Annotated in this window: 43 protein-coding genes and 4 pseudogenes; 27 read left to right on the top strand and 20 right to left on the bottom strand. The window is 70.9% G+C overall.

Translation table 11 applies throughout. From position 1 onward, the window contains the following. Positions 1 to 311: 311 nt before the first annotated feature. Both J7E93_RS08965 and J7E93_RS08960 read left to right on the top strand, forming a co-directional pair. Positions 312 to 3285 (top strand): annotated as a pseudogene (locus J7E93_RS08965) (Tn3 family transposase). A gap of 238 nt (positions 3286 to 3523) precedes the next feature. Then, on the top strand, positions 3524 to 4552 hold the full coding sequence (locus J7E93_RS08960; protein WP_308368133.1) for a barstar family protein: 1029 nt from the start codon (positions 3524 to 3526) through the stop codon (positions 4550 to 4552). Positions 4553 to 4599: 47 nt separating this feature from the next. Here the strand turns inward: J7E93_RS08960 and J7E93_RS08955 are convergent, their stop codons facing one another. The 6 genes and pseudogenes from J7E93_RS08955 to J7E93_RS08930 all read right to left on the bottom strand — a co-directional run bounded on the left by J7E93_RS08955 (position 4600) and on the right by J7E93_RS08930 (position 12039). After that, on the bottom strand, positions 4600 to 5574 hold the full coding sequence (locus J7E93_RS08955; RefSeq protein WP_215067206.1) for a site-specific integrase: 975 nt from the start codon (positions 5572 to 5574) through the stop codon (positions 4600 to 4602). A 169-nt stretch (positions 5575 to 5743) separates the two neighbouring features. Further along, a pseudogene (locus J7E93_RS08950) lies at positions 5744 to 6187 on the bottom strand (transposase family protein); the annotation flags it as partial. Further along, a pseudogene (locus J7E93_RS08945) lies at positions 6185 to 6358 on the bottom strand (family 1 glycosylhydrolase); the annotation flags it as partial. The pseudogenes J7E93_RS08950 and J7E93_RS08945, both read right to left, overlap by 3 nt. Before the next feature lie 89 nt (positions 6359 to 6447). Further along, the gene (locus J7E93_RS08940) at positions 6448 to 8220 is read right to left on the bottom strand and encodes a glycoside hydrolase family 3 N-terminal domain-containing protein (RefSeq protein WP_215067205.1); all 1773 of its coding nucleotides are present in this window, start codon (positions 8218 to 8220) and stop codon (positions 6448 to 6450) included. After that, positions 8217 to 10520, bottom strand: a complete 2304-nt coding sequence (locus J7E93_RS08935; RefSeq protein ID WP_215067203.1) for a glycoside hydrolase family 78 protein — start codon at positions 10518 to 10520, stop codon at positions 8217 to 8219. Before J7E93_RS08935 ends, J7E93_RS08940 begins: the two co-directional genes overlap by 4 nt. 49 nt (positions 10521 to 10569) lie before the next feature. Further along, a complete protein-coding gene (locus J7E93_RS08930; protein ID WP_215067201.1) occupies positions 10570 to 12039 on the bottom strand; it encodes an MFS transporter in 1470 nt (489 codons plus the stop codon). A 261-nt stretch (positions 12040 to 12300) separates the two neighbouring features. On the opposite strand from J7E93_RS08930, the gene J7E93_RS08925 reads away from it, so the two are divergent. Then, positions 12301 to 12924 carry a TetR/AcrR family transcriptional regulator gene (locus J7E93_RS08925; protein WP_215067199.1) on the top strand — a complete coding sequence of 208 codons (624 nt, stop codon included), beginning with the start codon at positions 12301 to 12303 and terminating at the stop codon, positions 12922 to 12924. A gap of 53 nt (positions 12925 to 12977) precedes the next feature. Here J7E93_RS08925 and J7E93_RS08920 read toward each other — a convergent pair whose 3' ends face one another. From J7E93_RS08920 to J7E93_RS08900, 5 genes are all read right to left on the bottom strand, one after another. After that, positions 12978 to 13949, bottom strand: coding sequence for a PDR/VanB family oxidoreductase (locus tag J7E93_RS08920; RefSeq protein ID WP_215067197.1), 972 nt, complete (start codon positions 13947 to 13949; stop codon positions 12978 to 12980). 29 nt (positions 13950 to 13978) lie between these two features. Next, positions 13979 to 14212 carry a hypothetical protein gene (locus J7E93_RS08915; protein WP_215067195.1) on the bottom strand — a complete coding sequence of 78 codons (234 nt, stop codon included), beginning with the start codon at positions 14210 to 14212 and terminating at the stop codon, positions 13979 to 13981. Beyond that, positions 14209 to 15273: an aromatic ring-hydroxylating dioxygenase subunit alpha gene (locus J7E93_RS08910; RefSeq protein WP_215067193.1), complete on the bottom strand. Its 1065-nt coding sequence runs from the start codon at positions 15271 to 15273 to the stop codon at positions 14209 to 14211. Before J7E93_RS08910 ends, J7E93_RS08915 begins: the two co-directional genes overlap by 4 nt. Positions 15274 to 15298: 25 nt before the next feature. After that, entirely contained in the window at positions 15299 to 16651 is a 1353-nt protein-coding gene (locus tag J7E93_RS08905) for an MFS transporter (RefSeq protein WP_215067191.1), read from the bottom strand. A 314-nt stretch (positions 16652 to 16965) separates the two neighbouring features. Beyond that, entirely contained in the window at positions 16966 to 17736 is a 771-nt protein-coding gene (locus tag J7E93_RS08900) for an IclR family transcriptional regulator (protein ID WP_215067189.1), read from the bottom strand. 305 nt (positions 17737 to 18041) lie between these two features. Here J7E93_RS08900 and J7E93_RS08895 point away from each other — a divergent pair, with 305 nt between their 5' ends. From J7E93_RS08895 to J7E93_RS08855, 9 genes are all read left to right on the top strand, one after another. Then, positions 18042 to 18842, top strand: coding sequence for an SDR family NAD(P)-dependent oxidoreductase (locus J7E93_RS08895; protein WP_215067186.1), 801 nt, complete (start codon positions 18042 to 18044; stop codon positions 18840 to 18842). Then, positions 18836 to 19723 carry a 3-hydroxyacyl-CoA dehydrogenase family protein gene (locus J7E93_RS08890; protein WP_215067184.1) on the top strand — a complete coding sequence of 296 codons (888 nt, stop codon included), beginning with the start codon at positions 18836 to 18838 and terminating at the stop codon, positions 19721 to 19723. The genes J7E93_RS08895 and J7E93_RS08890 overlap by 7 nt, the downstream gene beginning before the upstream one ends. Before the next feature lie 6 nt (positions 19724 to 19729). Continuing rightward, on the top strand, positions 19730 to 20566 hold the full coding sequence (locus J7E93_RS08885) for a cyclase family protein (RefSeq protein WP_215067182.1): 837 nt from the start codon (positions 19730 to 19732) through the stop codon (positions 20564 to 20566). Continuing rightward, positions 20563 to 20919: a cupin domain-containing protein gene (locus tag J7E93_RS08880; RefSeq protein WP_215067180.1), complete on the top strand. Its 357-nt coding sequence runs from the start codon at positions 20563 to 20565 to the stop codon at positions 20917 to 20919. The genes J7E93_RS08885 and J7E93_RS08880 overlap by 4 nt, the downstream gene beginning before the upstream one ends. Before the next feature lies 1 nt (position 20920). Next, positions 20921 to 21739 carry a 3-keto-5-aminohexanoate cleavage protein gene (locus J7E93_RS08875; protein WP_215067178.1) on the top strand — a complete coding sequence of 273 codons (819 nt, stop codon included), beginning with the start codon at positions 20921 to 20923 and terminating at the stop codon, positions 21737 to 21739. Between the two features lie 117 nt (positions 21740 to 21856). Beyond that, positions 21857 to 23026: an MBL fold metallo-hydrolase gene (locus J7E93_RS08870; RefSeq protein WP_215067176.1), complete on the top strand. Its 1170-nt coding sequence runs from the start codon at positions 21857 to 21859 to the stop codon at positions 23024 to 23026. A gap of 209 nt (positions 23027 to 23235) precedes the next feature. Next, positions 23236 to 24039, top strand: coding sequence for an IclR family transcriptional regulator (locus tag J7E93_RS08865; protein ID WP_215067174.1), 804 nt, complete (start codon positions 23236 to 23238; stop codon positions 24037 to 24039). Between the two features lie 88 nt (positions 24040 to 24127). Then, positions 24128 to 25489 (top strand): MFS transporter, encoded by a 1362-nt coding sequence (locus J7E93_RS08860; protein WP_215067172.1) that lies wholly within the window; start codon positions 24128 to 24130, stop codon positions 25487 to 25489. 105 nt (positions 25490 to 25594) lie between these two features. Then, the gene (locus J7E93_RS08855) at positions 25595 to 26554 is read left to right on the top strand and encodes an amidohydrolase family protein (protein WP_215067170.1); all 960 of its coding nucleotides are present in this window, start codon (positions 25595 to 25597) and stop codon (positions 26552 to 26554) included. Between the two features lie 224 nt (positions 26555 to 26778). On the opposite strand, the gene J7E93_RS08850 is transcribed toward J7E93_RS08855, so the two are convergent. From J7E93_RS08850 to J7E93_RS08835, 4 genes are all read right to left on the bottom strand, one after another. Next, positions 26779 to 27690, bottom strand: coding sequence for an alpha/beta hydrolase (locus J7E93_RS08850; RefSeq protein ID WP_215067169.1), 912 nt, complete (start codon positions 27688 to 27690; stop codon positions 26779 to 26781). A 102-nt stretch (positions 27691 to 27792) separates the two neighbouring features. Further along, positions 27793 to 28080: a DUF1427 family protein gene (locus J7E93_RS38290; RefSeq protein WP_215067167.1), complete on the bottom strand. Its 288-nt coding sequence runs from the start codon at positions 28078 to 28080 to the stop codon at positions 27793 to 27795. Further along, positions 28077 to 28223 carry a DUF1427 family protein gene (locus J7E93_RS08840; RefSeq protein WP_308368125.1) on the bottom strand — a complete coding sequence of 49 codons (147 nt, stop codon included), beginning with the start codon at positions 28221 to 28223 and terminating at the stop codon, positions 28077 to 28079. Before J7E93_RS08840 ends, J7E93_RS38290 begins: the two co-directional genes overlap by 4 nt. A gap of 5 nt (positions 28224 to 28228) precedes the next feature. Continuing rightward, positions 28229 to 28789: a quercetin 2,3-dioxygenase gene (locus tag J7E93_RS08835; RefSeq protein ID WP_215067165.1), complete on the bottom strand. Its 561-nt coding sequence runs from the start codon at positions 28787 to 28789 to the stop codon at positions 28229 to 28231. A gap of 107 nt (positions 28790 to 28896) precedes the next feature. Here J7E93_RS08835 and J7E93_RS08830 point away from each other — a divergent pair, with 107 nt between their 5' ends. Then, positions 28897 to 29340, top strand: a complete 444-nt coding sequence (locus J7E93_RS08830) for a MarR family winged helix-turn-helix transcriptional regulator (RefSeq protein WP_215067163.1) — start codon at positions 28897 to 28899, stop codon at positions 29338 to 29340. Between the two features lie 412 nt (positions 29341 to 29752). Here the strand turns inward: J7E93_RS08830 and J7E93_RS08825 are convergent. Beyond that, positions 29753 to 31294 (bottom strand): annotated as a pseudogene (locus tag J7E93_RS08825) (penicillin acylase family protein); the annotation flags it as partial. Positions 31295 to 31450: 156 nt separating this feature from the next. Between J7E93_RS08825 and J7E93_RS08820 the strand changes: the two are divergent. Next, positions 31451 to 32959, top strand: coding sequence for a fatty acyl-CoA synthetase (locus J7E93_RS08820; protein ID WP_215067161.1), 1509 nt, complete (start codon positions 31451 to 31453; stop codon positions 32957 to 32959). Here the strand turns inward: J7E93_RS08820 and paaK are convergent. Continuing rightward, positions 32947 to 34239, bottom strand: a complete 1293-nt coding sequence (paaK, locus tag J7E93_RS08815; RefSeq protein WP_215067159.1) for a phenylacetate--CoA ligase PaaK — start codon at positions 34237 to 34239, stop codon at positions 32947 to 32949. The two genes, J7E93_RS08820 and paaK, sit on opposite strands and share 13 nt — an antisense overlap. Before the next feature lie 279 nt (positions 34240 to 34518). On the opposite strand from paaK, the gene J7E93_RS08810 reads away from it, so the two are divergent. The 6 genes from J7E93_RS08810 (at position 34519) to J7E93_RS08785 (ending at position 41117) form a co-directional block, all read left to right on the top strand. After that, a complete protein-coding gene (locus J7E93_RS08810; RefSeq protein ID WP_215067157.1) occupies positions 34519 to 35949 on the top strand; it encodes a family 2B encapsulin nanocompartment shell protein in 1431 nt (476 codons plus the stop codon). A gap of 46 nt (positions 35950 to 35995) precedes the next feature. After that, the gene (locus tag J7E93_RS08805) at positions 35996 to 37300 is read left to right on the top strand and encodes a family 2 encapsulin nanocompartment cargo protein terpene cyclase (protein WP_215067155.1); all 1305 of its coding nucleotides are present in this window, start codon (positions 35996 to 35998) and stop codon (positions 37298 to 37300) included. A 64-nt stretch (positions 37301 to 37364) separates the two neighbouring features. Next, complete coding sequence (locus J7E93_RS08800; RefSeq protein ID WP_215067153.1) at positions 37365 to 38222, top strand: geranyl diphosphate 2-C-methyltransferase; 858 nt, start codon at positions 37365 to 37367, stop codon at positions 38220 to 38222. A 220-nt stretch (positions 38223 to 38442) separates the two neighbouring features. After that, a complete protein-coding gene (locus J7E93_RS08795) occupies positions 38443 to 39666 on the top strand; it encodes a cytochrome P450 (protein ID WP_215067151.1) in 1224 nt (407 codons plus the stop codon). A gap of 16 nt (positions 39667 to 39682) precedes the next feature. Next, positions 39683 to 40219 carry a cupin domain-containing protein gene (locus tag J7E93_RS08790; RefSeq protein WP_215067149.1) on the top strand — a complete coding sequence of 179 codons (537 nt, stop codon included), beginning with the start codon at positions 39683 to 39685 and terminating at the stop codon, positions 40217 to 40219. Between the two features lie 112 nt (positions 40220 to 40331). Next, complete coding sequence (locus J7E93_RS08785) at positions 40332 to 41117, top strand: GNAT family N-acetyltransferase (RefSeq protein ID WP_215067148.1); 786 nt, start codon at positions 40332 to 40334, stop codon at positions 41115 to 41117. Positions 41118 to 41120: 3 nt separating this feature from the next. Here J7E93_RS08785 and J7E93_RS08780 read toward each other — a convergent pair whose 3' ends face one another. Further along, positions 41121 to 42209 carry an amidinotransferase gene (locus J7E93_RS08780; RefSeq protein ID WP_215067146.1) on the bottom strand — a complete coding sequence of 363 codons (1089 nt, stop codon included), beginning with the start codon at positions 42207 to 42209 and terminating at the stop codon, positions 41121 to 41123. 70 nt (positions 42210 to 42279) lie between these two features. Then, entirely contained in the window at positions 42280 to 43086 is an 807-nt protein-coding gene (locus tag J7E93_RS08775) for a pentapeptide repeat-containing protein (protein ID WP_215067144.1), read from the bottom strand. Positions 43087 to 43189: 103 nt separating this feature from the next. Here J7E93_RS08775 and J7E93_RS08770 point away from each other — a divergent pair, with 103 nt between their 5' ends. Then, on the top strand, positions 43190 to 44710 hold the full coding sequence (locus tag J7E93_RS08770; RefSeq protein ID WP_215067143.1) for an alpha/beta fold hydrolase: 1521 nt from the start codon (positions 43190 to 43192) through the stop codon (positions 44708 to 44710). 32 nt (positions 44711 to 44742) lie between these two features. Here J7E93_RS08770 and J7E93_RS08765 read toward each other — a convergent pair whose 3' ends face one another. Then, on the bottom strand, positions 44743 to 46377 hold the full coding sequence (locus J7E93_RS08765) for an acyl-CoA synthetase (protein WP_215067141.1): 1635 nt from the start codon (positions 46375 to 46377) through the stop codon (positions 44743 to 44745). A gap of 177 nt (positions 46378 to 46554) precedes the next feature. Between J7E93_RS08765 and J7E93_RS08760 the strand changes: the two genes are divergently transcribed. From J7E93_RS08760 to J7E93_RS08735, 6 genes are all read left to right on the top strand, one after another. Beyond that, positions 46555 to 47355: a crotonase/enoyl-CoA hydratase family protein gene (locus J7E93_RS08760; RefSeq protein WP_215067139.1), complete on the top strand. Its 801-nt coding sequence runs from the start codon at positions 46555 to 46557 to the stop codon at positions 47353 to 47355. A gap of 54 nt (positions 47356 to 47409) precedes the next feature. Beyond that, positions 47410 to 48369, top strand: a complete 960-nt coding sequence (locus J7E93_RS08755) for a Zn-ribbon domain-containing OB-fold protein (protein WP_215067137.1) — start codon at positions 47410 to 47412, stop codon at positions 48367 to 48369. Beyond that, positions 48366 to 49448: a thiolase domain-containing protein gene (locus tag J7E93_RS08750; RefSeq protein ID WP_215067135.1), complete on the top strand. Its 1083-nt coding sequence runs from the start codon at positions 48366 to 48368 to the stop codon at positions 49446 to 49448. Before J7E93_RS08755 ends, J7E93_RS08750 begins: the two co-directional genes overlap by 4 nt. Further along, a complete protein-coding gene (locus J7E93_RS08745; protein WP_215067133.1) occupies positions 49438 to 50604 on the top strand; it encodes a thiolase domain-containing protein in 1167 nt (388 codons plus the stop codon). The genes J7E93_RS08750 and J7E93_RS08745 overlap by 11 nt, the downstream gene beginning before the upstream one ends. Before the next feature lie 77 nt (positions 50605 to 50681). Then, positions 50682 to 50933, top strand: coding sequence for a DUF397 domain-containing protein (locus J7E93_RS08740; protein WP_215067130.1), 252 nt, complete (start codon positions 50682 to 50684; stop codon positions 50931 to 50933). A gap of 70 nt (positions 50934 to 51003) precedes the next feature. After that, entirely contained in the window at positions 51004 to 51414 is a 411-nt protein-coding gene (locus J7E93_RS08735) for an ACT domain-containing protein (protein WP_215067125.1), read from the top strand. Positions 51415 to 51825: the final 411 nt, after the last annotated feature.

The raw sequence follows: 51825 nt of genomic DNA, 5'->3' as shown, positions 1-51825 counted from the left end.
CAGCCACACTCAACCGCCCGGTAACCCCAACCGAAACGGCGAGGCTAGGGCGTGTCCTGCAAAAACGCCCGCGCCGTGCCCGGGCACTGGGAAGCATTGCGTGTCTGAGCCAGTGAGCCTTTTCAGCGTTGCCTCTCCAGGGTGAGGACGGCTGCGGCGATTGACGTCATGCGGTTGGGGCTGGGGGCTGAGGAACATCGGAACGAAAACCGGCGCTAAGCCCGTCCGACCTCTGCGAGGGCTTTGACCTGGGCTTCTGTGGTGGCTGAATCTTCGGCAGTCGTGTTGATCGACTGTTCTGGAGGTCCGGGGTGCCGGTCGAGTTTTTGACGGATGAGCAGGCTGCCGCGTACGCGGCGTATCGCGGGGCGCCGTCCCGTACGGAATTGGAGCGCTTCTTCTTCCTGGACGACGCGGACCGGGAGCTGATCGAGTCGAAGCGGCGGGCCCACAACCGCCTGGGGTACGCGGCCCAGCTCACGACCGTGCGCTATCTCGGAGTGTTCCTGGACGACCCGACGGGCGTGCCGGTAGAGGTCGTGGAGTACCTCGCCGAGCAGCTCGGCATCGGTGATCCGTCGGTGCTGAAGGTGTACGGCGAGCGGGAGAACACCCGGCTGGAGCACGTGCGCGAGCTGCGTCAGGTCCTGGAGTACCGGGAGTTCGCCGAGGCGGAGGCCGAGCTGCGGGCGTGGGTGGAGGCGCGGGCCTGGACGACGGGGGAAGGCCCGAAGGCGTTGTTCGACGCGGCGGCCAGTTGGCTACGTGAGCGGCGGGTACTGCTGCCCGGGGTGACGACGCTGACGAGGTTGGTGGCCTCGGTCCGCGAGATGGCGAACCAGCGGCTGTGGGACACGCTGTACGGGCTGCTGAACACCGGGCAGCGGGCGGTGCTGGACTCGCTGCTGACAGTCCCGGCCGGTGAGCGTGTCTCGGAGCTGGACCGGCTGCGTCGCGGCCCGGTACGGGTGTCCGGACCGCAGATGAAGGCGGCGCTGAAGCGCGCCGAGGAGATCGCCGGCCTCGGCATGGGGGACCTGGACACGTCGGCGATCCCGCCCCGGCGGCTGGCGGAGCTGTCCCGGTACGGCGTGGACGGCAAGGCATCGCTGCTGCGCCGCCACGGCGATTCCCGCCGGCTGGCGACGCTGCTGGCCACGACCGTCTACCTGACGACCCGGGCCGTCGACGACGCGCTCGACCTCCTGGAGGTGCTGATCGCGACGAAGCTGCTGGCCAAGGCCGAGCGCGAGACCGTCAAGGAGAAGATGAAGACGCTGCCGCGCGTGGAACGGGCCTCGGCGAAGCTGGCGACCGCGTTCCAGGTCGTGTTCGACACCACGAGCGAGCTGGTCGACACCGACACTGGGGAGGTCACCGGCCCGGCGGTGGAGTCGTTCGAGGCGATGTGGGAGCGGATCGAGGCGGTGGTGCCCCGGCACGAGCTTGCCGCCGCGATCGCCGCGCTGTTCGAGCTGACGCCGCCGCGCGGTCGTCGACTTCGGCGCCACCCCCGAGGGCGAGGCCGTGCTGGACGCGCTCAAGTCGCTGCCGGACCTGATGGGTCGCAAGAAGGTCGGCCCGGCCGAGATCGACACCGGCCTGCTGGTCGGCTCGTGGCGGCGCCTGGTGCTCTCGGCACCCCACCTGGAGCCGGGCACGGTGGACTGGAAGGCGTACACCTTCTGCGTCCTGGAGCAGCTGCACCGGATGCTGCGAAGCAAGCAGGTGTTCGCGAAGAACTCCTCCAAGTGGGGCGACCCGCGAGCGAAGCTGCTGGACGGCGAGGCGTGGGAGCAGGCCCGGCCGACCGTGCTGGCCTCGCTCGGACTGCCCGGGGAGGCTGGTGAGCACCTGGCCGCGCGGGCGGCGCTGCTGGACGGCACGTACCGGGAGGTCGCCGGGCGGCTGCCGGACAACGCGCAGATCGTCTTCGACGACGACGGCAGGTTGCACTTCGCCGCGCTGGAGCCGGAGCCCGAACCGGCCTCCCTGCTCGATCTGCGGGCAGCGGTGAACGCGATGCTGCCCCGGGTGGGGCTGCCCGAGGTGCTGTTGGAGGTGTTCTCCTGGACCGGCGCCGACCAGGCGTTCACCTCGGTCACCGGCGGCGAGGCCCGCCTGAAGGACCTGCACGTCACGATCGCCGCGCTCCTGGTCGCCCACGGCTGCAACGTCGGCTACACCCCGGTCATCGGTGGGGCCGACGCGCTGAAGTACGGGCGGCTGTCCCACGTCGACCAGACCTACCTGCGCCTCGCGACCTACCGGGCCGCGAACGCCACCTTGATCGAGCACCAGGCGTCTATCGCCCTCGCGCAGGCGTGGGGCGGCGGGCTCGTGGCCTCGGTCGACGGGATGCGGTTCGTCGTCCCGGTCCCCTCGGTGTACGCGCGGCCGAACCCGAAGTACTTCGGCAGCCGGGGCGGCGCCACCTGGCTCAACATGATCAACGACCAGGCCGCCGGTCTGGGCGGGAAGGTCGTGGCCGGCACCCCGCGCGACTCCCTGTACGTGCTGGACGTCCTCTATGACCGCGATGGCGGCCGTCGCCCGGAGATGATCGTCACCGATACCGCCTCGTACAGCGACATCGTCTTCGGCCTGTTGACGCTCGCCGGGTTCGCGTACGCGCCCCAGCTCGCCGACCTGCCCGATCAGAAGATGTGGCGCATCGACCTCACGGCCGACTACGGAGCCTTCCAGGAAGCGGCCCGCGGCCGGGTCGACCTCGCGCGGATCGAGCGGCACTGGGAGGACATCCTTCGGATCATCGGCTCCATCCACACCGGCGCCGTCCGCGCCTACGACGTGATCCGGATGCTCTCCCGGGACGGGCGCCCGACCCCGCTCGGGGACGCGATCGCGCACTACGGGCGGATCTCGAAGTCGTTGCACATCCTGCGCCTGGCCGACGAGCCTGGCTACCGTCGCCAGATCAAGGTGCAGGCCAATCTCCAGGAAGGCCGGCACGCGCTCGCCCGGAAGATCTTCCACGGCCGGGCCGGGCAGCTCTACCAGCGCTACCAGGACGGCATGGAGGACCAGATCGGCGCCCTCGGCCTGGTCCTCAACGCCCTGGTCCTCTTCAACACCCGGTACATGGACGCCGCTATCGCCCAGCTCCGCGCCGACGGCTTCGAGGTCCGCGAGGAGGACGTCGCCCGGCTCTCCCCGTTCGTGCGGCACCACGTCAACATGCTCGGCCGGTACTCGTTCCAGCTGCCGGACCTGCCTGGCGGCTTGCGCCCCCTACGCGATCTGAGCGCCGCCGACGAGACGTGATCGAGGGCGAGCAACCATCCTCTGCCCTCTCCGGGCCAGGCGGGTCCGTATCGTAGGCGCGAAGGTTGCTCACATGTTCGGGGGTTGGGTGCGCATCGCAGATCACGCCACGTGGGACCGGGGTTTTCCGGTGAAGTACCTCCTGGTTCAGGAAGACGAAGACGGTGTGGAACAGCTCTGGGGGAGGTGCGCGGGTGTCGAAGGATTTTTCGTCGACCCGGTCCCGCCGCCACGGGAGGTGCTCACTCTCCGCGGATGCCGCCCCGACGGTCTCCTGAGCGAGGTACTTGCTGAGCCCGAGGTCTCGCTACGGGGTCTGGGCGACGTGTGCGTCGAGGTCTGGGACGACGAGGAGCCCGTGCAGTGGTGGACTCTCGTCGATGCGGTCGTGCTGGCCCACCAGCCCCACTCGGCCGATCTGGAACGGTACGACATCGTGCTCGGCGCCGGCGTCAGGAACGAGGAGAGCTTCTTCGAACTACCTGCGACGCCGCGCTTCGAGCTCTTCGCGGGAACGACGGCTGCTGCGGCAAGTGCAGGCCGGTGCTCCGGCGTGGACGGCCTGTTCAAGGCGCGAGTGGGCCCGGCCCCCGCTCCGATGGAGCTGATCGGCTGCGAGCCTGCGGAGCCCCTGCTCGCGGCGCTGCGGCGACCCCGTCGGTCGGAGCGGGACTGGGCATACCTCCTGGTTCTGGATCGTCATGGTGCCGTGATGGCCTCCCGCTCCGTGGGCCTGGCCATCACCGGAGCGCGACCGTCCGTGCTCGGCGGCACTCTCGTCGACATCACCCTTACCGATGGTGGTGACGATCGGCCATCGCCGGCAGCCCGCCCGATCTGGGCGGAGTGGTATCAGGGCCCGCCTACCGAACCCAACCTGTGGGCGCCGTACGACTCGCAGGGCAGGGCCGCGTGGCTGGACCTCACCACTCGTGCCTGGCGGGGGCCCGTGCCCCGGCCGGATCGGTCCGGCGGTGAGCACCATCTCGACGGCCGATTCGTCACTGACGCTGCCGGACTGCACTGCGCGATCGCCGAGGCCCTGCTCGGGCCCGGCCGCTACTTCGGCCGGGAGTGGAACGCGTTCAAGGACTGCCTGGGCGGTGGATTCGGAGTGGCCCCTCCCTTTACCTTGACCTGGCACGACTCCGAGATCGCGCGCCGCGCGCTGGCGGACGTTGTGGAGGATCTGGAGGACGGGCTCTCCTACTTCGAGGACATCGTGCGGCTCCTCGAACGGTGCGGTGTCACGGTCGTGCTCCGGTGAGCCGCAGGCGCCCGAGCGAATACGACTCCTGGACAGGCTGAGCGGCTTCAGCGCCTGCTGTTGCCGGGCGCGAGCAGGCTGGTCACCTCGGCGATCGCCTCCGGAGACGGCTTGAAGTAGCGACGGACGTTCTCCGTCTTCTTGTGCCGCGACTTCGCCATCAGCATCAGCAGACTAGCCCCGGCCTCACCAAGATGGGTCAGACCGGAATGGCGGTACTCGTGCAGGTCCCAGCCCGTGCCCTGCCCTCGCACCGCAGTGTGCTCGTCCAGCAGTGCGCGGGCCTGCCCGTAGGAAAGGCGGGCAAGCCCGGTGTCCGGGCAGACGTCGCGCGAGCTGACCACCTTGCCGGGGCCGGGACGGCGGTGGGTCACGAACACGGGCCCGCGAGTGCGGCCCCTGAGCAGCCGGGGCAGCAGTCGGGCGGTACCGGCGTCCCAGTACACCGCCTCCAACACGTAGTCCTCGCGGGCGCCGCCGCGGCGGCGGGCCTTAGGCTGGGCACCCTTCGCCTTCACCGGGCAGCGGCGGCCAGCCAAGTCCAGGTCCTCGATGTTGACGTCCAAGACCTCCTCCGAGCGTGCGCACGTCTCGTAGAGCATTCGCCACAGCGTCTTCTCCCGCAGGTGGACGTCCCGGCGGGCGATCAGCCGGTCGATCGCCAACTTCGAGCGCACTGGGGTGTCCGAGTCCGGCGGCGGCAGCCGCTTCGCCCAGGCCGGAACCCTTGGCCCGTCGTACCCGCGCTCCGCGCACCAGCCGGTCCAGGACAGCACCGCGCCGCGGCGGGCATTCCAGGTGTTTACCGCCGAGCCGCCCCACAACAGCTCCAGCACCTCGCCCACCTCGTCGTCCTCCACCGAGGCGAACGGCCGGCCCTCGCCCAGGCGCTCGGCGGTCTTCGAGACGGCGATGCCGTAGTTCCGGACGGTGTTCGGGTTGCCGAGCGAGTCGAGGAACAGGTCGGCCGCCGTACTGACGGTCACCGCCTTCCCGGCCAGCAGCTGGACGACGGTCGACACCGCTTCCCCCTTGCCGCAGATAACAGGGCCGCTTCACGTAGTGCGCGGAGAACGTCCCCGCAGGTCGCGTTCAGTGATACCGCAGATAATAGGGCGTTATCTGGGGGAAGACTTCAGATCAGCCCCGCCACCGACGGCCCACCGGTCTCCCACCAGGGCCGACGAGGGCTTAGCGCCGGTTTTCGTTCCGATGTTCCTCGACCCCCGGGCTTACGCGGGACCGGCGGAAGATGCGCCAGGACTTCAGTCGTGCCATTCCGCGTTCGACGGGTGCTCGGGCCTGGGCCAGTGCCCGATTGACCGTGCGCTGGGTCAAGGACAGTTCACCTTCTGGAGGCCGTTTGCGTCCGGTGGTCACCCACGGTCCGGCTCCCTGGTAGGCGCGGTCGGCAAGGACGGGGACGCCCTGGCGTTCGCAGATCCGGATGATCCGGTGCGCGCGGGCCGCTGTGAGGTCGTGGGTACGGCCGGGCAGCGCGGGCGAGATCCACAGCATGTGGCCCGTCGGGTCGGTCACGACCTGCACGTTCACGCCGTGCCGGCGGTGCTTGTGGGAGTAGTGGGCCCGTCCGTCGCCGGTCCGGTCGCACTCCGCGAGGGTGCCGTCGAGCAGGTCCTCCGCCCAACGATGCCAGCTGTCGCAGGCGTCCCCGCTGGGCTCGGCGAAGAAGGTGTCGGGGCGGTGCTCCATCTCCCAGAAGTCGTTGTTGACGTTGCCGCCCTCGACCTGGTGGGCAGCGGTCGCGGCGCCCCACAGGAAGCCGTTGGGGAAGGTGCTGCTCATGGGTACTCCTCGTTTTCACGCGTGGTTTGAATGGGGTGAGGCCGGTCGCTTGGGGGGAAGCCGCGAAGGAGGTGCGACGGACGTGGGGCTCAGTGTGCGCGGTTCGGCTGCGTCGCCTGTGGTGCGGCGTATCGAAGCCCGTGGCCGAAGGGGTAGAGCGGATTGGGGCTCTCCTGCGGGACGTCGGGGCGGCCGGCCCCGACCTCGGCCATGGACCGGGGAAGCTGGAAGGGCAGCGCGCCCTCGGGGGCGGCCCGGCCGAACAGGACGTCGAGCAGCGCCCGGTCTCCGGCGCCGTACGCGGCGAGGAGGGCGGCGCAGCGGTCGGCGATCTCGGGGATGACGGCGGGCCGTTCGAGGTGGATGGTGACGACGGTGGGCACCGTGTCGAGCAGGGCGAGAATCTGCTTGAGGCGGTCCCGGTCGAAGTCGAGCCTGCCTGCGTGGAAGAAGGACTCGAACAGGCCCTGGCGAGGCTCGTAGGGTGTGTTCAGGCGCAGCACCGCGAGATCGCCATGGGCCGGGTCGGCGACGATGTCCGTGTACTCGGCGGCCACGGCCGGGTCGACGCCCTCCACGTACAGCCGGGGGCGGCCGGTCAGCGGCAGTACGCCGACGCGGTTCTCCAGCAGGGTCAGCGAGCGGCGCTGGGCGGCCTCGCCGGCGGTACGGAAGTCGGCGCGGCCGACGATCTCTTCGGCGGCGTCCGGGTCGACGTAGCGGCGGTCGTCGAACAGGCCGAGGCGGAATTTCTCGGCCAGCAGGCGAGTGACGGAGGCGTCGAGCCTGGATTCCGCCAGCCGTCCGTCGCGGATCAGGCCGGTGATCAGCTCGGGGCAGGCTTCGCCGCCGATCTGGTCGGCGCCGGCGTGCAGCACCTTCAGCGCCCGCTCCTCGGGCGTGAGGTGTTCCACGCCCCAGGCGCGGGCGGTGTGCATCTCGCCCATGATCGGGCCGTCGGTGAGCAGTCCCCAGTCGGTGCAGACGATGCCGTCAAAGTCCAGCTCCTCGCGCAACAGCCCCGTGATGATGCCGTGGTTGAAGCCGAATCCGACCTCTTCGTACGTCGTGCCGACCGGCATGCCGTAGTACGGCATCACCTGCGTGGCGCCGGCGGCGATGGCCGCCCTGAACGGCTTGAGGTGGTAGTCGAAGAAGCCGCCCGGGTAGACCTGTTCCCTGCCGTAGGGGAAGTGCGGGTCCTCACCGTCCTTCTGCGGGCCGCCGCCGGGGAAGTGCTTGACCATCGCGGCCACGCTGTCCTGGCCGAGCTGCCCGCCCGGGCCCCGTAGGCCCTCGATGTACGCGGCGGCCATGCGGGAGGTCAGGTCGGCGTCCTCGCCGAAAGTGCCCGAGATGCGGGCCCAGCGCGGCTCGGTCGCCAGGTCGATCTGCGGGTGCAGGGCGACGCGCAGCCCGACGGCCAGGTACTCACGGCGCACGGTGTCGCCGTACTGGCGTACCAGGTCGATGTCATCGATGGCGGCCAGGCCCAGGGCCTCGGGCCACTGGGAGAACGGGCCGGCCATCATCGCGGTACCCGGGTTGTCGGTGAACGCGTGGCGCGGGTCCGTGGACAGCGTCACCGGGATGCCCAGCCTGGTGGCGGCGGCCTGCTCCTGCAGCCGGTTGTGGAGCTCCGCCATTTCGCGGGGGGTGCCCGCGCCCAGCAGGTTGAAGTGCGACATCAGCTTGTCGGACATCATCTGCTCGGCGGTGAGGCCGATGGGTGCGGGGTTCGCTCCGATGCCTATCGCGTGGTGGAACAGCAGCCCGGCCTTCTCTTCCAGCGCCATCCGGGGCAGCAGGTCCGCCACCCGCTCCTCGAGGCTGCGGCTGGGGTCCTGGTACGGGTGGGTCACTGCTGCTCCTCGGTGGTGCGGTGGGGGGCGTGGAAGGTGTGGGTGCCCGGCCCGGCCCGGGTGGGCTCGGCGCCTGGCAGATCGATGGTGGCCTCGGTGCCCTGGGGGACGGTGACGTCGACGGTCAGCTCCCCTTCGTGCAGGCGCCACGCCACCTCGGCCCGTCCGTACGGTGTCTCGTGCGCGGCCTTCACCCAGGTGAGACCGCCGCCCGGCCGGGGCCGGACGAGCAGGCGGCGGTATCCGGGGGCGGCTGGCGCGAGACCCGCGACGGTGCGGTGCAGCCAGTCGGCGATCGCGCCGAGCGCGTAGTGGTTGAAGGAGGTCATCTCTCCGGGGTTGACGCTGCCGTCCGGGAGCAGGCTGTCCCAGCGCTCCCAGATTGTGGTGGCGCCCATGTCCACCTGGTAGAGCCACGATGGGCAGGAGCGCTCCAGCAGCAACCTGTACGCGGTGTCGGTGTGGCCGGTCGCGGTGAGCGCGTCGCACACGAGAGGCGTGCCGAGGAAGCCGGTCCCGATGCGGTGGCCGCGCTCGGTCACCAGGGCGGCCAGCCGGTTCCCGGCCTCGGCTCGTTCGGCGTCGTCGTGGAGCAGGTCGAAGCCGAGGGCGAGGGCGTAGGCGGTCTGGGTCTCTTCCACCAGGCGGCCGCCGCCGGTGTGGAATCGGGCGCGGAAAGCGTGCCGCACGGCACCGGCGAGAGCGTGGTAGCGCTCGGCGTCGTCCTTCTCGCCAAGCACCTCGGCGGTGCGGGAGAGCAGTCGCGCCGAATGCGCGAAGAACGCGGTCGCGACGAGCTGAGAGGAGGTCATCGACTGGCCGGGGTCGTCTGGGGACGCGGTGGGGTCGAGCCAGTCGCCGAACTGGAAGCCCTCGCCCCACACATGTCCTGGGCCGGCGATCCGGTCGACGGCGTCCACCCAGCTACGCATGGACGGGTATTGGGTGCGCAGTACCTCGGTGTCGCCGTATCGCTCGTACAGGACCCACGGGACGATGACGGCGGCGTCGCACCAGCCGGCCATCGGAGGGTTGCCGGGAGGCATGGGGACGGGGATGTTCAACGGGATGGTGGGGCTGATCACCGGGGGGATGCCGTCGGGGTCCTCGCTCTGGTCGGCGGCAAAGTCGCGCAGCCAGGAGCGCAGGAAGTCCTTGGTGTCGTAGAGGAATGTGGCGGTGGGGGCGAAGACCTGGATGTCGCCGCTCCAGCCGAGGCGTTCGTCGCGCTGGGGGCAGTCTGTGGGAACGTCCAGGAAGTTGCCCCGCATCCCCCACACCACGTTCTCGTGCAGCCGGTTCAGTGATGGGTCGGAGGTCTCGAACCAGCCGGTCCGGTGCAGGTCGCTGTGCAGGACCACAGCGGTGACGTCACCGGGGGCGAGTTCGCCGGGCCAGTTGTCGATTTCGGCGTAGCGGAAGCCGTGGAAGGTGAAGCGGGGCTCCCACTGCTCGCCGTCGGTGTCGCCACGCAGGGTGTAGCGGTCGGTGGCCGTGGCGCCACGCAGCGGGCGCACGCACAACTCGCCGATCTCCAGCACTTCCGCGTGCCGCAGTGTGACTGTGCGACCCGCCTCTCCGCGGACGCGGATGCGGAGTCTGCCGACCAGGTTCTGACCGAAGTCCAGGAGGGTGCGCCCGGCGGGCGAGGTGGTGACGGCCACCGGGGGCAGGCACTCGATGCGCCGTACCGGGGGGCTGTCGGCCGGGAAGAGTACCGAGGTGTCGAAGTCCACCACGCGCACCGGCTGCCAGTGCGTGTCGTCGAAGTCCGGTTCGCTCCAGCCGGGCGGCTCCCGGCGGGCGTCGAAGTCCTCCCCCTCGTACAGGCCGGCGGCGATGACCGGCCCGGCCGACGCTCGCCAGCCGGGACCGGTCGTCACCGTCTGGAGGCTGCCGTCGGCGTACTCGATCCTCAGCTCGGCGAGCAGTCCGGTGTCCGGTCCGTAGATGTCGCGGTTGCCGCCGTTGAATCCGAGCAGGCCCCGGTACCAGCCGTCCGCGAGGTACGCGCCCCAGGCGTTGGTGCCGGGCCGCAACAACGTGGTCACGTCGAAGGACTGGTAGCGGTGGCGGTGATGGTAACTGGTCCAGCCCGGGGCCAGGACGTGGTCACCGACCACGCCGCCGTTGAGATGCATCTCGTACACCCCCAGGGCGGTGACCCTCAGCTCCGCCCGTCTCACCTGGCTGCTCACGGTGAACACAGCGCGCAGCAGCGGGGCGGGCCGGCCCGCCGTGGCCGGCGGCTCTTGCGGCCGGGCGGGGGTGATGACCTGAGCGGTCCAGGGGTGTGACATGTCTGCCTTTCTCGGTGCCCGCGGGACATGGCCGTCCGGGGCGGGGCGTTCAGACGACGGGGGCGGCGTCGGTTTCCGCCGGATCCCGCAGTGCGGGGATGAGCAGCGAGATCGCCAGGGTCAGCACCGTGATCAGTGCTCCGGTCCAGAAGAGCCAGGCGTAGCCGCCGTCCTGGTAGAAGGCGGTGCCGTCCACGACGGTGCTGTGTGTCGCGAGGGCGGCGAACGAGAGGGCGGTGACGATGGCGCCGAAGAAGTTGATGAGCATGTTGAGCATGCCGCTGCCCAGCCCTTGCTCGTCCTTGGACACGACGCCGACGACCAGCGCCGGAGCTCCTGCGACGACGAGACCGGAGCCGAGGTTGGCCAGGCACGAGGTGAGGATGAGTTCGGTCTCGTTCGCGTGGAAGAAGCCCACCAGGCCGTAGCCAACTGCCATCAGGGCCAGCCCCGTCCACCAGAGCAGGCGGGCGTCGGTGGTGCGCAGGAGGCGGCTGGCGACGAGTCCGGTACCGAACATCACCACGTTCCAGGTCACGCTGACGGCGGCATTGTGCTGTGCGGTCCATCCGAGACCGGCGGAGACCCCGGGGATGTGCGGGTAGAGGGCGAGCAGGATCGCCATGGCGGGCATGGTGAAGGCGACGGCCTGGGCGAGCCCTCCGGTGACGAGAACCAGGGCGACCGGGCGGCGGCTGAGCACCTTCAGGTCCAGGATGGGGTGGGCGCTGGAGCGCTCCACGAAGAAGAAGACGACCAGTGCGACCAGGCCGACGGCGAGCCAGCTGAAGGTTTTGGCGTCGGCCCACCCCCAGCTCTGTCCCTGCCCGACCGCGTAGACGACCGCGGTCAGGCCCGCGCCGAGGGCCAGACCGCCGAGCCAGTCGAAGCCGGGCCGGAAGTCGTGCCGTGGGGTCTGCGGCACCAGAAGGGCGATCAGCGCGAAGCCGACGACGGAGGCCGCGGCGAGGAACCACATCACGCCCTTGTAGCCCCAGCCGTCGACCAGCCGGCCGGCCAGGAACGGCGCGGCCAGGGCCACCAGGCCGACGCTGCTGCCCAGGACGGCGCTGGCGGGCTTCACCAGCCGGGCAGGGAAAATGTCCCGCACGGCGGGGAAGGACAAGGCGGCGAACGGGCCGTAACAGCCGGCGATCGCCCGCCCGACAAGCAGCAGCCAGAAACTGCCCGCAAGCGCGGCGATGATGTCTCCGCTGACCCCCAAGCCGGTCATCACGAGCATGAGCCGCTTCTTGCCGTACCGGTCACCCATTTTCATGACGAACGGCGTCAGCAACGTCGAGACGAGGACGACGGTCAGACCGAACCAGGCCACCTGGGTGGTGTGGAAGCTCTGCGCCACGCTGGCGGTGGCATTGGCCCCCAGAATGCCGGCGGCGGCCAGGAGCTGGGTCGGCCAGATGAGCGCGATGAGTATGGCGACCAGACGCGGGGTCCATCTCGCGGTGTCGTCGGAGGATGCTGCGTCGAGCGGGGGGCTCGCAGACGTCGGTGTCATGAAGCCGCTCCTTTCGCGAACAGGGAAGGTCGGGGTCGTGCGCGGAACGGCATGCCGTCACCCAGGGCTCACATCCGGCCACAGGCTCGAATCAGTCCCTCGCTTTCGGACGATGATGAAGCCAATGCCTAGCCAGCACTAGGTATTCAAAGTGTGACCTGAGTCACACTGATCCCTGTGGTCCGCACGCCGGTGCGTCCGCAGGGCCGCAGCACACTTCCGGCGACGATCGGCGCGCGGGCACCTAGTACGGTTGTCCGCATGGCGACACCACGGGGGCCGCGCGGCGGCTACGCAACAGGGCTGGCCAGGCGCAACCAGATCCTCGAGGCCGCGCTGCTGCGCTTCGGCCAGGACGGTTACCGCAAGACCTCACTGGCCCGCGTTGCCCGCGATGCAGGGATCACCGACGCCGGGCTGCTCCATCACTTTGGCGACAAACAGCAACTACTGCTGGCCGTGGTGCAGTACTGGCACGAGCAGCTCGACGAGCGGTGGGTACGCGTGTCCGACTCCGTGCGGGACGCCTTCCGCTGCCACCTTGAAGACACCGCCGAATCGCTGAACATGCCGGGGATCCTCGAACTCGCCGTCGTGGTGGGCGCTGAGGCCACCGCTCCCGACCACCCAGCACATGACTTCTTCTCCCACTGGCAGGAAAAGGGCGTACGGGAACTCGCGGACCGCCTGCGCGCCGGCGCCGAGTCGGGTGAACTCAAGGCGGGCCTGAACCATGAGAGCATCGCCCGGGAGTGCGCGGCACTCGACGCCGGACTACGGCTCCAGTGGCTGGCCAGCGGGCGTTCCTTCGACTTGATCTCCGTGATGCGCTCACACCTGGACAGCCTGATGAGCAGGATCGCGGCCGACGGCAAGGGGCTGTAGCGCTCGGAGGAGGCTGAGCCTGTCGTAAAGCGCACCCGTGAGGTGCCGGCGGGTCACAGATCCAGGACGAGGCGCGGGCAGGCGGCGCGCGAGACGCAGACGAACATCGTGTCGTTGCGGGCCTGTTCGGCGGGGGTGAGCAGGGAGTCGCGGTGGTCCACCACGCCGTCGAGGACCGCGGTCTCGCAGGTGCCACAGGTCCCCTCCTGGCACGAGGACAGGACCTGCACGCCGGCTTCCTCGACCGCCTGGAGGACGGTCTTGTCCGGTGGGACGGTCACCGTGATACCGCTCCGCGAGAGTTCCACCTTGAAGGGGGTCGAAGAGGCGTCTTCCTCCCGCCCCTTCGGCGTGAACCGCTCAATGTGGAGGGTGCCTTCCGGCCAGGAGGCACACCGCCGTTCCACCGCGCTGAGCAGGGGCTCGGGACCGCAGCAGTAGATGACGGTGCCGGGCGCGGGGCTGCCGAGCAGCCCGTCCAGATCGAGGAGGCCGGTCTCGTCCTGCGGGCACAGTGCCACCCGGTCGGGGTGGTCCTTGGTGAGGTGCCCGGCGAAGGCCATCGTGGCGCGGCTGCGTCCGCCGTATACCAGTCGCCAGTCGGCGCCCCACTGCTCGGCGGTGGCGATCATCGGCAGGACCGGGGTGATGCCGATGCCGCCGGCGATGAACAGGTAGCGGGGGGAGTCGACCAGCTGGAAGTGGTTGCGGGGGCCGCTCACCCGGACCGTGTCACCCTCGGCCAGCGTGTCGTGCACGTAGCGGGAGCCGCCCCGGCTCTCCGGCTCGCGCAGCACGGCCACCTGGAGCAGGGAGGAGTCCCCAGGGTCGCCGCACAGCGAGTACTGCCGTACCAGGTCGGGGCCCAGCACCAGGTCGATGTGGGCGCCAGGGGTCCATGCGGGCAGCCGCTCGCCGCGGGGGTGGGCCAGGCTGAGCCGGACGACGCCCTCGGCGAGGGGCTCCTTGCGCGCCAGGGTCAGGTCGAGTTCGACCCCGGTGCGTTGTGGGCTCGTGATGGTCATGGTGATTCTCTTTCCGGACCGGGGGCAGCTCAGGCGAAGGCCGCGTGCCGAGGCTGGGGGGCGGACGCGGGAGCGGACTCCGGGACCGGGCCGGGGTGGTGGTCCTCGGGGTGCCCCAGCAACCAGTCCCACAGACCCACCGGGTCCTCGAACTCCCGCCGCGCACCGCAGTGACAGACGGCCAGCAGCCGGTCGGTACCGAGCACCCAGTGGATGCGGTAGACGTCCTCGCCGGAGAGGACGGGTGGGTGGAGCGGGGTCATCGGGCCGCCGCCCGGGCCTGCGTCCCGGTCCCCTCCTGGGCCAGGCGGGCGAGGATACGGCGGGCGGCGAGTCCCCCGGTGTCGATGTTGATGCTCAGCTCCTGATAGCCGGCCGCCTCGGTGTCCAGGGACTTCTGCAGCACGTTGAGGGCCACGACGTCCTGCATGACCACCGTGTGGTTGTTGCCGCGCAAAAAGTCGGTGACGCCCTGGTCGTCGAGGGCGAAGTCGCGGGCCACGGCCCAGAAGTCGTACGTCGTCTTCTCCGTCGAAGGGGTGATGCCGTAGACGACCTCCACGTGGAAGGCGTGCGGGTCGCTGCCGTCCGGATTCGGACCGGGCGCTCCGACAGGCGCGATGCGCGAGTGGAGCGAGTAGAGACAGGGCGCGTGGTACTCGATGTCCTGCCAGCGGCTGATCCGGCCCTCGATACCCGTGGACCTGGCGTAGAACGGAGGGCACTCGGCGTCGTCCATGTGGCGGCTCACGTAGACGATGCCGGCCGCGTCGTCGACCTCGGTGGTGATGGGCGTCTCGGCCACCTCGGGCGTGCCGATGTAACCGCCGTGCAGGTACGTCTCGTGGGAGAGGTCCATGAGGTTGTCGACCAGCAGACCGTAGTCACCATCGATTGGCTCCATGCCCGACACCACGGTGTAGTCGGTCGAGTCCATCCACGGAGCGCGGGGCGGCAGGGCGTCCGCGGGCTCGCGGTCGCCGATCCACACCCACACGAAGGAGTCCTGCTCGACCACCGGGTACGTCTTCAGGCGCGCCGTACGCGGGATGCGCTGCTGGCCGGGCACGAAGACGCAGCCACCGTCGGTGCCGTAGGTGAACCCGTGGTAGCCGCACACCACCCGGTCGCCGTCCAGCCGGCTCGGCGCCTGCGAGAGCGGGAAGCGGCGGTGCACGCACCGGTCGGACATGGCCACCGCCCGGGCGCCCTCCGTGCGGTACAGCAGGATCGGCTCACCCAGCACTGTGCGTCCGAGCAGCTCGCGCCCGACCTCGCGGCCATAGGCGGCGACGTACCACTGATTGCGTACGAAAGCAGTCATGATCGTTCCCTTCGGAGTGGGGCGTTCAGTGCGCGGTGCCGACGGCCGGGGCCGCGGCGGGCTCCGTGCACCCTGCCGTGGCGGGACGCAGCAGCAGGAGGAGGGCCGTGGTGGCGATGAAGATCAGGCTGACGGCCAGGTAGAGGTTCTGCGGGGTCCAGCCGGCGTCGAGCATGCCGCCCGCGACGGTCGGGGCGAGGATCGCGCCGATGCGGCCGACCGCGAGGGCGCTGCCGAGTCCGGTGGCCCGGATTCCTGTGCCGTACGTGGCCGGGGTGAGGGCGTACAGGCCGGCCACACAGCCGTTGGCGAACAGGCCGATCACCGCGCCGAGGGCGAAGGCCGCCCCCAGCGAGGACGTCGAGGCGATGAAGGCCGACAGCATCACGGCCGTGGTGATCAGGTAGGCGATGAGCACGGAGCGCAGCGCGAAGCGGGCGGCGAGGACCCCGAGCGCCGCCGCACCGAAGATGCCGCCGAGGTTGAGCAGTGTCCCGCCGGTGAGGCCCTGGGTGCCGGACAAACCGGCCTCGACCAGCAAAGTCGGCGTCCAGCTCGTCACGAAGTAGAAGCCGGCCATGACCAGGAAGAACGCCGACCACAGCAGCAGCGTCGAGCGGCGCAGCGCGGGTGAGAGCAGCTCGCGGAATCCGGCCCCGACTCCGGACGGTCCGGCGGTGGGCTCGGGCAGGCTCGCCAGCGGCGGCTGCCTCATGCGCCGGGCCAGAACGTTGATCCTCTCCAGGGCGCGCTTCGGCCTGCGGGAGGCCAGGAAGTCCACGGATTCGGGCAGGCAGAAGTAGGCCAGCGGGACGGCGACAGCGGTGGCCAGGCCGCCGGTCAGGAAGACCGAGCGCCAGCCCAACTGCCCGGTCATGCCGACCGCGAGCAGTCCGCCGACAGTGGCGCCGACCGCGTAGCCGGTGGAGTTGAGGCTGACGGCGAGCCCGCGCCAGCGGCGGGAGGCGTACTCGCCGGCGATGACGTTGCTGCCGGCCAGGACGCCTCCGATGCCGACTCCAGTGAGCACACGCAGCGCTCCGAGCTGGCCGGGTGACTGGCTGACCGAGGAGAGCAGCATCCCGATGGCGGCCACGGTCAGGCAGCCGAGGATGACCGGCCGGCGGCCGATCCGGTCGGCCCACGGGGCGACGCACAGGGCGCCCAGAGCCATGCCGACGAGGCCCGCGCTGAGGAGCAGCCCGAGCTCGGAAGAGCTGAGTTCCCACTCCGCCGACACGGCTTTGCCGGTGAAGGCCATGACGAGTACGTCGAAGCCGTCGAGCATGTTGAGCAGTACGCACACCGCGATCGCACCCCACTGGAAGCGACTCATCGGCCCTTCGCCGAGGGCGGTGCGCAGGGAGGGGCCGGTCACCGGAGAGTTCCGGGAGGTGGGGAAGAGGGTGGCAGAACCATGGCAGCACTCCGTTGTCGACTGCGTGGTGGTCGGCGACACCCTCCGCCCGTCAGGCGGGTGCGGCCCCGGCGGACCGGGCCCCGGGCGTCGACCGGTGCGCACCATCGTGGGGTCGGCGCCCCCGGGCCACCAGGGGTCTTTCCGGATGCCGGGAAACATCTGCCCGATGCCGGCCACGCTGCCGTGGCGGGCGGACATCAGGACCCGGGCGGGAGCTTGGCCGGCGACACGGCATGGGCGGGTACGGAGGGTCAGGCGCGGGGCGGCACGGTTCAGATCTGCGGTGTGCTCATGGCGCGGGAGATCGCCCGGGCGCTGGTACAGACGAGCCGGGCCAGCGCGTGCGCGGAGGTGCTGCCGTGGCGTACCACCAGCGAGACCGCGGCGATCACCGCACCACGGCTGCCGTGCACCGGGGCGGCGACCGACAGGGCGTCCATCGTGACCTGGCGATCGCTGACCGCGTAGCCATGGGTCCGCGTTTCGGCCAGCATGCGCCGCAACACACGCGGATCGGTGACCGTGCCCGGCGTAAAACGCTCGAGGGGGCCGGCGAGCGCCTGCTCCTGCACCTCGGCGGGGGCATGCGCGAGCAGCACCAGCCCGACGCCGGTGGCCGTGAGGGCGAAACGCCCGCCCACGCGCGTCAGCACGGGCACCGCACCGGACCCCGCGATGCGCTCGACGAAGACGACCTCTGTACCCTCGCGCACCGCGAGCTGAACGTTCTCCCGGGTGATCTGGGAGAGGTCCTCCAGGAACGGCAGGGCCCGCTCGCGCAGGCCCTGTCCGCGCGGCGCGAGGGAGGCGACTTCCCACAGCCGCAGGCCGACGCGGTAGCACCCCTTGTCACCGCGCTCCAGTGCTCCCCAGGCGATGAGCTCGCCGAGCATCCGGTGCACGGTCGACACCGGCAGCCCTGACCGCCGGGACAGCTCGCTCAACGTCATCTCCGGGCAGTTCGCGCTGAACGCACCGAGGATCTGCAGCGCGCGGCCGAGCACGGGCCCGGTGCCCGACTCGGAGCTGCGGCGGCGGGTCATCGGGGCGCCTCCTTCGTCCGCCGCCGGTGAAGGCTCCTCACCGGGATGCTGCGGTTCACGTACGAGGAGTCTTCCAAGGCGCCCTCACCGATTCGCGACTGTGCGACTCGTCCCAAGCCGTGGCGGTCAGTGTGCAAGAAGGTTGCGGCCACGTCGAGACGTCGAAGCGTCCGTACGGGGGGCCAAGAACCTCGGACCACGTGAACAACAGATTGCGCACGGCCCATTGACCATGACCTGAGCCGCCTCTACGTTGAACCGCATTCCGGCACGATTGATTCGCATCACGGAACTTAGGAGTTCTCGTGGCACTCGCTCCTGCTGTTTCTCCCCTTTCTCGCTTCACAGTTGACCGGCGTTCAATTGTCATCACCGGCGCCACCGGCGCCCTCGGCAGTGCGGCGGCACGCGCGCTGAACGCCCTGGGCGCCCGTCTCACCCTCGCCGGTGGCAACGCCGACAAGCTCGACGCGCTGGCCGCGGATCTGAACGGGCCAGGACCGGTCGTGACCGTCCGGCGCAGGCCGGACACCCCGGACGAGGCCGAGGCGATCCTCTCGGCCGCCGTGCGGACGTACGGAGACGTGCACGGTCTGCTCGTCGCCTCCGGCACCAACCACGTCGCGCCCATCACCGAGATGAAGGTCGAGGACTTCGACGCCGTCCAGTCGGCGAACGTCCGCGGCTCCTGGCTGATGTGCCAGGCGGCGGGGCGGCACATGCTCGGCCGCGACGGCGGGGGCAGCGTGGTGCTCGTGTCCTCCACCCGCGGCCGGCTGGGCCACCCCGCCGGCTACTCCGCATACTGCCCGTCCAAAGCCGCGGTCGACCTGCTCGGCCGCAGTCTCGCCGCCGAGTGGGGCAGCGCCGGAGTACGGGTGAACGTGCTGGCTCCCACGGTGTTCCGCTCGGAGCTGACCGCCTGGATGTACGAGGACGACGAGAAGGCCACCGCGACCCGCGCGGCCATGCTCGCCCGTGTCCCGCTGGGCCGGCTGGCCGAACCGGAGGACTTCGCCGGGGCGTTGATCTACCTGCTCAGCGACGCCTCCTCGTTCGTCACCGGACAGGTGCTGTACCTCGACGGGGGGTACACCGCGTGCTGACCGTCGCCGTCGTCGGCGCGGGGCTGATGGGCCGGGGCATAGCCGAGGTGTTCGCGGGCGCGGGCCATCCCGTACGTCTGCACGATGTCGACGCCGACGCCCTGCGCAGCGCGGTGGACAGCCTGCGGGGCGCCGACGGGGACGTCGACGGCAGCACCGACCTGGCCGAAGCCGTCACGGGAGCCGGCCTCGTCGTCGAAGCCGTCGCCGAGAACCTGGAGGCCAAACGGGCTCTGTTCACCCACCTGGACCGCCTGTTGCCCGACGCGCTGCTGGCCAGCAACACCTCCGTACTACCGGTGAGCAGCATCGCCGAACGCACCGCCCGCCCCGAGCGAGTGGTCGGCACCCACTGGTGGAACCCGCCCGGCCTGATCCCGGTGGTCGAGGTCGTCCGCGGGAAGCACACCAGCGAGGAGACGATGGAGCGCGCGTCGGCTCTCCTGGCATCCCTCGGCAAACTGCCGGTGCGCGTCGAGCGCGACGTGCCCGGATTCGTCGGCAACCGGCTCCAGCACGCCCTGTGGCGCGAGGCGATCGCGCTCGTCGCGGACGGAGTGTGCACCGCGGAGACGGTCGAGACCGTGGTCCGCAACACCATCGGCCTGCGCCTGTCCGCCATGGGACCCCTGGAGAACGCCGACTACGTCGGGCTCGACCTCACCCTGGCCATCCACGAGGCCGTCCTGCCCGACCTGAACCGCTCCGCGAGTCCTTCTCCGCTGCTGAGTGAGCTGGTGGCGGCGGGCGACCTGGGCGCCAAGAGCGGCCGCGGCTTCCTCACCTGGCCCGAGGGCAGCCGCGAACGGGCAGGCGCACGCCTGGCCCAGCACATCGCCCGACAGCTCTCGCTGACCGAACCGCAGTCCCACGAAAGGTGAACGCCCATGACCGAGACCTCTTTCACCTGGCCCCTCGGCCCCAACGAGCAGGGCCTGGAGTTCTATGACCTCTCCCACCCGTGGGGGCACGGCACCCCGTGCTGGCCGTACTTCGAGGACGTGAAGATCGAGCGCCTGCACAGCATGTCCAAATCCCGCGTGCTCACCCAGAAGATCACCACGGTCATGCACTCGGGCACCCACATCGACGCCCCCGGCCACGTCGTGGAGAACACCCCACTGCTCGACGAGATACCGCTCAGCTCCTTCTTCGGCACGGGCGTGGTCGTGTCGATCCCCAAGAAGAAGTGGGAGGTTGTCACCGCCGCCGACCTTGAGGCGGCCACCCCCGAGATCCGCCCCGGCGACATCGTCGTCGTCAACACCGGCTGGCACCACACCTACGGCGACAACAGCGACTACTACGCCTACTCCCCCGGCTTCTACAAGGAGGCCGGCGAATGGTTCGCCGCCAAGGGCGTCAAGGCCGTCGGCACCGATACACAGGCGCTCGACCACCCGCTGGCCACCGCCATCGGGCCGCACGGCCCGGGCGCCCCGAACGGCCTGCTGCCATGGGCCTGCGAGGAGTACGAGGCCGAGACCGGCCGAAAGGCCAAGGACGACTTCCCCGAGTGGGAGCCGTGCCACCGGGCCATTCTGTCCAAGGGCATCATCGGCTTCGAGAACGTCGGCGGCGACCTGGACAAGGTCACCGGCAAGCGGGTCACGTTCGCCGCGTTCCCCTGGCGCTGGACCGGCGGCGACGGCTGCATCGTCCGCCTGGTCGCCATCGTCGACCCCACCGGCCAGTACCGGATCGAGACAGGGAAGCGCGGATGAGCCCGCTCCGCGTCACCCGGCTCGACCAAGCCCCGCCGTACCAGCCGCCGCTGCACCACGGCGTCGGCGCACTGCGGCTCCAGGGCCACGAAGCCGGACCGACCACACGCTTCTGGACCGGCCTGTCGTACTACCTGCCCGGCGGAGCGGCGGACGCGGCGCCCACGGCGGAGGAGACGGTGTACGTCGTCCTCGACGGCGAGGTGGTGGTCATCGCCGACGACCGGGAGGAGACGCTGCGGCAGTACGACTCCGTACACCTGGCCAAGGGCCAGATCCGCTCGGTGGAGAACCGCTCCAAGCGCCCCGCCACTCTGCTCGTCACCATCGCGCTGCCGCACGGGGAGGACTGACATGGGCGTCGTCATCACCGTCGCGCCCACCGGGCCGATCGCCACCAAGAACGACAACCCGCACTTGCCCACCTCCCCGGAGGAGATCGCCGAGGCCGTCGCCGACGCCCACCGCGCCGGGGCTTCCGTAGCCCACATCCACCTGCGCGATGAGCAGCAGCGGCCGACCGCCGACCTGGGCGTCGCACGCCGCACCATGGAACTGATCGGCGAACGCTGCCCGATCCTGATCCAGCTCTCCACCGGAGTGGGGCTCAGCGTGCCCTTCGAGGAGCGCGAGCGACTGGTGAAGCTGCGGCCCCGCATGGCCACCCTCAACCCGTGCTCGATGAGCTTCGGCGACGGCGAGTTCCGCAACCCACCGGACAAGGTGCGCCGACTGGCGGCTCGCATGCGCGAGTTGGGCATCAAGCCCGAACTGGAGATCTACGACACGGGGCACCTGGACGCGTGTCTGCGGCTGTGGAAGGAGGGCCTGCTCGCGGAGCCGCTGCAGTTCTCCCTCGTGCTCGGCGTCCGCGGCGGCATGGCCGCCACCGCCGACAACCTCCTCACCATGGTCCGCCGGCTGCCCCCGGACGCGGTCTGGCAGGTCATCGCGATCGGCCGGCACAACCTGCCGCTCACCGCCATGGGCCTGGCCCTCGGCGGCAACGCCCGCGCCGGTCTTGAGGACACGCTGCACCTGCGCAAGGGCGAGCTCGCGCACGGGAACCTGCCCCTGGTCGACCGGGCGGTCGCCCTCGCCCGCGACCTCGACCTGGGCGTCGCCGGAGTGGAGGAGACCCAACGGCTCCTCGGCCTGCCGGCCGTCGCCTGACCGTCGATTGTCGAGGCGCCACGTCGCCCGGGGCGCTCTGCCGTCCTCGTCCCGCCGTGGCGCCACCACCCACCAAGCGGCTCGTACCACAGGAGCAGACATGCCGGAGGAGCAGACATGCCACAGGACGACACCCGCCGTACGCACGGCGGACAATGGCCCCGTCGCGCCGCACTCGGTGCCTTCGGAATGGCCGCAGCGGGGCTGACCGCATGCACGAGCCATGCCGCCTCCACCACCGCACAGAAGCCGGCCTCCGCGTCGGTGCCACCCGAGCCCACCACACTCTCCGGAAAGGCCGACGGCCACCACACCCGCCTGGTCCTGCTGGGCACGACGGGAGGACCGGTTTTCTGCGCCGGGCGTGCCGGCATATCCAGCGCCCTCGTCGTCGGAGACCGGCACTACCTAATCGACGCAGGGCTCGGCGCAGCCCGCAGGATGGGACAGGCCGGGCTGAAACCGGCCGGCCTGAGCGGCATGTTCATCACCCACCTGCACTCGGACCACCTCTTCGATCTCTTCAACGTGCTCTGGATGCAGCCCGATCAGCTCGGCGGGCCTCTTCCCGTCCACGGACCCGGCCGCGCGGGCGGATTCGCCAAGCCGTTCGGCGGGAAATCCGTGCCGATGGTGCGGTCCGGCAAGGCGGCGACCCCGGGCACGGAGGACATGTTCGAGGGTCTGCTGTCCGCGTACGCCTACGACATGAACATCCGCAATGTGGAGGTCGGCGCGCACATCGACGAGGAGCGGCTGTTCGACGCCCGGGACATCCGCCTTCCCTCCGGGACGAACGCCTCCGCGACCGACACCGCGCCCGCCATGCGTCCCTTTCGCGTCTTCGAGGACGAGCGGGTCAGGGTGACCGCCGTCCTCGTGCCCCACGGGCCCGTCTTCCCCTCCTTCGCCTACCGCTTCGACACCGACGACGGATCGGTGACGTTCTCCGGCGACACCGCCTACAGCGACAACGTCTCCCGACTGGCCGCGGGCAGCCACATCCTGGTCCACGAAGCGACCAACCTCGACTGGTTCGCCAAGACCACGACGGGCTACGGGCCGGGCTTCAGCGACCACATGGAGCAAGCCCACACCACCGCCCAGGACGTGGGACGTGTGGCGAAGTCCGCAGACGTCGCCCACGTCGTCCTCAGCCACCTCACCCCGGGCGATCCGCGGGACGTCTCGGACGACCGCTGGCGCCGGGACGTAGGAAGGACATACCACGGCAAGATCACCCCAGGTCACGACCTGACCCAGTTCGGGGTCGGCAAGCGAAAATGATCCCACCCACGTCACACCTGAGTGCTGCGAGCCGGCCGACCACCGGTTCCCAAGGCCATCCGGCGGTCGAGAAGCTGTGACGGGCAACCGAAAACCTACGCTTCCGCGATGCCCGGATCAACGCATGGGCTGACATGCGGCCCGTACTCACCGCCCCCGAAGCGATACGGCAGTCTGGTCCCGGAGAACGACGGGAGAAGGGAGCAGTCATGCCGGTGACCGACCAGTCGGTGGGGCAGGAGACGAAACGGGAGGCCACGTCGGGCGGCATCCAGGTCATCGCGCGGGCCGCGGAGGTGCTGCGCCTGCTCCAGGCAGCCCCGTCCGGCCTGACCCAGGCCGAGGTGGTCGAGCGGATCGGCCTTGCCAAGTCCACGGTCCACCGCATCCTCGGTGCGCTGGAGGCGGAGGGACTGGTGACCGTGACCGGCACCCGCGGGCGGTACCGGCTGGGGCCGGAGATCCCCCGCATGGCCGCTTCCGTGCGATCAGCCATGATCGTGGATCTGCGTCCCCATCTGGAAGATCTGTCCCGTCAACTCGAGGAAACGGTAGACCTGTCGGTCCTGGAGGACCACCAGGTGGTCTTCGTCGACCAGGTCATCGCCGACCGCCGGCTGCGCGCGGTCAGCGCCGTCGGTGCCGGTTTCCCCCTGCACTGCTGCGCGCCCGGCAAGGCACTGCTCGCCGCCCTCCCGACGAACGCGTTCGAGCACGCCGTACCGAACCGGCTCACCGCCGAAACGCCGCACACCCTCACCACCCGCCCCGCCCTGCACCGCGAGCTCGACGTCATTCGCCGCACCGGCGTCGCCTTCGACCGCGAAGAGCACACCGTCGGCATATCCGCGGCCGGCGTCGCCATCCGCACCGCGGCCTGGGGCACCGCAGCCATCAGCGTGCCCACCCCGACGCAACGCTTCACCGGGCGGGAGCAGGCGATCGCCGATGCCCTGCTGCACGCCAGGGACCGTATCGAAACGGACTTCGGCCCCATGAAGCCCGCATCGTGACGGCCATCCGTCGCTCGGCTCCGGGCTCGCGCTTCCCCCGTCCGCGTCCTCCTCCGGCACGTGTCCCGAGACCAAAGGAATCGCCATCATGAAAGCGAAGCCGTCTCCAAGACGCCCGGCCCCGGCCCGACCACGTCCTGCGGACGTACGCCTTTTCGTCCTGCTGGCCGCTCTCATCGCGATGTTCGAAGGCTATGACCTGTCCGTGTACGGGGCCACCGTGCCGGCGCTGCTGCACGAGCCCGGCTGGAACCTGTCCAAGGGAGAAGCCGGCGACATCGGATCGCTCGTCGCCGTCGGCATGCTCATCGGCGCGGGCGTCGCCGGGGCCGCGGGGCGGCGCCTGGGCACCCGCCGCCTGCTCCTGAACGGCCTGTCGTTGTTCTCCCTGTGCATGCTCGGCTCCGCCCTGGCCGACGGGCCCGGCGTGTTCGCAGCGTCCCGCCTCCTCGCCGGGATCGGCCTCGGCGTCGTACTGCCCACGCTCACCGCCGTCGTGGGTGACATGTCCGCACCTCAACGGCGGGCCCGCAACATCGCCATCACCATGGCAGGCTCCTGCGTCGGCTCCCTCGGGGCACCGCTGCTCGGCTCGTGGCTGCTGCCAGACGTCTCCTTCCGGATGCTGTACGCCGTCGGCGCGGCCGCCCTGCTCACCGCGGTTCCCTGGGCCTTCCTGCGCCTGCCCGAGAGCCCGCAGTACCTGCTGCGTACCGGCAGGGCCGAGGAAGCCGCCCGTACCGCCGCCCGATTCGGCCTGCCGGTTCCACAACCGCCCGCCGCCTCCGAGCCGGCCCACCGGTTCCTCGGGCTCGGCCCGCTGCTCTCCCGGCCGCTGGTCGTCACCACGCTGCTGTTCTGGGTGATGGCCTTCTGCGGTCTGCTGCTGATCTTCGGCTTCAGCACGTGGCTGCCGACCCTCATGCAGACCGGCGGCTTCTCCATCGGCTCGGCCCTGACCATGACGTGTCTGTCGTGGATCGGCGCCGGCGTCGGTCTGGTGCCCGGAGGGGTGCTCGCCGACCGACTCGGCCCCAAGCGCGTGGTGGCCGGCGCGTTCCTCGCCGGCAGTGCCGGGCTGCTCGTGATGAGCCGCAAACCGGCCACCTGGGTGCTGTACCTGTGCCTGCTCGTGTGCGGCTTCGGGCTGCTGGCCTGCCAGGCGCTCGTCAATGCCTACCTGATCGACCGCATGCCGGCAAATCTGCGCGTGCCGGCCATCGGCTGGTCGCTGTCCGTCGGCCGGCTCGGCGCCATCGTCGGCCCCTCGCTCGGCGGACGCATCCTCGACTCCGCGCTCGGCCTGGAATGGAACTTCTACCTCTTCGCCGCCACCGCCGCCGTCGGCGCCACGGCGGCGATCGCCGTCCCGGCCCGGCCGGCCGGCCACCGCGCCCCGCGCCGGCAGAGCGTACCCATCGGTTCCGCGGAGCCCAGCCCAGGAAGCTGAACCCGCAGCCGCCCCGCCACGCCTTCAAGCCCGGGTCTCGCCTCATCCCCGCCGGGCGTCACTCGACCGCAGGCTCGCCACTCAGCAGAGGGAAGGACACCCACCATGAGAAAAATCGCGATCGAAGAGCACTTCACCACGTCCGCCCTGGCCCACTACAGCCTGCCCGCCGCCGCCTTGTTCGACCCGCCTCAATGGGACGCGGCCAGACGGCACCTGCTGGACTTCACCGACGTACGCCTGCCCCAGATGGACGAGTTCGGCATAGACATGGAGGTGCTGTCCCTGACCGCACCGGGCATCCAGGCCGAGACCGACACGGCCCTCGCCACCAAGCGCGCGGCACAGGCCAACGACTTCCTCGCCGAGATCACCGGCAAGCACCCCACCCGCTTCTCCGGCTTCGCGGCACTGGCCCTGCAGGACCCGGACGGCGCCGCGGCCGAGTTGGAACGAGCAGTCACTCAACTCGGCCTGCGTGGCGCGCTGATCAACGGCCACACGCACGGCGAGTACCTGGACGCGGAGAAGTTCTGGCCGATGTGGGAACGCGCCGAGGCCCTCGGTGTGCCGGTCTACCTGCACCCCGCGAACTCCTACGATGTGTGGCACAACCTGCGCGGCCACGAGGAACTGATCGGGCCGATGTGGAGCTGGGGCGTGGAAACCGCCACCCACGCCCTGCGCATCCTCTTCGGCGGCGTCTTCGACCGCTTCCCCGGCGCCACCCTCGTCCTGGGCCACATGGGGGAAGGGCTCCCCGGCATCCTGTGGCGCCTGGACAGCCGCTGGGACTTCCTCGACCAACGCGGCATCCGCCTGGCCAAGCCACGCCCCTCCGACTACATCCGCGACAACATGATGATCACCACCAGCGGAGTGTGCGCCCATGCACCTCTGCTCGGCAGCCTGCTGGCGCTCGGCGCCGACCACATCATGTTCGCCACCGACTACCCTCTGGAAAGCAACCACGACGCCGTCCGATTCATCGAGACCGCACCGATCAGCGAGACCGACCGCGCCAAGATCTGCCACCTCAACGCCGAGCGCCTGCTCCGCCTCTGACGTGCGTCACCGCAGGGATGAGATACGCCAGCCCGAGAGAGCGCCGCATGGGCGAGACCGCCGCCGAACTGCTGCTGACGGAGTGACGCGGCAGCTAGCGGCGGCCACCGCGAGCGCGGACACATCGTGCTCCACCTCGAGTGAGAGGTATGCCGCTCCAGTCTGCGAGCGGGCGGCGCACGGCTGCCACACCACCGGGCCCGGTCGGACGGGCGGTCTCTACGCTAGGGGCGTGCGGGTGAGCGCGGGCCTGCGGCGCAGGTGCGGGCGAAGTCCAGGGAGGCGACGAAGCACCGCTCGACGTCCTCGTCCGGCAGGCCCGCCCAACCGTGGTCCGCGCCGGGGACGGGTCGGAAGTCGACGTGGCCGACCGCCTCGCGCAGGGCGGCTGCGAGCTGCTCGCCCTGGGCAACGGGGATGAGCGCGTCGTCGGTGCCGTGGAGGATGAGGAACGGCGGCGCGTCGGCGGTGACGTGCGTAACCGGGCTGGCGGCGCGGGCACGGTCGGGCGCCTCGCTGATCGCCGCTCCGATCAGCAGGGCCTCGCGGGTGGTGGGGTCGGCAGCGTCGTAGGCGCCGGGCCGGGACTGGCCGGGCAGGGTGGTCAGATCGGTGGGCCCGTACCAGGCGACGCAGCCGCTCACCGGTGCGGTGAGGGCGAGCAGGGCGGCGAGGTGGGCACCTGCGGATTCGCCCCACGACACAGTCCGGCCCATGTCCAGGCCGAGTTCGTCAGCTCGTGCGTACAGCCAGGTCAGGGCAGCGGTGACGTCCTCCAACTGGGCCGGGTAGACGGCCTCGCCGCTGAGCCGGTAGTCGAGGCTGGCGACGGCGAACCCGGCCTGCACGAGACGCGTGAAGGGGTCAGGACGCCAGTGGCGGAAGGCCGGCCCCATCTCCGTACGCGTGCCCGCACGCCAGCCGCCGCCGTGGATGTAGAGGATGACCGGCAGCGGGGCCTGCCGCTCGTCGGTCAGCCACAGGTCGAGTTCGAGGGGGCGGACGCCCGCACGGTAGGCGTACGGGACGCCGCGCAGCAGCCGTACACCCGGCTCGGGGTGCGCGGCGGGCGGGAGTGGCAGCTGCGCGGGGGCGGGCGGGGCTAGGAATGCGGCGAGATCGGGCGTCAGTGACATGGATGCCTCTTTCCAGGCCGGGCGGTCTACGGGTAGGTGTCGAAGGTGTTGAGGAACCGCCAGGTGGCGTCGTCGGCGTGGGCGCGGGCCTGCGCTTGTGCATCAATGAGGGCGGGATGGAACGGAGGCGTCTTGGGGAGCAGCCTTCTCTGGGCGGGCGGGCTGCGGGGCTTCGGGACACGTGCGGCGGCGGACCAGTCGGGTAGCGAGCGCCGTGGCTGCGCGCTCGCCGAGGCCGACGCCCAACAGCCCCGCCAAGCCGAGCAGGGTCGGCGCGGGCGCGGTAAGCCCCAGGGCCCAGCACACGCCGCCCATCACCAGCCCCACGGCGAAGGAGACCGCGGCCCGGCGCGCGAACCCCGCCGGGCGGGTCCGGCGCGTAGCGGTCACAGCGCCCTCATGACCGTCTGCCCGACGACCATGCCGAGCAGGCCGAACAGCGCGACGGGCGGCGGAGTCGGGGCCTTCACCCGCACCACCGCGTACAGGACACCGACCAGCGCCCCGGTCAGCAGCATGTGCACGTACGCCACTGAGGTCAGCTCCCGGTGCGCCACTGGTGGTCGGGCAGGAACCGCACGTCGTACCGCTGGGGTACGGTGCCGAACTTGGACGGCTCGGGCACGTACGGCTCGCGCGGCAGACCGAGTTCGTCGGTCGGGGTGCCCAGGTTCTCGAAGAACCGCTCGAAGGTGCCGCCCGGTCCGGCGGCCACACCGACGACCCGGCTGTGGTGGCGCTCGATGCGGTATGCGTGGGGGCAGTTCTTCGGCACGAAGCCGAAGTCCCCGACGGTGAGTACCTTCTCGTACTGCTTACCCTCCAGGTCTTCCACGAACAGCCGTACCGCGCCGTCCGTGATGTAGAAGACCTCGTAGGTGTCGGAGTGGAGATGGGCGGGTATGAGGTCGCCCTTGGGGCCCTCGACGGTGAAGAAGTTGAAGGCGTTCTCGGTCTGCTCGCCGCCCGCGTAGACGGTGACCAGGTCGGTGAACAGATGGGCGCGGTCGCCCATGCCCTTCTCGATGAAGTACGGCTTCCCGGGCTCGGCCGGGATGTGCGACCGCGGGCGGCTGGGACGGGCGAACTCCATGGTCATGAGAACCTCCGGCGCGACGTGAACGATGAGCGTCAGGCTACCTGACATCCGTCTCGGGGGAGTCCCCGTACGTTCGTTATCCTCGAATCCCCGTCCCCTGAGGAACCATGACCGCCCCCGCACTTAACCTGCCCCAGCTCCTCACCGAGGCCAAGCGCTGGTTCGACGACGCGTTGCTGGCCAGCATGCGGGCCGCTGGCGAGCAGCCGGTCACCGTCGGGCAGGCGGCCGTCTTCGCCGCCCTCGAGGAAGAGGGCACCACGGTCTCGGGGCTGACCCGCCGGATGGGCGTCACCCGGCAGACCGCCCACCAGGCGGTGCACGCCCTCATCGGCCTGGGCCTGCTGGAGCAGGCACCCGACCCCACCTCCGCCCGCAGCCGCCTGATCCGCCCGACGGCAGAGGGCGCGCGCGTACACCGGCGCGCCCGGGACACCCTCACCGTCATCGAAGGCGTCCTGGCGCAACGCATCGGCACCGACGCGGTCAGCGCCCTGCGCGAGGCGCTGACCATCCCCATGGGGGAGCCCCCGCTGGTCGAAGCACCCTGAGCACGCCGTTGACCCGTGGCCGGGTCGGCACGCGCAGGGGCGCTCGAAGGCGCGGTGGGTGGACGACGCCGCTGGTTGGCCGGTCAGGTCGGTGTGCTCGCCTCGTCGGTGGGCGGGTGGGGTCGAACGTGGGCGATGACGAGCGCGACGTCATCGGTGGCGTCGGCGTGGCGTAGGGCGGTCAGGAGCCGGTCGCAGGTTGCGCGACGGCCTCAGCGTCGACGCGGCGTCTCTTCGGCCGATCGCGCGGTTGGTGCGGCCATTGGCGGATGCTCTCGCCGGCTTCCACTGGCCGCCGGACGACCGTCACCAGCAGCGGTTCGCGCGTGCGGAGGACCGCAAGCCCCTGGTGGGGCGGGGTCTCTCTCGGCAGGTCAGCGACGCGCGATAATCACGCCTTGATCATGGTCTTGGAGTTCTCCACGTACGGGGCGTTGCGCAGCACCGGCATCTTCGAGGGGCCGAACACACCCGGCTCGATCGCGTCCGGATCCGAGCCGAGGGCGCAGTCGCCCCGTGAGCCGTCGAGGACCGCCACCCCCGAGGCCGGGTACGTCGCCCTGCCCAGCGGGGTGGAACAGCGCTGGGCCAGCTCGTCGGTGATCCGGGGAAGTACCTGTGACTGGGTGAACAGCGAGTTCCCGGAGGAGTCCGCGGCGATCGTGTTCACCCAGGGAAGGCCCTGGGTGCGAAGCAGGGTGTCGAGCACGTCCTGGGTGGAGCGCGCCTTGCCGAAGCCGAGCGCGGTGTCCGAGCCCCGCAGGTTGGTGGCGTTGGGGTCGTTGAGCGCGTAGGCCGTCGTCGACGTCCACGGCAGTGGCAGTTGCGCGCCCAGGCCGCTGACGACGGGCCCGTACCGGGTCCAGTACTGCGTGCGCGTCACGGGCGCACCGTCCTTGACCGGCACCGTGACGGTCCGCCGCGTCATCCGCTCCGGCCTGCCGTCGACCAGATAGCTCGTCGGATCCGCCGGATCGAGGGTGAGCTGGTGCAGATTGAGCGTGACACCGGTGGTGACCGTGTGGCTCCAGGCCACCTTGTCGTTGAAGCCGATGTTGACGACGGTCGTGCCGAGCAAGGAGGCCCCGGAGACATTGAGTTCACCCGGGATGGTCTGCTGCGCCTGCCAGAAGCGGCGGCCGCCCTGCCAGGGGTAGTGCGGATTGCCGAGCAGCAGCCCACGACCGTTCGCCGTCGTACCGCCGTGGAACGCGACGGCGTTGGAGCCCATCGTGGAGTTCTCGGCGGCGAAGAGATCGCGGGCCGCGGCGGCGCTACGGTCAGGGTCGGGTGCCGCCGTGTCCGAGGCGGCAGCGGGGGAGAGGGGCGGCTCGGCGGCGGTGATGCCGTCGATCCCCCGTCCCTGACCGCCGAGCACCGAGACGGCGAAACCCCGCCGGGCGACGTCGAGCTGGGTGACCGGGCGGACCCAGCCGGCGTCCCGGCATGCCGGGTCGGTGATCCGGTTCTGCTTCAGCCAGGCGTTGTAGCCGGCCGCCCAGCCCCGCATCAGCTCCTTCAGCTGCCCGCTCGGGCCGGCCGGCGCGGGCCGCGCGAGGAGGCCCTCGACCGTGCCCGCGTCCCGTACCCCGCGGAAGTACAGATCGCTGGAGAGGTTCCGGGTGGCCGAGGAGAGCGAACCGTCCGGCGCCCCCTCGGGGCCGAACCAGCGGGAGCGTTCGCCGTTCACGGTCACGAACCCGTCGGCGAGCGTGCATATCTGATCGGCGGCCTGGGCCCAGCCGGTGCCGAAGCCGAGGTTCGCGTAGTCCTTGGCGACGATGTGCGGGATGCCGTACTCGGTGTAGCGGATGACGGCCGACAGGCCGCGGTCCGACGGACGGTCGTGCCGGTCGCCGGAGTCGGCCACCGCCGCGGGCGGCAGCGAGGCGGTGACGGTCGCGAGCGCCGCGCCGGCGAGCGCCAGCTGTTTCAGGCGGGTGCGAAGGTGCAACGTGCCTCCCAACAGAGGGACGGTGTTTGCGGGTTGGACCATGCACGCAGCTGAGCGCTTGCTTTGTCAACATGCCGTTCGGTATCCGAGGTCCGACGCCGTGCGATGCGGCCCCGGTACTTGACCCGCCCCTCTGCGCCCACCGAGGATCCAGCCATGGAACGACTCCTGAGCCGCACCGTCGACGGCGTCCTGCGTATGAGCGCGCAGCGCGTCCCCGACCGGATCGCCGTACGGTACGCGGACCGGTCCTGGACCTACGCGGAGCTGGACGCGGCCGTGACGACCGGCGCCGCCGTGCTGCGCGAGCGGTACGGGCTCGGCGAGCGTGCCCGTGTCGCGACCTACGGCCACAACTCCGACGCGTATCTGATCGCCTTCCTCGCCTGCGCCCGCGCCGACCTGATCCATGTACCGGTCAACCACCACCTCACCGGCGAGGACCTCGACTACATCCTGCGCCAGTCCGGCAGCACGCTCGTGCTCGCCGACCCGGCGCTCGCGGACCGGGTCCCCGCGGACCTGACCGTACGTCCCCTGCGCGACACGGACGACTCGTTCCTCGCGGCCCTCGCCGAGCCGGACACGTACGACACGGACCGCGACGCGCGTGAGTACGTCCAACTGCTCTACACCTCGGGAACGACGGCCCTGCCCAAGGGCGCCCGGATGACCCATCGCGCGCTGGTCCACGAGTACGCCAGCGCCATCGAGGCCCTCGATCTCCACGAGGACGACAGGCCCGTCCACTCGCTGCCGCTCTACCACTCCGCGCAGATGCACGTCTTCCTGCTGCCCTACCTCGCGGTCGGCGCCGAGAACACCATCGTCGACGGGCCCGACCCGGCCGTGCTCTTCGACCTGATCGAGGCGGGCCGCGCCGACAGCCTCTTCGCCCCGCCCACGGTGTGGATCGGCCTGTCGAACCATCCCGAGTTCGCCACCCGCGACCTCTCCGCGCTCCGCAAGGCGTACTACGGCGCCTCGATCATGCCGGTGCCCGTCCTCGAACGGCTCCGCGACCGGCTCCCCGCACTGCGCTTCTACAACTGCTTCGGGCAGAGCGAGATCGGGCCCCTCGCGACCGTCCTCGGCCCGGACGAGCACGAGGGCCGGATGGACTCCTGCGGCCGGCCCGTGCGCCACGTCGAGGCCAAGGTCGTCGACGAGGACGGCAAGGAGGTCCCCGACGGCACGCCCGGCGAAGTCGTCTACCGGTCACCGCAGTTGTGCGACGGCTACTGGGACAAGCCCCAGGAGACCAAGGAGGCGTTCCGCGGCGGCTGGTTCCGTTCGGGCGACCTCGCCGTGCGCGACAGCGAGGGCTACTACACCGTCGTGGACCGCGTGAAGGACGTCATCAACTCCGGGGGTGTGCTGGTCGCCTCCCGCCAGGTCGAGGACGCCCTCTACACCCACCCGGCCGTCGCCGAGGCCGCCGTCGTGGGACTGCCCGACGACCGCTGGATCGAAGCGGTCACCGCCGTGGTCGTGGCCCGGGAGCAGGTCACCGAGGCCGAACTCATCGACCACGCACGGGAGAGGCTCGCCCACTTCAAGGCACCGAAGAAGGTCCTCTTCGTGGACGAGCTGCCCCGCAACGCCAGCGGGAAGATCCTCAAACGCGAGCTGCGCGACCGGTTCGCCGAGGTTCAGGAATCCTGACCCCGCAGGTCCACGATCCGCTTGATCTTCCCCACCGACCGTTCGAGGGTCTCGGGGTCGACCACCTCGACCCCGACCGACACCCCGATCCCGTCCTTGCACGCCGCCGCGATGGCCCGGGCCGCGTCGGCGCGCTGATCGGGCGTCGCCTCCGGCCGTGCCTCGGCCCGTACGGTGAGCGCGTCGAGCCGTCCCTCACGCGTCAGCCGCAGCTGGAAGTGCGGAGCCACCCCGGCCGTCCGCAGCACGATCTCCTCGATCTGGGTGGGGAAGAGGTTCACGCCGCGCAGGATCACCATGTCGTCACTGCGGCCGGTCACCTTCTCCATGCGCCGGAACACCCGGGCCGAGCCCGGCAGCAGCCGGGTGAGGTCCCGGGTCCGGTAGCGGATCACCGGCATGGCCTCCTTGGTGAGCGAGGTGAAGACGAGCTCGCCCCGCTCGCCGTCCGGCAGGACCTCGCCCCTGACCGGATCCACGACCTCCGGATAGAAGTGGTCCTCCCAGATGTGCAGCCCGTCCTTGGTCTCCACGCACTCCTGGGCGACGCCGGGGCCCATCACCTCCGAGAGTCCGTAGATGTCGACCGCGTCGATCGCGAACCGCTCCTCGATTTCCCGGCGCATCGCCTCCGTCCACGGCTCGGCTCCGAAGACGCCGACCTTGAGCGAGGTGGTCCGCGGATCGACGCCCTGGCGCTCGAACTCGTCGAGCAGCGTGAGCATGTACGACGGCGTCACCATGATGATCTCGGGCCGGAAGTCCTGGATGAGCTGGACCTGACGTGCCGTCATGCCCCCGGAGGCGGGAACGACCGTGCAGCCGAGCCGCTCCGCTCCGTAGTGCGCGCCGAGGCCGCCGGTGAAGAGCCCGTAGCCGTAGGCCACATGGACGGTGTGCCCGGGCCTGCCGCCGGCCGCCCGGAGGGAGCGGGCGACCACGTCGGCCCAGGTGTCCAGGTCACGCTCCGTGTAGCCGACGACGGTCGGCCTCCCGGTCGTGCCGCTGGAGGCGTGGATCCGCCGGACCTGTGACCGGTCGACGGCGAACATGCCGAAGGGGTAGTTGTCCCGCAGATCGGCCTTGGTGGTGAACGGGAACGCGGCGAGGTCCGCGAGCGAGCGGCAGTCGTCGGGGGAGAGCCCCGCCGCGTCGAAGGCCTTCCGGTAGAAGGCGACGTTCTCGTAGGCGTGGCGGAGCGTGGACCGCAGCCGTTCCAGCTGGAGGGCTTCCAGTTCCGCGCGGGCGAGCCGCTCGCCACTGTCCAGCAGGTCCGTCATGCGCCGCACTCCCGTCCCCAAACCGTCCGACCGATCGTTCGGTCGCTCGTCTCGGGTCATTAAATCCGGCCTCACCCCCTCCCTGGCAAGAGGCTGGGGTTCCTTTTCCGAATCCGGAGGCGGACGCACGGACGGCGGAGCGCGCACGGCGCTCGCGGGGGCGCCCCATCGGGCCTGAGTGCTCCGGAACGGTCGCGCCACGTGCATATGACATCGGCAACAATGCGTTACACCTGTACGCGGAGAGTGACGAACGAGTCCCAGAAACGGAGTCAGCCCATGTCGGTCGACACAGAACCGGCGGCCCCCGCGCCCACCCCCGCTCCTTCCACCGAAGTACGCCACGTTCAGCTCAGCCTCAGCACGGCGGCGGCGCGCAACCTCGCGACCACCACCAAGTCCGAACCCCAGATGCAGGGCATCAGCTCCCGCTGGCTGCTCCGCAAACTGCCCTGGGTCCACACGCCCGGCGGCACCTACCGCGTCAACCGACGGCTGTCCTACGTGGTCGGCGACGGCCGCGTGACGTTCAACAAAACCGGCTCCAAGGTCGAGGTCATCCCCGCCGAACTGGCCGAACTGCCCCTGCTGCGCGGCTTCGACGATGCGCTCGCGCTGGGCGCGCTGGCCGAGAAGTTCGTCCAGAAGGAGTACGAGCCCGGCCAGGTCATCGTGCACGCCGGCAAGAAGGCCGATCACATCTATCTGATCGCCCACGGCAAGGTCGAGAAGCTCGGCACCGGCAAGTACGGCGACGAGACCCTCCTCGGCAGGCTCGGCGACGGCGACACCTTCGGCGGCCAGATCCTCGCCGGCGACGGCAAGTGGGAGTTCACGGCCAAGGCCACGACGGCGGCCACGATCCTCGCCCTTCCCCAGACGGCGTACAAGGCTGTCGCCGACCAGTACGAGAACCTGCGCGCCCACGTCCAGAGCCTCGGCTCCAACGGCCACCGGCCCACCAACAAGGCCGGCGAGGCGGCGATCGAGCTCAGCGCCGGCCACGTCGGCGAGGCGCTCCTGCCCGGCGCCTTCGCGGACTACGAGCTCAAGCCGCGCGAGTACGAGCTCAGCGTCGCGCAGACCGTGCTCAAGGTGCACAGCCGGGTCGCCGACCTCTACAACCAGCCCATGAACCAGACGCAGCAGCAGTTGCGCCTGACCATCCAGGAGCTGCGCGAGCGCCAGGAGTACGAACTGGTGAACAACCCGGAGTTCGGGCTGCTCAACAACACGGACTTCGAACAGCGCATCCAGACCCAGTCGGGCCCGCCCACCCCGGACGACCTCGACGACCTGCTCAGCATGCGCCGCGGCACCCAGTACCTCTTCGCCCACCCCCGCGCCATCGCCGCCTTCGGCAAGGAGTGCAACAAGCGGGGACTCATGCTCCGTTCCGTCGAGGTGGACGGGCACGCCATCCCCGCCTGGCGCGGCGTCCCGATCCTGCCCTGCGGCAAGATCGGCGTCAGCGAGCACCAGACCTCCTCGATCATCGCGATGCGCACCGGCGAGAACAACGAGGGCGTCATCGGCCTCCACCAGACCGGACTCCCCGACGAGATCGAGCCCGGCCTCAACTGCCGGTTCATGGGGATCGACGAGAAGGCGATCATCTCCTACCTCGTCTCCACCTACTACTCGGCGGCCGTTCTCGTCCCGGACGCGATCGGGATCCTGGAGAACGTCGAGGTGCGTCCGCGTGCCTGACCGTCCCACCCGGACGAGCCGGCCGCGCGGGAACGGGGGCTGAGCCGTGTCCGTGCTCTCCCGCATGGCCGCCGCCGCGGGCTCCCACGACGTGGCGGCGCTGATCGACGCGGTGCTCTCCGATCCCGTGCGGCCCGGGCGCCCCGACCTGTTCGGACCGCCGCCCCCGGCCGGCGTCGAGGCGCTTTCGCCGGGCCCCACGGGCCTGGGCACCTCGGCCGTCCGGGCGCTGATCCCGCACCCCTCCCTCTCCGCCGCGCCCCCGGCCCTCCACCGGACAGCCGGCCCTCTTCCCGGCGGACCGACCGGGCTCGGCACCTCCGCCGCACGGCTCGCCGAGCGGGTGCGCCCGGACGGGACCCCCGGGGCGTCCCCCGCCACGGGCACCCCGCCGCCCAAGGGCGTACCGACGCTCTACTGCCCTCCCGCGGTGCGCGACGACCCCGCCCTCGGCGAGTTCGTCAACGAGCGCCTCGTGCTGTGGGCGGAGGAGGTCGGCATCTACCCCGGACATCTCGACAAGGTCCGCTCCGCGAACTTCGGCCGGCTGATGATGCTCGCCCACCCCGAGTCCGACGACCCCGAAAGGCTCCTCGCCGCGGCCAAGTGCGGTCTGTCCGAATGGGCGGTGGACGACCACATCGTCGACTGCGAGGTGGAGGAACCCCGCCACGATGTGCTCGGCCGGCGGCTCGCGATCTGCCACTCGGTGATCGACCAGGCCCAGCTCCCGCTGCGCTACGCGCCCCAGCTGGAACAGGCGGTCCGCCAGGACCCGGTGGCGATGGCCCTGCGCTCCGCCCTGGACAACCTGCTGAACTTCGCCTCGACCACCCAGGTGCGCCGGCTCCGCCACGAGCTGGCCATCATGTTCGTCGCGTACAACCAGGAGGGCGTCTGGCACACCACCGGCCATCGGCCGCCGGTCTGGGAGTACCTGATGCACCGCCACGAGAACAGCTTCATCCCGTGCATGGTCCTCGTCGACGCCATCGCCGGGTACGAGGTGCCGTCGGCCGAGTTCGCCGACCCCCGGGTGCGCCGCGCCTTCAATCTGGCCGGCACCGCGACCGTCCTCATGAACGACCTGTACTCGATGGGCAAAGAAGACCCCACGGACTTCAGCCTGCCCATGCTGATCGCATCCGAGGAGCAGTGCTCCATGGCGGAAGCGGTCGAACAGAGCGTCCTCGTCCACGACGAGCTGATGCACACCTTCGAGGCCGAGGCGGCCGTCCTCGCCCGCAGCGGCTCCCCGCAGCTGGCCCGCTTCCTGGCCGGAACCTGGGCCTGGGTGGGCGGCAACCGTGAATGGCACGCCGGCAGCGCCCGGTACCGCACCACGGACTGACGCCGCACCCCACCCCTCGCCCCACTCTGTCCCCCCACCAAACACCAGGTAAGGAACCCCACGCATGACCACGTCCACGCCATCCGCCGTGCTGCGTACCCCCTATCAGGAGTCCGTGGCCCGCTACTGGAACACCAACCAGCAGGACCCGGTGAACCTGAAGCTCGGCGAGATCGACGGGCTCTACCACCACCACTACGGCATCGGCGACTACGACCCCTCCGTACTCGCCGGCCCGGAGGACACCCGCGACGCCAGGATCATCCAGGAGCTGCACCGCCTGGAGACCGCCCAGGCGGACCTGCTGCTCGACCATCTGGGCGACCGCACGCCGAACGACCGGCTCCTCGACGCGGGCTCGGGTCGTGGCGGCACCAGCATCATGGCCGAGCAGCGCTTCGGCTGCCAGGTCGACGGGGTCTCGATCTCCGAGTACCAGGTCGACTTCGCCAACGCGCAGGCCGAGAAGCGCGGAGTCGCCGACCGGGTGAGGTTCCACTTCAGGAACATGCTGGACACCGGCTTCGCCACCGGCTCGCGCCAGGCCATCTGGACCAACGAGACCACGATGTACGTGGACCTCTTCGAGCTCTTCGACGAGTTCTCCCGGCTGCTGGAGCACGGTGGCCGCTACGTCTGCATCACCGGCTGCTCCAACGACGTGACCGGACTGCGGTCCAAGGCCGTCAGCCGGATCGACGAGCACTACACCTGCAACATCCACCCGCGCAGCGCCTACTTCCGCGCGCTCGCGGAGAACAACCTCGTCCCCATCGAGGTCGTCGACCTGACGGCGGCGACGATCCCGTACTGGGAGCTGCGGGCCAAGTGCTCGGTGGCCACCGGTATCGAGGACCCGTTCCTCACCGCGTACAAGGAAGGCAGCTTCCACTACCTGATGATCGTCGCTGATCGGGTCTGACGCTGACGCGGGTGGAGCCCCGGGCGGACGCCCGGTGCTCCACCCGCTCACCGGCACCTGTGTACCGCGCACGCCTCCATCGGCAACTTTGAGATCACACAATTGAGTGTCTTTGATCGCCTTCTTGCGGGATGTGAACACCGGGCGGGAATTCGACCATCATGCCCGTCCTGTGCCCTCGGGCAAAGGCCCGACAGCCCCCACCCGCGAAAGTCGCCTCATGACCACCACCGCCACGCCCGAGTCCCCCGACACCCCCAAGGTCCACTTCTGGGCCGTGCCCGACCTGACCGGTCTCGACTTCGACCCCCTGCTCGCCAAGCTGCTCCACGAGGACCCGGTCACCCGGGTCCGCCTGCCGCACGGCGAGGGTCATGCCTGGCTGGTGACCCGCTACGAAGACGTCAAGTTCGTCTCCGTCGACCCCCGCTTCAGCCGGCAGGCCGTCTGGGGACGCCAGGTCACCCGCCTCGCCCCGCACTTCATCCCCATGGACGGGGCCGTCGGCTTCGCCGACCCGCCCGACCACACCCGTATGCGGCGCGTCGTGGCCCGCGCCTTCAGCGCCCGCGCCCTGCGCGCCCTGCGCGACCACGCGCAGGCCACCATGGACCGCCTGCTCGACGCCATGGAGGAACAGGGCGCCCCCGCCGACCTGATGGCCATGGTCAACCGGCCCTTCCCGCTCGCCATGGTCAGCGAGCTCATGGGCGTACCGGAGGACGACCAGCCGCTGATGGCCAAGTGGTCCGACACCATCATCTCCGCAGGCGCCGGCCGCGAGGCCAGCGAGCGGGCCAAGGCCGACATGGGCCAGTACTTCACCGACCTCATCGGCCGCAGCCACGGCACCGAAAAGGAGACCCTGGTCGCCGTCCTCGCCGACGCCGTCGACGACGCCACCCTGGAGGAGCACGAGGCCGTCGGGCTCGCGGTCCTCATCCAGATCGGCGGCGCGCACGCCGTGCGGAACAACAGCGCCAACATGGTCTACGCGCTCCTCACCCACCCCGACCACCTCGCCCGCCTCCGCGCCGAACCCGAGCTGCTGCCGCAGGCGGTCGACGAACTGCTCCGCTACATCCCGCACCGCAACGCGGTCGGCCTGTCCCGGATCGCGCTGGAGGACGTCGAGGTCGGGGGCGTCCTCATCCCCGCCGGCGACCCGGTGTACGTCTCGTACCTGACCGCCAACCGCGACCCCGACGTCTTCCCCGACCCCGAGCGGCTCGACTTCGACCGCGACTACAACCCGCACGTCGCCTTCGGCCACGGACCGCACTACTGTCCGGGATCCGCCCTGGCCCGCATCGAGTCGGAGATCCTCCTCGACTCCCTGTGGACGCGGTTCCCCGGGCTGCGGCTCGCCGTGCCCGAGGAGGAGATCCAGTGGCAGCGCGGCGCGTTGATCAGAGGCCCCGAGACACTCCCGGTCACGTGGTGAGAGGACGGACCGACGGATGACAGCGATCCACCCGAGCACCGGACTCGTCGTACCGCCCGGCCACGGCAGGACCCTCACGACCGCCGCCCAGCGGGTGACGTTCAAGGTCACCGGCGAACACACCCCGACCGCCTCCACGTTCGAGGTCGAGGTCCCGCCCGGCTTCGACGTGGGAGCCCACACCCATGGCCACAGCGAGGAACTCTTCTACCTCCTCGAAGGAGAACTGGACGTCCTCGCCTTCGAACCGCTCGTCCGGACCCCCGACCGGTGGCGGGACTGGGAGTCCGCCTCCGGCGAGCGCTTCGTACGGGCGACCCCCGGCACCCTGATCCTCGTCCCGCCGGGCTGCCCGCACGCCTTCGCCAACCCGACGGGGGAGCCCGCCCGGATGCTCTTCCAGGCGTCCCCGCCACCCGACCATGAGCGGTACTTCGAGGAACTGATGGAGATCCTCGGCTCGGGAGGCGAGGTCGACCACACGGCCGTCGAGGCCCTCCGCCGCCGCTACGACATCGAACAGCTCACCCCGTTGCGGCACGCCCCGGAGTAGGGGCCGGCGCCTCCGCCGTCGGACGGGCGTCGGCAGCGCCGTCGGAGTGCGCGAACGCGTGATCCGGAAAATGCGTTTGCCGCGCTCGGACGGCGGGTGGTGGAGTGCCCGCATGGATCACACCGCGACACTCGACCTCTTCGACCGCCAGAGGCGGCGCGAGGCCCGTCCCGAAGGACCCGACAGCCGCATCGAACGCATCGGCCCGGTCGTACGCCGGACGGGGCCGGCCCACGCATGGAACGGCATCCTCTGGTCCGGCCTCGACGAGGCCGACGCCGACGCGGCCATCGCCGAGCAGATCCGTCACTTCACCGCGCACGGCCGCGCCTTCGAATGGAAGGTGTACGGGCACGACCGCCCGGCCGACCTCGCGGAGCGGCTTCTCGCGGCCGGATTCACCGCCGAGGACCAGGAGACCCTGATGGTCGCCGAGGCGGCCACCCTGCCCACCGCCGTCGAACTGCCGGACGGCGTCGAGCTGGTCACCGTCACCGACGAGGCCGGCGTCAGGCGGGTGACCGAGGTCCACGACCGGGCCTTCGGCGGAGACAGCTCGCACATCGGCCGGCACCTCCTCGACCAGCTGGCGACCACGCCCGACACCGTCGCCGCGGTCCTCGCGATGGCCGGGGACGAGCCGGTGAGCGCCGCGCGCCTCGAGCTGTACCCCGGCACCGACTTCGCCGGCCTGTGGGGCGGGGGCACGGTCGAGCCGTGGCGGGGCAAGGGCCTCTACCGCGCCCTGGTCGCCTTCCGGACCCGGATCGCGATCGAACGCGGCCACCGCTTCGTCCAGGTCGACGCGGCCGACACCAGCCGCCCGATCCTGGCCCGCCTGGGCTTCGCCGCCCTCACCACCACCACGCCGTACGTGTACGTCCCCGAGGGCGTCTGACGATCAGGGGAGGTACGACTCCAGCGTGCCGCGGCGCCGGACGTCGAGCGTCGCGCAGTGGAAGGAGCCGCCGAACGGCGCGTAGTGCAGAAGGTCGCACGGAATCGGCTCGAACCCCCACGACTCGAGCGCGCGCAGCATGCTGGTGTGGTGCCGCTCCACGATCACCCGCTTCTCGTCGATCATCAGAATGTTCATGCTGAGCCATGTGCCGCACATCGAGGTGATCTTGAGCATCCGCTCGTCGATCGGGTCCGGCGCCGGGGCGACCAGAACGTCCCACGAACTCAGGACCTCGGGCAGGCGGTCGACGTCGATGTACTCGGGATTGACCAGTACCTTGCCTGGCGAGAGCGGGAGGAACGTCGTGTCGATGTGCATGGGCGTGCGGCAGCGGCTCTCGATCTCGTGGATGCGGTAGCCGGATCCGAGATGGCGGCGCAGCCACTCGATGCCCATGCGGTTGGTGACGTTGCTCCGCGTGACGAAGATGTCCCGTCCCGCGCGCACGAAATCCGCCGCGTCGAACACCGGCTCGAACTCGGTGAGGATGTAGCGCATCGGCTCGTCCGCCCCGGGGATGGAGAAATCCGCCTTGAACAGGGCGTCGGTGAGCTGCGGCTTCGGCGCCGACGTCCAGCGTGCGCCGCGCCGGAAGTAGTCCTTGAGGATCGGCCGATAGGAGTGGGTCTCGAAGTACCGGCACGGCCACGCCATGGGCGTCTCGATGATCTCGTCGCCGATCACGAGCATGCTGTCCCGCGGACAGGTGTTGCAGAAACCGCGCGAGGACCAGTCGGGGGTGCCGAAGCGCTTTCGGTGGTCGACCGCGTCCGGGCGCCTGACGATGACGTCGAGGGACCGCAGCAGGGCGATGAACTCATCGAGCTCCCGCTGTGCCGGTTCGATGAGCCTGCGCGGATACCTGTAGCCGGAGGCCAGCCCCTGGAACCGAGCCGCCCACGGCGGGATGTTGCAGGCCACGACCGGATGCCTGGAGGGGATCGTCGCGCCGTCCAGACGCCCGACGATGATCTCCTCCAACGGGTCCCACTCGTTGTGTGAATTGACCGGCGAAACGAGAGGTTCCACGGCGTTGTCCTTCGTGGAGTCGGTAACTCATTGTCTCTCGTACGTTACCCAAAGTGTCGGGCCCGGGCGGCTAGCGTGCCCAGTGCGCCGGTCGCTCGAAGCCCTCAGGGAGGCGGGTGGCCCCGTCCCCGCGGGCCGCGTTCAGCTGGGGCTGGGTGAGGAACAGGGCGCCGGTCAGGTCCGCACCGGAGAGGTCGGCGTCGCGGAGGTCGGCGCCGATCAGATCCGCCAGGGTCAGATCCGCACCGGAGAGGTCGGCGGCGATGAGCAGCGCCCCGCGCAGGTCCGCGCCCCGCAGCTTCGCCCCGCGCAGCCGGGCGCCGATGAGGTCCGCGCCCCGTCGGCTCTTGCTCCTGCCGCCCGCCGTGGCCCGCACCAGCGTGCTGGTCTTCAGCAGCAGGGGGTTGACCTCGCTGCGGACCGCCGCGACGTCCAGCTTCTCCAGCGCGTCCGCCGTGCCCTCGGTCAGCGCCTCCACCCTGGTCAGGGCCCGCCGCAGATCGCGGTGGATCGAGCGGGTCGCGGGCAGCGCGAGGGCTTCGGTGAGATACCGCAGCAGCTCGTGGAGCTGGCGCATCACCGGGAACACCTCGTACATCTGCCGGGAGGTCTCCGGGGCCTCGCGCCAGGAGACACCGCCGAAGGTGACCTGCGAGACCTTCTGGCCGGCGCCGAAGCAGTCGTACACCGTGCAGCCGGAGAACCCGCTCGGCCGCAGCCTGGTGTGGATCGAGCAGCGGAAGTCTTCCTGGAGGTTCCGGCACGGGTCGCCCGAGGGCTTGTTCGCGGCGAAGTCCGCCGACTTGGCGAAGGGAAGCGCCACGCAGCAGAGCCCGAAGCAGTTCGCGCAGTCGCCTCGCAGGGTCTCGGAAGACATGGTGGTGCGGTTCCTTCGCCGGTAGGGGGTGGACACACCACCGTATCGCGCCGTCGGCGAACACAGTTGCGAAGATCGTCGGCGGGCGAGCAGGATCGACGCCATGCCGCACTTCGCCACGTACGACGGAACCCAACTCGCCTATCGCACAAGGGGAGAGGGGGAGCCCCTGGTCTGCCTGCCCGGCGGGCCGATGCGCGACTCCGCGTACCTCGGCGACCTCGGCGGGCTGACGGCCCACCGCACGCTGATCCTGCTCGACCCGCGCGGGGTCGGCGCCAGTGGGACGCCCGCCGACCCGGCCACGTACCGCTGTGACCGGCAGGTGGCCGACGTCGAGGCGCTCCGCGTCCACCTCGGCCTGGAGCGGATGGACCTGCTGGCACACTCCGGCGCCGGGAACCTGGCGACCCTCTACGCGGCGGCGCATCCCGAACGGGTGCGCTCCCTGGTCCTGGTCACCGCCGGACTGCGGGCCGTCGGCGTCGACACCACCGACGAGGAGTGGGACGAGGCCGTCGAGGTCTTCGCGGACCAGCCCTGGTACGCCGAATCCCGGGCCGCCCTGGCGACCCTCGGCCCCGACACCCCGCTGCCCGAGGTCCTGGAGATCATCGGCCCGTTCGGCTACGGGCGATGGGACGAGGCCGCACAGGAGCACGCCGCGGCCGCCGCCGGGCAGATCCACGCGGAGGCGATGGCCGCCTACCACGGGCCCGGCGCCTACGATCCCGAGGCGACCCGGGCCGCGCTCAGCGCCCTCACCGCGCCCGTACTCGTCCTCGCGGGGGGGTACGACGCCGCTCCGACCCCGGTAAAGGCGGCCGAGCAGGCGGCGTTCTTCCCCCACGCCGAGCTGGTGGTGCAGCCGCGCGCCGGACACTTCCCCTGGGTGGACGACCCGGAGGCCTTCGTCCGTCCGGTCGCCGCCTTCCTCGACCCGGAGGTCCGTACGGTCGCGGTCGACGGAGTCCGCCTCGCGTACCGGGTGTGGGGCGAGGAGGACGCCCCACCCGTCGTCCTGGTCCACGGCCGGGGCGGGAGCAGCGCGGACTGGACGTGTGTCGCCGGGGAACTGGCCACGGAGCGGCGGGTGTACGCCGTCGATCTGCGCGGCCACGGGCTGAGCGACTGGCCGGGCCACTACGGCTTCGACGTGTTCCGCGACGAGCTGCGCGGCTTCCTCAAGGCGCTCGGGCTGAGCGGCGCCACCGTCGTCGGCCACTCCATGGGCGGCGCGGCGGCCTGTCTGCTGGCCCAGCGGGAGCCGGACCTGATCGGCCGGCTCGTCCTGGAGGACGCCCCGGCCTTCTTCCCGCTCGACCCGCCGCGCGCCCCGGCGGATCGCCCGGACGGCCCGCTCGCGCTCGACTGGGAGGTGGTCCTGGCGACCGACGCCCAGCTGAACGCGCCCGACCCGGCCTGGCGCGAGGAGCTTCCCACCGTCACCGCCCCCACCCTCCTCATCGGCGGCGGCGAGAGCAGCCACCTCCCGCAGGAGCAGCTCGCGTGGATGGCCGGGCGGATCCCCGGCGCCCGGCATGTCACGATCGAGGCCGGCCACCTGATCCACGCCTCGAAACCGGACGAATACCTCGCCGCCCTGAGCGAGTTCGGCGTCTAGAGCGTCTAGAGCGTCTAGAGCGTCTAGAGCGTCTAGAGAGTCCGGGTGGCGGCGTCCTCGGCCGCCGCCACCGACCGGGCCCAGCGGTAGTCCGCCTTGCCGCTCGGGGAGCGCTGGATGCGGTCGGTGAGGACCAGCTGGCGGGGGATCTTGTAGCCGGCGAGGCGGCTGCGGCAGTGGGTCCTCACCGACTCCAGGTCCAGGGCCGCCGCGCCCTCGCGCAGCTGGACGACGGCCGCCACGTGGTTGCCCCACCGCGCGTCCGGGACGCCGGCGACCAGGGCGTCGTACACGTCCGGATGGGATTTGAGGGCCTGCTCGACCTCCTCCGGATACACCTTCTCCCCGCCGGTGTTGATGCACTGCGAGCCGCGGCCGAGGACGGTCACGATGCCGTCCTCGTCGACCGTCGCCATGTCGCCGAGCAGCACCCACCGCTCGTCGCCCTTCTGGAAGAAGGTCTCGGCCGTCTTCGCCGGGTCGTTGTAGTAGCCGAGCGGCACGTGACCCCGCTGGGCGAGGCGGCCCGGTACACCCACCGGAACCGGCTCGTACGTCGCCGGGTCCACCACCCGCGTACGGTCGTTGACCTCCAGGCGGAAGCCCTTCTCCGGCCCCGAGTCGTCCGTCGCCCTGCCGTTGGAACCGGACTCCGACGAGCCGAAGTTGTTCAGGAGCAGCACGTTCGGGACGAGCGCCTGGAACTGCGCGCGCACCGTCTCCGACATGATCGCCCCGGACGAGGAGACGCTGAAGAGTGACGACAGGTCCGTGCCCCTGAGCGGTCCGTGGAGCGCGTCGATGAGCGGCCGGAGCATCGCGTCGCCCACCAGTGACACGCTGGAGACCTTCTCCTTCTCGATCGTACGGAGCACCTCCTCGGGCACGTACTTGCGGTGGATGACCACCCGCTGGCCGTAGTTGAAGGCGATGAACGAGGTCAGCGTCGAGGTGCCGTGCATGAGCGGGGGAGCGGGGAAGAAGGTGAGGCCGGCGCCGCGCGCGGCGACCCGCTCGGCCAGCTCCTCGGGCCGTTTCACCGGTTCGCCCGTGGGTTCGCCGCCGAAGAGCCCGGCGAAGAACAGATCCTCCTGGCGCCACATGACGCCCTTCGGCATGCCCGTCGTACCGCCGGTGTAGATGATGAAGAGGTCGTCGGCGGAACGTACGGGGAAGCCGCGCTCGGGCGAGCCCGCGGCCTCGGCGGCCGTGAAATCCGTGCAGTCGAGGGCGGGCGCTCCCTCGGGCGGGGTCCCCACCCGCACGAGGTGCCGCAGCTTCTCCGTCTGCGGCAGCGCGGCCGCGACCCGGCCGGTGAACTCGGCGTCGAAGACGAGCGCGACGAGGTCGGCGTCCTGGTAGAGGTAGACCAGTTCCTCCTCCACGTACCGGTAGTTCACGTTGACCGGCACGATCCGCGCCTTGAGGCAGGCCAGGACGGTCTGCAGGTACTCGACGCCGTTGTAGAGGTGCAGGCCCAGATGCTCGCCCGGCCGGATGCCGCTGTCGATGAGGTGGTGGGCGACGCGGTTGGCGGCGGCGTCGAGCTCCTCGTAGGTGAGCCGGCGCTCGGCCCCCGTGCCGGGGTGGTCGAGGTACACGAGCGCCTCGCGCTCCGGGACCACGTCGACGACCGACTCGAACAGGTCGGCAAGGTTGTACTCCACCGTTCCTCCTGACGCCGCTGGTCGCACCGGCCCGAACTGACTCGGCGGTCATTAGAGCGCCGACGGGCGACGGGCGGAAGGGGTCACGCAGAAGAATCTGACTGAGTGTCAGAAAACTATTGAACTGGACCCGCACCTCCTGCAACCTGTTCTAGGTCTGGAGACGGGAGAACACCCATGGGTGGGACCGAACACCTCACCGTGCAGCGCGAAGGCGCCACGCTCGTGCTCACGCTCAACCGGCCCGAGGCCAAGAACGCGCTCTCGCTTCCCATGCTGGTCGGGCTCTACGACGGCTGGCTGGAGGCCGACGCCGACGACACCGTCCGCTCCGTCGTCCTGACCGGCGCGGGCGGATCCTTCTGCGCCGGGATGGACCTCAAGGCCCTGGCGGGCAAGGGGATGGAGGGCGAGCAGTACCGGGACCGCATGACGGCCGACCCCGATCTCCACTGGAAGGCGATGCTGCGCCACCACCGCCCGCGCAAACCGGTCATCGCCGCCGTCGAGGGCTACTGCGTCGCCGGCGGCACCGAGATCCTCCAGGGCACCGACATCCGGATCGCGGGCGCCTCCGCCACCTTCGGACTCTTCGAGGTGGGGCGCGGACTCTTCCCGATCGGCGGCTCGACCGTCCGGCTGCCCCGTCAGATCCCCCGCACCCACGCCCTCGAGATGCTGCTGACCGGGCGCCCGTACAGCGCCGATGAGGCCGCCCGGATCGGCCTCATCGGCCATGTGGTGCCCGACGGCACCACGCTCGACCGGGCTCTCGCGATCGCCGAGCGGATCAACGCCTGCGGCCCGCTCGCCGTGGAGGCGGTGAAGGCCTCGGTGTACGAGACGGCGGAGATGACCGAGAGCGAGGGCCTGGCGGCCGAACTGAAGCGCGGCTGGCCGATCTTCGCCACATCGGACGCGAAGGAAGGCGCCCGCGCCTTCGCGGAGAAACGGCCGCCGGTGTACCGCCGGGAGTGACGGGCCCCGTCGCCGAGACCCCGCCCGTCCCTCACGCCAGAATGGAGCCCGCCCATGACAGCCACCCCCGCACCGGAGGTGCTGCGCGCGCCTCTCGTCGTGGAGTTCCCCTTCACCCGGTCCCTCGGACCCGTGCAGTCCGCCTTCCTCACCGGGCTGCGCGAACGGACCGTCCTCGGCGTCCGGGCCGGTGACGGGCGGGTGCTCGTCCCGCCCGTCGAGTACGACCCCGAAACCGCCGCGGAACTGCGCGAACTCGTCGAGGTCGCCGCCACCGGAACCGTCACCACCTGGGCCTGGAACCCCGAGCCCCGCCCCGGGCAGCCGCTCTCCACCCCGTTCGCCTGGGTCCTGGTCCGGCTCGACGGCGCCGACACCGCGCTGCTCCACGCCCTCGACGCGCCCGGCCCCGACACCGTCCGCACCGGCATGCGGGTCAGGGTCCGCTGGGCCGCCGAACGGGCCGGCGCCATCACCGACATCGCCTGCTTCGAACCGTACGAGAGCCGGCCGGCGAGCGGCGCCCGCGACCACGACGGCGTCTTCGACGAACCCGTCACCGGCATCGTCGCCGCCGCCCGGCTCGACTACACGTACACCCCGGGCCGCGCCCAGACCGGCTACCTCCAGGGCCTCGCCGAACGCAGGACGGTCGGCGAACGCTGTCCCTCCTGCGCGAAGGTGTACGTCCCGCCCCGCGGCGCCTGCCCCACCTGCGGAGTCGCCACCACCGAGCGGGTCGAGGTCGGCCCGCGCGGCACCGTCACCACCTTCTGCATCGTCAACATCAAAGCGAAGAACGCCGCCATCGAGGTCCCGTACGTCTACGCCCACATCGCCCTCGACGGCGCGGGGCTCGCCCTCCACGGCCGGATCGGCGGCGTCCCGTACGACCAGGTCCGGATGGGACTGCGCGTCGAACCGGTGTGGACCGACGGCAGCCGCTACCCCGACCACTACCGGCCCTGCGGTGAACCCGACGCCGACTACGACACGTACAAGGAGCTGCTGTGACGCCGGACCGAGAGGTGGCGATCGTCGCCTTCGCCCAGACCGACCACCGGCGGCACACGGACGAGCTGTCCGAGGTCGAGATGGTCATGCCCGTCCTCCACGACGTGCTGCGGCAGACCGGATGCAAGACCCCCGACATCGGCTTCACCTGCTCCGGCTCCTCCGACTACCTCGCCGGCCGCGCCTTCTCCTTCACCATGGCCCTCGACGGGGTCGGCGCCTGGCCGCCGATCTCCGAGTCCCATGTCGAGATGGACGGCGCCTGGGCGCTCTACGAGGCCTGGGTGAAACTGCTGACCGGCCAGGCCGACACCGCGCTCGTCTACGCCTACGGGAAGTCCTCGCCCGGTTCCGTACGCGACGTCCTCACCCGGCAGCTCGATCCCTACTACCTCGCCCCCCTCTGGCCCGACTCCGTCGCGCTCGCCGCGCTCCAGGCCCAGGCGCTCATCGACGCCGGACACACGGACGAGCATTCGCTGGCCTCCGTCGCCGCCCGCAGCCGCGAGGACGCCACCGCCAACCCCCATGCCCAACTGCCGGGTGCCCGGCCCCAGGGCGACTACGTCGTCCGGCCGCTGCGCACCGGCGACTGCCCGCCCGTCGGCGACGGCGCCGCCGCCGTGATCCTGGCAGCCGGGGACACGGCGCGCGAACTGTGCGCCCGGCCCGCCTGGATCAGGGGCATGGACCACCGGATCGAGGCCCACGCACTCGGCGTGCGCGACCTCACCGACTCGCCCTCCACCCGCCTCGCCGCCGAGCGCGCCGGAGCCTTCGAGCGGCCAGTGGACACGGCCGAACTCCACGCCCCCTTCAGCTCCCAGGAGGTCGTGCTGCGCCGCGCCCTCGACCTCGACCTCGACGAGCTCGACCTCGACGAGAGGGTGAGGGTCAACCCGTCCGGCGGGGCGCTCGCCGCCAACCCGATGATGGCCGCCGGTCTCATCCGGCTCGGCGAGGCCGCCGCCCGGATCCACCGCGGCGCCTCCGACCGCGCCCTCGCCCACGCCACCTCCGGCCCCTGTCTGCAGCAGAACCTGGTCGCCGTCCTGGAAGGGGACCCCCGTGCCCAATGAGCCAGTCGCCGTCGTCGGGATCGGCCAGACCAAGCACGTCGCCACCCGCCGGGACGTCTCGATCGCCGGACTCGTCCGCGAAGCCGCCCTGCGCGCCCTCCAGGACGCCGAGCTGACCTGGGCGGACATCGACGCCGTCGTCATCGGCAAGGCCCCCGACTTCTTCGAGGGCGTGATGATGCCGGAGCTCTACCTCGCCGACGCCCTCGGCGCCGTGGGCAAGCCGATGCTCCGGGTCCACACCGCCGGCTCCGTCGGCGGCTCCACGGCCCTGGTCGCGGCCAACCTCGTCTCCGCCCGTGTCCACCACACGGTCCTGACGCTCGCCTTCGAGAAACAGTCCGAATCCAACGCGATGTGGGGCCTGTCCCTGCCCGTACCGTTCCAGCAGCCGCTGCTCGCCGGCGCGGGCGGCTTCTTCGCCCCGCACGTACGGGCCTACATGCGCCGCACCGGCGCGCCCGACACGGTCGGCTCCCTCGTCGCGTACAAGGACCGCCGCAACGCGCTGAAGAACCCCTACGCGCACCTCCACGAGCACGACATCACCCTGGAGAAGGTCCAGGCCTCACCGATGCTCTGGGACCCGATCCGCTACTCCGAGACCTGCCCGTCCTCCGACGGGGCCTGCGCGATGGTCCTCACCGACCGCGCGGGCGCCGGGCGCTCACCCCGGCCGCCCGCCTGGGTGCACGGCGGCGCGATGCGCAGCGAACCCACGCTCTTCGCCGGCAAGGACTTCGTCTCGCCACAGGCCGGCAAGGACTGCGCCGCCGACGTCTACCGGCAGGCGGGCATCACCGACCCGCGCCGGGAGATCGACGCGGTCGAGATGTACGTCCCGTTCTCCTGGTACGAGCCGATGTGGCTGGAGAACCTGGGCTTCGCCGAGGAGGGCGAGGGCTGGAAACTCACCGAGGCCGGCGTGACGGAACTGGACGGGGACCTGCCGGTGAACCCCTCGGGCGGTGTCCTGTCCACCAACCCCATCGGCGCCTCCGGGATGATCCGTTTCGCCGAGGCCGCGCTCCAGGTGCGGGGACAGGCGGGCGAACACCAGGTCGACGGCGCGCGAAGGGCGCTCGGCCACGCGTACGGAGGGGGCGCGCAGTTCTTCTCCATGTGGCTCGTGGGCGACCGGCCGCCCGGCGCGTGAGGTCTGTCGGCACGGGGTGCCGCTCGCTACCCTGAGCCCCGGACGACGACCATGCGGTATGCGGGAGGAGCACGGACGTGGCGGAGAGCACCACCAGCACCACCGCCCAGCACGCCTTCGCGGGCTGGGACAAGCCGGACCTCGACCTCAGCAAGGCCGACTGGCGGTCGAGCAGCCAGGGAACGGGGGACGTCCAGATCGCCTTCGTCGAGGGCTTCATCGCGATGCGCAACGGAGGGCGACCGGAGGCGCCGTCCCTGATCTTCAGCCCGGCGGAGTGGCGGGCGTTCGTGGTCAACGCGCGTGAGGGCGAGTTCGACCTGACCTGATGCGCCATGCTCCGGCGACGGACGTGGCGACAGGTCCGTCGGCCGGTGCCGCCGCCCTAGGGTGGTGATCATGAGTGCAGAGCGTGATCTGACCCGGCTCGTCGCCGGGATGCGGCCGGAACTCAACCCCGGCCGCTATGTCTTCGCCACCGTGGACGGCCCCGCTCCGGCGGGGGTCGCACCGGTCGCGACGGTCGTCGAGAGGGAGGGGCTCTCCCTGGTCGTACGCCAGGAGGAGGCCGACGCGGCCTCCCTGGCGTACGACTACGTGGCGGGCTGGATCACGCTGCGGGTCCACTCCGCGCTCGACGCCGTGGGCCTGACGGCGGCCGTCGCCCGTGAGCTCGCCGATGCCGGACTGAGCTGCAACGTGGTGGCCGGCTTCCACCACGACCACCTCTTCGTCGAACACGCCCGGGCGGAGGAGGCGTTGAGCCGCCTGCGCGGCCTCGCCGACCGGGCGTCCGGGGCGTCGGCCTGACGACCCCGGGTCACCGGCCGACGGCCCGTGCGCCGGGCTCCGCCGCCGAGGCGGATGCCCCGGAGGCCGGGGAGGCCCGGCGCCTCTGCCGTCCTTCCCGCGGACCTGCGCCTCGGCGGTCCCGTCGATCCGGCTGCTCGCGCGTGACCGGTCTCGGGGGCCGGCCACGGCCCGGCGAGGCGGCGGGGCGGCGGGGCGGAGCAAGGTACGTGAGGCTCGCAGGGAGCTCGCTCACCCAGCGTGAGCGGACACCTACCCGTTCGCGGTCCGTGAGGCGGGTCCGCCGGCCCACCTCGTCGCCGGCTCGCTCGGCCCTCGCGGGACTGGCGCGGGCAGCGCCCCGGCTCGGGGAGAGCAGCCGGCGCGGCAGCGGCTGGGGCCGGGGTGGTCGAAACCGGGACCCGCCGGAGC

The sequence above is a fragment of the Streptomyces sp. ISL-36 genome (assembly GCF_018614205.1).
GTDB lineage: Bacteria > Actinomycetota > Actinomycetes > Streptomycetales > Streptomycetaceae > Streptomyces.
The sequence above is the reverse complement of the archived record's forward strand: the minus strand, read 5'-3'. Positions and strand labels throughout refer to the sequence as shown.

Coding starts and splice junctions, on each gene's coding strand:
- J7E93_RS08935 (WP_215067203.1), bottom strand. CDS start 10,520: ATGTCACACCCCTGGACCGCTCAGGTCATCACCCCCGCCCGGCCGCAA.
- J7E93_RS08930 (WP_215067201.1), bottom strand. CDS start 12,039: ATGACACCGACGTCTGCGAGCCCCCCGCTCGACGCAGCATCCTCCGAC.
- J7E93_RS08925 (WP_215067199.1), top strand. CDS start 12,301: ATGGCGACACCACGGGGGCCGCGCGGCGGCTACGCAACAGGGCTGGCC.
- J7E93_RS08920 (WP_215067197.1), bottom strand. CDS start 13,949: ATGACCATCACGAGCCCACAACGCACCGGGGTCGAACTCGACCTGACC.
- J7E93_RS08915 (WP_215067195.1), bottom strand. CDS start 14,212: ATGACCCCGCTCCACCCACCCGTCCTCTCCGGCGAGGACGTCTACCGC.
- J7E93_RS08910 (WP_215067193.1), bottom strand. CDS start 15,273: ATGACTGCTTTCGTACGCAATCAGTGGTACGTCGCCGCCTATGGCCGC.
- J7E93_RS08900 (WP_215067189.1), bottom strand. CDS start 17,736: ATGACCCGCCGCCGCAGCTCCGAGTCGGGCACCGGGCCCGTGCTCGGC.
- J7E93_RS08885 (WP_215067182.1), top strand. CDS start 19,730: ATGACCGAGACCTCTTTCACCTGGCCCCTCGGCCCCAACGAGCAGGGC.
- J7E93_RS08880 (WP_215067180.1), top strand. CDS start 20,563: ATGAGCCCGCTCCGCGTCACCCGGCTCGACCAAGCCCCGCCGTACCAG.
- J7E93_RS08875 (WP_215067178.1), top strand. CDS start 20,921: ATGGGCGTCGTCATCACCGTCGCGCCCACCGGGCCGATCGCCACCAAG.
- J7E93_RS08870 (WP_215067176.1), top strand. CDS start 21,857: ATGCCACAGGACGACACCCGCCGTACGCACGGCGGACAATGGCCCCGT.
- J7E93_RS08865 (WP_215067174.1), top strand. CDS start 23,236: ATGCCGGTGACCGACCAGTCGGTGGGGCAGGAGACGAAACGGGAGGCC.
- J7E93_RS08860 (WP_215067172.1), top strand. CDS start 24,128: ATGAAAGCGAAGCCGTCTCCAAGACGCCCGGCCCCGGCCCGACCACGT.
- J7E93_RS08855 (WP_215067170.1), top strand. CDS start 25,595: ATGAGAAAAATCGCGATCGAAGAGCACTTCACCACGTCCGCCCTGGCC.
- J7E93_RS08850 (WP_215067169.1), bottom strand. CDS start 27,690: ATGTCACTGACGCCCGATCTCGCCGCATTCCTAGCCCCGCCCGCCCCC.
- J7E93_RS08835 (WP_215067165.1), bottom strand. CDS start 28,789: ATGACCATGGAGTTCGCCCGTCCCAGCCGCCCGCGGTCGCACATCCCG.
- J7E93_RS08830 (WP_215067163.1), top strand. CDS start 28,897: ATGACCGCCCCCGCACTTAACCTGCCCCAGCTCCTCACCGAGGCCAAG.
- J7E93_RS08820 (WP_215067161.1), top strand. CDS start 31,451: ATGGAACGACTCCTGAGCCGCACCGTCGACGGCGTCCTGCGTATGAGC.
- paaK (WP_215067159.1), bottom strand. CDS start 34,239: ATGACGGACCTGCTGGACAGTGGCGAGCGGCTCGCCCGCGCGGAACTG.
- J7E93_RS08810 (WP_215067157.1), top strand. CDS start 34,519: ATGTCGGTCGACACAGAACCGGCGGCCCCCGCGCCCACCCCCGCTCCT.
- J7E93_RS08800 (WP_215067153.1), top strand. CDS start 37,365: ATGACCACGTCCACGCCATCCGCCGTGCTGCGTACCCCCTATCAGGAG.
- J7E93_RS08795 (WP_215067151.1), top strand. CDS start 38,443: ATGACCACCACCGCCACGCCCGAGTCCCCCGACACCCCCAAGGTCCAC.
- J7E93_RS08790 (WP_215067149.1), top strand. CDS start 39,683: ATGACAGCGATCCACCCGAGCACCGGACTCGTCGTACCGCCCGGCCAC.
- J7E93_RS08785 (WP_215067148.1), top strand. CDS start 40,332: ATGGATCACACCGCGACACTCGACCTCTTCGACCGCCAGAGGCGGCGC.
- J7E93_RS08775 (WP_215067144.1), bottom strand. CDS start 43,086: ATGTCTTCCGAGACCCTGCGAGGCGACTGCGCGAACTGCTTCGGGCTC.
- J7E93_RS08770 (WP_215067143.1), top strand. CDS start 43,190: ATGCCGCACTTCGCCACGTACGACGGAACCCAACTCGCCTATCGCACA.
- J7E93_RS08760 (WP_215067139.1), top strand. CDS start 46,555: ATGGGTGGGACCGAACACCTCACCGTGCAGCGCGAAGGCGCCACGCTC.
- J7E93_RS08755 (WP_215067137.1), top strand. CDS start 47,410: ATGACAGCCACCCCCGCACCGGAGGTGCTGCGCGCGCCTCTCGTCGTG.
- J7E93_RS08735 (WP_215067125.1), top strand. CDS start 51,004: ATGAGTGCAGAGCGTGATCTGACCCGGCTCGTCGCCGGGATGCGGCCG.